70 protein-coding genes, 3 tRNA genes and 6 pseudogenes (2 of these 79 only partly in view) are annotated in these 52,051 nt (G+C 69.1%); 29 read left to right on the top strand and 50 right to left on the bottom strand.

Going from position 1 to position 52,051, the window contains the following annotated elements; all coding sequences use genetic code 11:
- The 35 genes and pseudogenes from K6K41_RS25875 to K6K41_RS25710 form a co-directional block, all read right to left on the bottom strand.
- Positions 1 to 812: the 5' end (the start) of a phage tail tip lysozyme gene (locus K6K41_RS25875; protein ID WP_261402909.1), read on the bottom strand. Its footprint begins 2,287 nt before the window's first position; only the first 812 of its 3,099 coding nucleotides appear in the window; it begins with the start codon at positions 810 to 812; its stop codon lies beyond the left edge, outside the window.
- Positions 805 to 1,023, bottom strand: coding sequence for a hypothetical protein (locus tag K6K41_RS25870; protein WP_261402908.1), 219 nt, complete (start codon positions 1,021 to 1,023; stop codon positions 805 to 807). The genes K6K41_RS25875 and K6K41_RS25870 overlap by 8 nt, the downstream gene beginning before the upstream one ends.
- Complete coding sequence (locus K6K41_RS25865) at positions 1,020 to 1,577, bottom strand: hypothetical protein (protein WP_261402907.1); 558 nt, start codon at positions 1,575 to 1,577, stop codon at positions 1,020 to 1,022. The genes K6K41_RS25870 and K6K41_RS25865 overlap by 4 nt, the downstream gene beginning before the upstream one ends.
- On the bottom strand, positions 1,577 to 2,551 hold the full coding sequence (locus tag K6K41_RS25860; RefSeq protein ID WP_261402906.1) for a phage tail tube protein: 975 nt from the start codon (positions 2,549 to 2,551) through the stop codon (positions 1,577 to 1,579). The genes K6K41_RS25865 and K6K41_RS25860 overlap by 1 nt, the downstream gene beginning before the upstream one ends.
- A 27-nt stretch (positions 2,552 to 2,578) precedes the next feature.
- On the bottom strand, positions 2,579 to 3,040 hold the full coding sequence (locus K6K41_RS25855) for a hypothetical protein (protein WP_261402905.1): 462 nt from the start codon (positions 3,038 to 3,040) through the stop codon (positions 2,579 to 2,581).
- Entirely contained in the window at positions 3,037 to 3,714 is a 678-nt protein-coding gene (locus tag K6K41_RS25850; protein WP_261402904.1) for a DUF6441 family protein, read from the bottom strand. The genes K6K41_RS25855 and K6K41_RS25850 overlap by 4 nt, the downstream gene beginning before the upstream one ends.
- 1 nt (position 3,715) lies before the next feature.
- Complete coding sequence (locus K6K41_RS25845; protein WP_261402903.1) at positions 3,716 to 4,048, bottom strand: head-tail joining protein; 333 nt, start codon at positions 4,046 to 4,048, stop codon at positions 3,716 to 3,718.
- 54 nt (positions 4,049 to 4,102) lie between these two features.
- Positions 4,103 to 4,369: a hypothetical protein gene (locus K6K41_RS25840; protein ID WP_261402902.1), complete on the bottom strand. Its 267-nt coding sequence runs from the start codon at positions 4,367 to 4,369 to the stop codon at positions 4,103 to 4,105.
- Positions 4,369 to 5,406, bottom strand: coding sequence for a major capsid protein (locus tag K6K41_RS25835; RefSeq protein ID WP_261402901.1), 1,038 nt, complete (start codon positions 5,404 to 5,406; stop codon positions 4,369 to 4,371). Before K6K41_RS25835 ends, K6K41_RS25840 begins: the two co-directional genes overlap by 1 nt.
- Positions 5,407 to 5,416: 10 nt before the next feature.
- Positions 5,417 to 5,782 carry a head decoration protein gene (locus K6K41_RS25830; RefSeq protein WP_261402900.1) on the bottom strand — a complete coding sequence of 122 codons (366 nt, stop codon included), beginning with the start codon at positions 5,780 to 5,782 and terminating at the stop codon, positions 5,417 to 5,419.
- Position 5,783: 1 nt separating this feature from the next.
- Positions 5,784 to 7,304 carry a S49 family peptidase gene (locus K6K41_RS25825; protein ID WP_261402899.1) on the bottom strand — a complete coding sequence of 507 codons (1,521 nt, stop codon included), beginning with the start codon at positions 7,302 to 7,304 and terminating at the stop codon, positions 5,784 to 5,786.
- 15 nt (positions 7,305 to 7,319) lie between these two features.
- Positions 7,320 to 7,547: an Acb2/Tad1 domain-containing protein gene (locus tag K6K41_RS25820; RefSeq protein WP_261402898.1), complete on the bottom strand. Its 228-nt coding sequence runs from the start codon at positions 7,545 to 7,547 to the stop codon at positions 7,320 to 7,322.
- Between the two features lie 16 nt (positions 7,548 to 7,563).
- Complete coding sequence (locus K6K41_RS25815) at positions 7,564 to 7,800, bottom strand: hypothetical protein (protein ID WP_261402897.1); 237 nt, start codon at positions 7,798 to 7,800, stop codon at positions 7,564 to 7,566.
- 224 nt (positions 7,801 to 8,024) lie between these two features.
- Positions 8,025 to 9,203: a phage portal protein gene (locus K6K41_RS25810; RefSeq protein WP_261402896.1), complete on the bottom strand. Its 1,179-nt coding sequence runs from the start codon at positions 9,201 to 9,203 to the stop codon at positions 8,025 to 8,027.
- Positions 9,200 to 9,439, bottom strand: a complete 240-nt coding sequence (locus K6K41_RS25805; RefSeq protein WP_261402895.1) for a hypothetical protein — start codon at positions 9,437 to 9,439, stop codon at positions 9,200 to 9,202. Before K6K41_RS25805 ends, K6K41_RS25810 begins: the two co-directional genes overlap by 4 nt.
- 3 nt (positions 9,440 to 9,442) lie before the next feature.
- A complete protein-coding gene (locus tag K6K41_RS25800) occupies positions 9,443 to 9,661 on the bottom strand; it encodes a YodC family protein (RefSeq protein WP_261402894.1) in 219 nt (72 codons plus the stop codon).
- Between the two features lie 11 nt (positions 9,662 to 9,672).
- On the bottom strand, positions 9,673 to 11,811 hold the full coding sequence (locus K6K41_RS25795) for a phage terminase large subunit family protein (RefSeq protein ID WP_261402893.1): 2,139 nt from the start codon (positions 11,809 to 11,811) through the stop codon (positions 9,673 to 9,675).
- Entirely contained in the window at positions 11,804 to 12,421 is a 618-nt protein-coding gene (locus K6K41_RS25790) for a hypothetical protein (protein WP_261402892.1), read from the bottom strand. The genes K6K41_RS25795 and K6K41_RS25790 overlap by 8 nt, the downstream gene beginning before the upstream one ends.
- Positions 12,422 to 12,674: 253 nt before the next feature.
- Positions 12,675 to 13,499, bottom strand: a complete 825-nt coding sequence (locus K6K41_RS25785; protein ID WP_261402891.1) for a hypothetical protein — start codon at positions 13,497 to 13,499, stop codon at positions 12,675 to 12,677.
- A 23-nt stretch (positions 13,500 to 13,522) separates the two neighbouring features.
- The gene (locus K6K41_RS25780) at positions 13,523 to 14,644 is read right to left on the bottom strand and encodes a helix-turn-helix domain-containing protein (RefSeq protein WP_261402890.1); all 1,122 of its coding nucleotides are present in this window, start codon (positions 14,642 to 14,644) and stop codon (positions 13,523 to 13,525) included.
- Positions 14,645 to 14,678: 34 nt separating this feature from the next.
- Positions 14,679 to 15,071 carry a hypothetical protein gene (locus K6K41_RS25775; RefSeq protein WP_261402889.1) on the bottom strand — a complete coding sequence of 131 codons (393 nt, stop codon included), beginning with the start codon at positions 15,069 to 15,071 and terminating at the stop codon, positions 14,679 to 14,681.
- The gene (locus K6K41_RS25770; RefSeq protein ID WP_261402888.1) at positions 15,068 to 15,265 is read right to left on the bottom strand and encodes a hypothetical protein; all 198 of its coding nucleotides are present in this window, start codon (positions 15,263 to 15,265) and stop codon (positions 15,068 to 15,070) included. Before K6K41_RS25770 ends, K6K41_RS25775 begins: the two co-directional genes overlap by 4 nt.
- Positions 15,262 to 15,954 carry a hypothetical protein gene (locus K6K41_RS25765; RefSeq protein WP_261402887.1) on the bottom strand — a complete coding sequence of 231 codons (693 nt, stop codon included), beginning with the start codon at positions 15,952 to 15,954 and terminating at the stop codon, positions 15,262 to 15,264. Before K6K41_RS25765 ends, K6K41_RS25770 begins: the two co-directional genes overlap by 4 nt.
- The gene (locus K6K41_RS25760; protein ID WP_261402886.1) at positions 15,951 to 16,835 is read right to left on the bottom strand and encodes a DNA adenine methylase; all 885 of its coding nucleotides are present in this window, start codon (positions 16,833 to 16,835) and stop codon (positions 15,951 to 15,953) included. Before K6K41_RS25760 ends, K6K41_RS25765 begins: the two co-directional genes overlap by 4 nt.
- Entirely contained in the window at positions 16,832 to 17,626 is a 795-nt protein-coding gene (locus tag K6K41_RS25755; protein WP_261402885.1) for a hypothetical protein, read from the bottom strand. Before K6K41_RS25755 ends, K6K41_RS25760 begins: the two co-directional genes overlap by 4 nt.
- Complete coding sequence (locus K6K41_RS25750; protein WP_261402884.1) at positions 17,623 to 19,110, bottom strand: DNA cytosine methyltransferase; 1,488 nt, start codon at positions 19,108 to 19,110, stop codon at positions 17,623 to 17,625. Before K6K41_RS25750 ends, K6K41_RS25755 begins: the two co-directional genes overlap by 4 nt.
- Positions 19,107 to 19,421, bottom strand: coding sequence for a hypothetical protein (locus K6K41_RS25745; protein WP_261402883.1), 315 nt, complete (start codon positions 19,419 to 19,421; stop codon positions 19,107 to 19,109). The genes K6K41_RS25750 and K6K41_RS25745 overlap by 4 nt, the downstream gene beginning before the upstream one ends.
- A complete protein-coding gene (locus tag K6K41_RS25740; protein WP_261402882.1) occupies positions 19,418 to 20,188 on the bottom strand; it encodes an ASCH domain-containing protein in 771 nt (256 codons plus the stop codon). Before K6K41_RS25740 ends, K6K41_RS25745 begins: the two co-directional genes overlap by 4 nt.
- A 67-nt stretch (positions 20,189 to 20,255) precedes the next feature.
- Positions 20,256 to 20,822 (bottom strand): hypothetical protein, encoded by a 567-nt coding sequence (locus K6K41_RS25735; protein WP_261402881.1) that lies wholly within the window; start codon positions 20,820 to 20,822, stop codon positions 20,256 to 20,258.
- A 2-nt stretch (positions 20,823 to 20,824) separates the two neighbouring features.
- Entirely contained in the window at positions 20,825 to 21,043 is a 219-nt protein-coding gene (locus K6K41_RS30855) for a hypothetical protein (RefSeq protein WP_428978554.1), read from the bottom strand.
- A gap of 121 nt (positions 21,044 to 21,164) precedes the next feature.
- A pseudogene (locus K6K41_RS25730) lies at positions 21,165 to 21,776 on the bottom strand (DUF2303 family protein); the annotation flags it as partial.
- A 44-nt stretch (positions 21,777 to 21,820) separates the two neighbouring features.
- A complete protein-coding gene (locus K6K41_RS25725; RefSeq protein WP_261402879.1) occupies positions 21,821 to 22,177 on the bottom strand; it encodes a hypothetical protein in 357 nt (118 codons plus the stop codon).
- Between the two features lie 2 nt (positions 22,178 to 22,179).
- Positions 22,180 to 22,431 carry a hypothetical protein gene (locus K6K41_RS25720; RefSeq protein ID WP_261402878.1) on the bottom strand — a complete coding sequence of 84 codons (252 nt, stop codon included), beginning with the start codon at positions 22,429 to 22,431 and terminating at the stop codon, positions 22,180 to 22,182.
- Positions 22,428 to 22,817 (bottom strand): hypothetical protein, encoded by a 390-nt coding sequence (locus K6K41_RS25715; RefSeq protein ID WP_261402877.1) that lies wholly within the window; start codon positions 22,815 to 22,817, stop codon positions 22,428 to 22,430. The genes K6K41_RS25720 and K6K41_RS25715 overlap by 4 nt, the downstream gene beginning before the upstream one ends.
- Complete coding sequence (locus K6K41_RS25710; protein ID WP_261402876.1) at positions 22,814 to 23,281, bottom strand: phage regulatory CII family protein; 468 nt, start codon at positions 23,279 to 23,281, stop codon at positions 22,814 to 22,816. Before K6K41_RS25710 ends, K6K41_RS25715 begins: the two co-directional genes overlap by 4 nt.
- Before the next feature lie 491 nt (positions 23,282 to 23,772).
- Between K6K41_RS25710 and K6K41_RS25705 the strand changes: the two genes are divergently transcribed.
- The 22 genes from K6K41_RS25705 to K6K41_RS25600 all read left to right on the top strand — a co-directional run bounded on the left by K6K41_RS25705 (position 23,773) and on the right by K6K41_RS25600 (position 31,590).
- A complete protein-coding gene (locus K6K41_RS25705) occupies positions 23,773 to 23,928 on the top strand; it encodes a hypothetical protein (RefSeq protein ID WP_261402875.1) in 156 nt (51 codons plus the stop codon).
- A gap of 26 nt (positions 23,929 to 23,954) precedes the next feature.
- On the top strand, positions 23,955 to 24,119 hold the full coding sequence (locus tag K6K41_RS25700) for a hypothetical protein (RefSeq protein WP_261402874.1): 165 nt from the start codon (positions 23,955 to 23,957) through the stop codon (positions 24,117 to 24,119).
- Between the two features lie 15 nt (positions 24,120 to 24,134).
- Entirely contained in the window at positions 24,135 to 24,374 is a 240-nt protein-coding gene (locus K6K41_RS25695) for a hypothetical protein (RefSeq protein ID WP_261402873.1), read from the top strand.
- A 42-nt stretch (positions 24,375 to 24,416) separates the two neighbouring features.
- Complete coding sequence (locus K6K41_RS25690) at positions 24,417 to 24,803, top strand: hypothetical protein (RefSeq protein ID WP_261402872.1); 387 nt, start codon at positions 24,417 to 24,419, stop codon at positions 24,801 to 24,803.
- A gap of 58 nt (positions 24,804 to 24,861) precedes the next feature.
- Positions 24,862 to 25,092, top strand: coding sequence for a hypothetical protein (locus K6K41_RS25685; RefSeq protein WP_261402871.1), 231 nt, complete (start codon positions 24,862 to 24,864; stop codon positions 25,090 to 25,092).
- The gene (locus K6K41_RS25680) at positions 25,089 to 25,445 is read left to right on the top strand and encodes a hypothetical protein (protein ID WP_261402870.1); all 357 of its coding nucleotides are present in this window, start codon (positions 25,089 to 25,091) and stop codon (positions 25,443 to 25,445) included. Before K6K41_RS25685 ends, K6K41_RS25680 begins: the two co-directional genes overlap by 4 nt.
- Positions 25,438 to 25,635, top strand: coding sequence for a hypothetical protein (locus K6K41_RS25675; protein WP_261402869.1), 198 nt, complete (start codon positions 25,438 to 25,440; stop codon positions 25,633 to 25,635). Before K6K41_RS25680 ends, K6K41_RS25675 begins: the two co-directional genes overlap by 8 nt.
- Positions 25,636 to 25,638: 3 nt before the next feature.
- A complete protein-coding gene (locus K6K41_RS25670) occupies positions 25,639 to 25,821 on the top strand; it encodes a hypothetical protein (protein ID WP_261402868.1) in 183 nt (60 codons plus the stop codon).
- On the top strand, positions 25,776 to 26,054 hold the full coding sequence (locus tag K6K41_RS25665; protein ID WP_428978616.1) for a helix-turn-helix domain-containing protein: 279 nt from the start codon (positions 25,776 to 25,778) through the stop codon (positions 26,052 to 26,054). Before K6K41_RS25670 ends, K6K41_RS25665 begins: the two co-directional genes overlap by 46 nt.
- A complete protein-coding gene (locus K6K41_RS25660; RefSeq protein ID WP_261402866.1) occupies positions 26,051 to 26,575 on the top strand; it encodes a DUF3310 domain-containing protein in 525 nt (174 codons plus the stop codon). The genes K6K41_RS25665 and K6K41_RS25660 overlap by 4 nt, the downstream gene beginning before the upstream one ends.
- On the top strand, positions 26,572 to 27,087 hold the full coding sequence (locus tag K6K41_RS25655; protein ID WP_261402865.1) for a hypothetical protein: 516 nt from the start codon (positions 26,572 to 26,574) through the stop codon (positions 27,085 to 27,087). The genes K6K41_RS25660 and K6K41_RS25655 overlap by 4 nt, the downstream gene beginning before the upstream one ends.
- A 60-nt stretch (positions 27,088 to 27,147) precedes the next feature.
- Positions 27,148 to 27,384, top strand: a complete 237-nt coding sequence (locus K6K41_RS25650) for a hypothetical protein (protein WP_261402864.1) — start codon at positions 27,148 to 27,150, stop codon at positions 27,382 to 27,384.
- Positions 27,381 to 27,527, top strand: coding sequence for a hypothetical protein (locus tag K6K41_RS25645; protein WP_261402863.1), 147 nt, complete (start codon positions 27,381 to 27,383; stop codon positions 27,525 to 27,527). The genes K6K41_RS25650 and K6K41_RS25645 overlap by 4 nt, the downstream gene beginning before the upstream one ends.
- 75 nt (positions 27,528 to 27,602) lie before the next feature.
- Complete coding sequence (locus tag K6K41_RS25640; RefSeq protein WP_261402862.1) at positions 27,603 to 27,809, top strand: hypothetical protein; 207 nt, start codon at positions 27,603 to 27,605, stop codon at positions 27,807 to 27,809.
- Positions 27,810 to 27,811: 2 nt separating this feature from the next.
- Positions 27,812 to 28,135: a hypothetical protein gene (locus K6K41_RS25635; RefSeq protein WP_261402861.1), complete on the top strand. Its 324-nt coding sequence runs from the start codon at positions 27,812 to 27,814 to the stop codon at positions 28,133 to 28,135.
- A gap of 81 nt (positions 28,136 to 28,216) precedes the next feature.
- Positions 28,217 to 28,357 carry a hypothetical protein gene (locus K6K41_RS25630; protein WP_261402860.1) on the top strand — a complete coding sequence of 47 codons (141 nt, stop codon included), beginning with the start codon at positions 28,217 to 28,219 and terminating at the stop codon, positions 28,355 to 28,357.
- Positions 28,354 to 28,755, top strand: coding sequence for a hypothetical protein (locus K6K41_RS25625; protein ID WP_261402859.1), 402 nt, complete (start codon positions 28,354 to 28,356; stop codon positions 28,753 to 28,755). The genes K6K41_RS25630 and K6K41_RS25625 overlap by 4 nt, the downstream gene beginning before the upstream one ends.
- Positions 28,748 to 28,993, top strand: coding sequence for a hypothetical protein (locus K6K41_RS25620; RefSeq protein WP_261402858.1), 246 nt, complete (start codon positions 28,748 to 28,750; stop codon positions 28,991 to 28,993). The genes K6K41_RS25625 and K6K41_RS25620 overlap by 8 nt, the downstream gene beginning before the upstream one ends.
- A complete protein-coding gene (locus K6K41_RS25615; protein WP_261402857.1) occupies positions 28,986 to 29,558 on the top strand; it encodes a phage Gp37/Gp68 family protein in 573 nt (190 codons plus the stop codon). The genes K6K41_RS25620 and K6K41_RS25615 overlap by 8 nt, the downstream gene beginning before the upstream one ends.
- A complete protein-coding gene (locus K6K41_RS25610) occupies positions 29,515 to 30,099 on the top strand; it encodes a phage Gp37/Gp68 family protein (RefSeq protein ID WP_261402856.1) in 585 nt (194 codons plus the stop codon). The genes K6K41_RS25615 and K6K41_RS25610 overlap by 44 nt, the downstream gene beginning before the upstream one ends.
- Complete coding sequence (locus tag K6K41_RS25605) at positions 30,096 to 30,392, top strand: hypothetical protein (protein WP_261402855.1); 297 nt, start codon at positions 30,096 to 30,098, stop codon at positions 30,390 to 30,392. The genes K6K41_RS25610 and K6K41_RS25605 overlap by 4 nt, the downstream gene beginning before the upstream one ends.
- On the top strand, positions 30,385 to 31,590 hold the full coding sequence (locus K6K41_RS25600; RefSeq protein WP_261402854.1) for a hypothetical protein: 1,206 nt from the start codon (positions 30,385 to 30,387) through the stop codon (positions 31,588 to 31,590). Before K6K41_RS25605 ends, K6K41_RS25600 begins: the two co-directional genes overlap by 8 nt.
- Positions 31,591 to 31,690: 100 nt before the next feature.
- Here the strand turns inward: K6K41_RS25600 and K6K41_RS25595 are convergent.
- Positions 31,691 to 31,767: transfer RNA gene (locus K6K41_RS25595), tRNA-Asp, on the bottom strand.
- Between the two features lie 432 nt (positions 31,768 to 32,199).
- Here K6K41_RS25595 and K6K41_RS25590 point away from each other — a divergent pair.
- Both K6K41_RS25590 and K6K41_RS25585 read left to right on the top strand, forming a co-directional pair.
- Positions 32,200 to 32,889 (top strand): hypothetical protein, encoded by a 690-nt coding sequence (locus tag K6K41_RS25590; RefSeq protein ID WP_261402853.1) that lies wholly within the window; start codon positions 32,200 to 32,202, stop codon positions 32,887 to 32,889.
- 387 nt (positions 32,890 to 33,276) lie between these two features.
- Positions 33,277 to 34,107, top strand: coding sequence for a hypothetical protein (locus K6K41_RS25585; RefSeq protein WP_261402852.1), 831 nt, complete (start codon positions 33,277 to 33,279; stop codon positions 34,105 to 34,107).
- A 189-nt stretch (positions 34,108 to 34,296) separates the two neighbouring features.
- On the opposite strand, the gene K6K41_RS25580 is transcribed toward K6K41_RS25585, so the two are convergent.
- The 3 genes from K6K41_RS25580 to lon all read right to left on the bottom strand — a co-directional run bounded on the left by K6K41_RS25580 (position 34,297) and on the right by lon (position 37,492).
- A tRNA-Val gene (locus tag K6K41_RS25580) sits at positions 34,297 to 34,372 on the bottom strand.
- 188 nt (positions 34,373 to 34,560) lie between these two features.
- Complete coding sequence (locus K6K41_RS25575) at positions 34,561 to 34,836, bottom strand: HU family DNA-binding protein (RefSeq protein WP_261402851.1); 276 nt, start codon at positions 34,834 to 34,836, stop codon at positions 34,561 to 34,563.
- Between the two features lie 235 nt (positions 34,837 to 35,071).
- Positions 35,072 to 37,492, bottom strand: coding sequence for an endopeptidase La (lon, locus tag K6K41_RS25570; RefSeq protein WP_261402850.1), 2,421 nt, complete (start codon positions 37,490 to 37,492; stop codon positions 35,072 to 35,074).
- Between the two features lie 422 nt (positions 37,493 to 37,914).
- Here lon and K6K41_RS25565 point away from each other — a divergent pair, with 422 nt between their 5' ends.
- Entirely contained in the window at positions 37,915 to 38,196 is a 282-nt protein-coding gene (locus K6K41_RS25565) for a hypothetical protein (RefSeq protein WP_261402849.1), read from the top strand.
- Between the two features lie 83 nt (positions 38,197 to 38,279).
- Here the strand turns inward: K6K41_RS25565 and clpX are convergent, their stop codons facing one another.
- From clpX to K6K41_RS25540, 5 genes and pseudogenes are all read right to left on the bottom strand, one after another.
- The gene (clpX, locus tag K6K41_RS25560) at positions 38,280 to 39,545 is read right to left on the bottom strand and encodes an ATP-dependent Clp protease ATP-binding subunit ClpX (protein ID WP_261402848.1); all 1,266 of its coding nucleotides are present in this window, start codon (positions 39,543 to 39,545) and stop codon (positions 38,280 to 38,282) included.
- Positions 39,546 to 39,775: 230 nt separating this feature from the next.
- On the bottom strand, positions 39,776 to 40,417 hold the full coding sequence (locus K6K41_RS25555; protein WP_261402847.1) for an ATP-dependent Clp protease proteolytic subunit: 642 nt from the start codon (positions 40,415 to 40,417) through the stop codon (positions 39,776 to 39,778).
- Between the two features lie 93 nt (positions 40,418 to 40,510).
- Positions 40,511 to 41,946, bottom strand: a pseudogene (tig, locus tag K6K41_RS25550) (trigger factor).
- Between the two features lie 134 nt (positions 41,947 to 42,080).
- Positions 42,081 to 42,165 (bottom strand) — tRNA-Leu (locus K6K41_RS25545).
- A gap of 143 nt (positions 42,166 to 42,308) precedes the next feature.
- Positions 42,309 to 43,370 carry an SDR family oxidoreductase gene (locus tag K6K41_RS25540; protein ID WP_261402846.1) on the bottom strand — a complete coding sequence of 354 codons (1,062 nt, stop codon included), beginning with the start codon at positions 43,368 to 43,370 and terminating at the stop codon, positions 42,309 to 42,311.
- Between the two features lie 93 nt (positions 43,371 to 43,463).
- Here K6K41_RS25540 and K6K41_RS25535 point away from each other — a divergent pair, with 93 nt between their 5' ends.
- Positions 43,464 to 43,847 carry a winged helix-turn-helix transcriptional regulator gene (locus tag K6K41_RS25535; protein WP_261402845.1) on the top strand — a complete coding sequence of 128 codons (384 nt, stop codon included), beginning with the start codon at positions 43,464 to 43,466 and terminating at the stop codon, positions 43,845 to 43,847.
- On the opposite strand, the gene K6K41_RS25530 is transcribed toward K6K41_RS25535, so the two are convergent.
- Positions 43,844 to 45,328, bottom strand: coding sequence for an NAD(P)H-hydrate epimerase (locus tag K6K41_RS25530; protein WP_261402844.1), 1,485 nt, complete (start codon positions 45,326 to 45,328; stop codon positions 43,844 to 43,846). The two genes, K6K41_RS25535 and K6K41_RS25530, sit on opposite strands and share 4 nt — an antisense overlap.
- A gap of 279 nt (positions 45,329 to 45,607) precedes the next feature.
- Between K6K41_RS25530 and K6K41_RS25525 the strand changes: the two are divergent.
- Together K6K41_RS25525 and glnA are read left to right on the top strand one after the other, a co-directional pair.
- Positions 45,608 to 45,944, top strand: a pseudogene (locus K6K41_RS25525) (P-II family nitrogen regulator).
- A gap of 106 nt (positions 45,945 to 46,050) precedes the next feature.
- Positions 46,051 to 47,465, top strand: a pseudogene (gene glnA, locus K6K41_RS25520) (type I glutamate--ammonia ligase).
- 631 nt (positions 47,466 to 48,096) lie between these two features.
- On the opposite strand, the gene K6K41_RS25510 reads toward glnA, so the two are convergent.
- From K6K41_RS25510 to K6K41_RS25490, 5 genes and pseudogenes are all read right to left on the bottom strand, one after another.
- The gene (locus K6K41_RS25510) at positions 48,097 to 49,260 is read right to left on the bottom strand and encodes a PhnE/PtxC family ABC transporter permease (protein ID WP_261402841.1); all 1,164 of its coding nucleotides are present in this window, start codon (positions 49,258 to 49,260) and stop codon (positions 48,097 to 48,099) included.
- Positions 49,203 to 49,631, bottom strand: coding sequence for an ABC transporter permease family protein (locus K6K41_RS25505; protein ID WP_261402840.1), 429 nt, complete (start codon positions 49,629 to 49,631; stop codon positions 49,203 to 49,205). The genes K6K41_RS25510 and K6K41_RS25505 overlap by 58 nt, the downstream gene beginning before the upstream one ends.
- Positions 49,628 to 50,026: an ATP-binding cassette domain-containing protein gene (locus tag K6K41_RS29815; RefSeq protein ID WP_346433461.1), complete on the bottom strand. Its 399-nt coding sequence runs from the start codon at positions 50,024 to 50,026 to the stop codon at positions 49,628 to 49,630. The genes K6K41_RS25505 and K6K41_RS29815 overlap by 4 nt, the downstream gene beginning before the upstream one ends.
- Positions 50,016 to 50,297 (bottom strand): annotated as a pseudogene (locus K6K41_RS30850) (ATP-binding cassette domain-containing protein); the annotation flags it as partial. The pseudogene K6K41_RS30850 and the gene K6K41_RS29815, both read right to left, overlap by 11 nt.
- Positions 50,298 to 50,310: 13 nt before the next feature.
- On the bottom strand, positions 50,311 to 51,201 hold the full coding sequence (locus K6K41_RS25490) for a putative selenate ABC transporter substrate-binding protein (RefSeq protein ID WP_261402839.1): 891 nt from the start codon (positions 51,199 to 51,201) through the stop codon (positions 50,311 to 50,313).
- A 246-nt stretch (positions 51,202 to 51,447) separates the two neighbouring features.
- Here K6K41_RS25490 and selD point away from each other — a divergent pair.
- Positions 51,448 to 52,051: pseudogene (gene selD, locus K6K41_RS25485) on the top strand (selenide, water dikinase SelD) (it continues 466 nt past the right edge of the window).

Genomic DNA, 52,051 nt, shown 5'->3' with positions numbered 1-52,051 from the left:
TGGCTTGCGACGTCGAGACGATCGCCAAGCTCCTCGGCGCGCGCCAGAACCTCGCGCGGAACGATGAGCCCGAGCTCGCGGGCGCTCGCCACCATACGATCGACATTGCCGCCGGCCTCCGCGAAGGCCCGGCCGAGCGCCACGCCGCTCCGTCCGAACGCCGCGACCGCGATCGCGTTGCGCTCCTCGGCGTTGGCGGCCTCGGACAGCGCCTTGGCGAGGATCCGGACCCGCTCTTCCTGCGTGGTGGCGTTGCGGATCGCCTCCGCGGCCTCCGAATTGTACTGGGAGAGCTTGTCGTAGAGGTCGCCCTGCCCCGCGGCCGCCTGTCCCGAGGCGACGAGAACTTCTGGAGCGCCGGTCGCCTCCTCGGCGTTGACGCCGGCGAGAAGGGCCGAAGCCGCGATCCCCTGATAGATGTCGGTCGACAGGCCGATGGAGTTCGCGGCGTCGACCGTCGCGCCGAAGCTATCGAGCGCCTGCTTGGCCTTTCCGACGCCGGCGACCACGGCGGCGGCGCCCGCCGCGACCGCGACGCCCGCGGCGAGGCCCGCCGGACCGAGGTTTCGCAGGAAGGTGAGCGCAGGACCAAGCGATCCGCTCGACGTCGCTAGGCCCTCGATCGACGATTTCGCCTCGTTGACCGCCTCGGAGAGCGCGAGCGCCCCGCGGGTCGGCGCGCGCGAGGCGTCGTCGAGCGCCTTCAGCGCCCGTTGGCCGTCCGTGCCGATGTCCTGCAGCGCGCGGCGCACGACCTCGCCGTCGCGGACCGCGAGGCGGATGACGACGGAGCCTCCCGAACGCTCAGCCATTCGCTTTCGCCTCCGCGGTCTCGCCCGCGATCTTCAGCACCACAGCCTCGCCGCGCTCGAGGCAATGGACGAGCGCGTCGGCGTCGCAGCGCGGCGAGGCCAGGAGCGCCGAGCCGTAATCGAGACCGACGAGGCGGCCGGCCGCGCCGGCGCGTCGCCACATGCCGGGCGTCGCGAGGATTTCGGCGGCGCGGCGGCCCTCGACCGTCACGGGCGCGTGCTCTCGCTCGGGACATCGCTGCCCGTCGGCCGATCGGCCGGTGAGCGCGCAGGCCTCGCCCTCTTCTCTGCAAGCGCGGCAGTAAGCGAGGCCGTCTCGCGCGCGCCAGTCCGCGAGCCGGCCGATCCTTCCCCCTCGTCATGGACCTCATGGACGCGCCGCAGCGCCGCCGCGACGATCCTGGTCGCGACGATCGGGTCCGCCATCAGGAGCTTGACCATGTCGGCGCTCGGCTCGGCGATTTCCATGCCGTCCTCGTCGCCGATCCCGCCCCAGGCGACGACGCAGCGCGCGCCGATGGCGAGATTGAAGGCCCATTCGCGGATCGCGGCCTGCGACAGCGGTCCGCCAATTTCGTCGGGAAGCGCGAGGCCGAGCGCCGCGAGCGCGAAGCCGCCATCCTCGATCGAGCGCGAGATCTCGGCGGCCTCGGCCATCGCCGCATGGTAGTCGGCGAGGTCCGCGATCCGGACCTCGACCCAGGCGCCGCCGTCGAGCCCGATCCTCGCCGGCGCCTTCGAGCCGGATTCGACGAGCCGCAGCATCAGGCGTAGCTCGCGATCGCATTCACGAGGGTCGCGGTGAGCATGGGCGCGGACGGGCCCTGCATGCCGCGGAAAGTGACCTGCTGCTGGAGCTTGCCCGGCCCGCTGATCGGCAGGCCGGCGCGTTCGAGACGCATCAGGCCGGAGAGGCTGAGAGACTGGTTCGCGCCGCGGACGTAGCGCACCGTCATGGCCTGGTCGGTCTCGCCGCGGGCGAGCGTGTCATAGGTCGCGTCGTTCCAGCGCAACGTCATGGAGCCGCGCCAGGACGCCTCCTGGTCGCCCGGGGCGTAGCCCGAGATCGTGTCCGTGTTGTCGACGTAGCGCTCCTCGGCGAGCGCCGTGTCGTAGGTGCCGTCGAAGCTCAGAAGCGTCGCCACGACGACGCCGCCGACCAGCAGCTCGCCGCGGGTCGCCGGCACCCTGGCGTCGGCGAGCGCGGCGGCGCGCGTGATCTCGTTCGTCGCGATGTCGCCGCCCGTGAAGGGCATGTCGTCCTTCGCGCCGAGATCCATGGTGACGCGCCGGAAGCCCGCAGCCTGGCCGAGCTCGAAGCGCATGGTGCGGCCGACGACGCCGTAGGTCTGGAGCAGGCGACCGGCGAGCTTCTGCTGGATCGTCTTGGACGGGAGCTGCGCCTTGCCGCTCGTGAACACATGGGTCACAACGCCCGAGCCGCTCGCGGCCGCGGCGCCGAAGAACAGGTGCAGCCAGTGGCCGATGTGGTTGACGTCGAGCGGCGCCACGATCTGACCGCCGGCCGTGACGAGGCCGGGCGCGGGAGGCGTCGCGTCGCGCGAGTTGTTCTGGCCGCCGCCGAGGATGGGGTCGTTCTCCATCGGCTTCTGGCTGTCGAGCTGGCTCGTATAGACGGGCGTCGAGACGAGCGGGCCGGCGGGCTTGACGCCAAAGGTCGCCTCGGTCCCGAGACCGAGCTCCAGCGTCTTACCGAGCGGCGTGAGGAGCGTCGGCATGGGTTCAGTCCTCGGTTGTCGTGGAAGTCAGAACGGCCGGTCGCTCGTCACGAGCATCCGGATTTTCAGGATCGCGCCCTTGACCGGGGGCGCGCCCTCGATGTCGAGGTCGATCGGGTCGAGCCCCTCGATCTCGACGTCGGCGACCGTCTCGCCGAGCATGCGATCGGCTTCGAGCGCGTCGTCGACCGCGACGAGCGCGAGATCGAAGCTCGCGTCGCGGGCCTCGTCGTCGGACTCCGACACGATCAGCTCGAGGTCGGCCCGCACCGCGAGCTCGTAGGTCCGCGGCGAAAGCTGGACGTCCTCGACCGTGACGCCTGCGTCGCGCAGCGTGGCGAACATGCGCCCGCCCGCCGGCACGGCGACGAGATCGCTCAGCGCCGAGACGTTGCGGCCGAAATCGGGATAGCCGATCGCCGCGAAGGCGGGCGCGAGCGCGTCCGACAGCGCGAGATAGGCGGACTGCGAGGCCGACGGCTTGCTCACCCGCGATCCTCGTTGGTGAAGGCCTCGGCGAGCGAGCGCGCCACGATCTCGGGCCACTCGGCCTCGAGCCCGCGCTCGACGCCCGCAATGTCGAGGCGCTTTCGCAGGCTCGTGAACTTGACCAGCGTGAACATGACGATCCGGTCGGCTTTCTTGGGCTGGCGCTTGAGCTTGATGATCGATCGGACACGCCCGCTCTTGGCGTTCCTCCGCGCCCGCACGACCGCGAGAAAGGTCCCGGGGCGAAGGAGGGACGGCACGAGATCGAAGTCGCCAAACCGGCTCTCGACTTCGAGCGGCTTCATCTTTCGCCCCCCGAGGCGGGGAACATTCTCGGTCGGGATCCAGAGAAACTTCGAGCCTTTGACGGGCCGGATCGTCCCGCCGCTCTCGAAAGCCGCGAGGATCCGGGGCGCCTTGGTGTAGATGAAGGCCGCCGGCGAGAGCGTCTTCACGCCAGGCCGCGGATAGACGAGGCCGCGAACCGTCTTGGCGAGCTTCGGGTCCAGACCCGACGACTGGACATGCGCGCGATACCGATCGCGGCCGACGCCTGCGCCGATGCCAGCAGCCTTCATCAGGCCGGTCTCGGCGACCGCGAGCTTTCCCTCGTAGAATTCCTTCAGGTTGAAGTAGCGGCCATCGAAGAACGCATCGGCCCGGAGCGAGACCATCTCAGACCGGCTCCGCGACGCAGGTCCAGATCCGGCGAAGCGCGTCCTCGCGCTTGGGATCGCCGATGATGCGGTAGGACTGTGTCACGGCGCCCGTGGCGTCGAGCAGGTCGAAAGAGCCGTCGCGCAGAGGCTTTTCGATCTCGGAGACCCGGACGTCGATCCGCATCGTCGTGACCGACACCCGCGAGGACCCGATGTCGAGATCGGCGTCGGGCGAGAACACCATGACCTTGCAGGCCGCGCCGCCCGGCGTGAGCGGCGCGCGATAGGACGCCGGCGCGCCAAGCACGAAGGCCGCGTCGACGGCGAGGTCGGCGAGGTCCTGTCGCATGGGCTGCGTCCTGTCAAAACGACAGGGCCGCCCTGAGGCGGCCCTGTCGAGGTCTTACTTCGCGGCCTTGGCGACCGCGGCGGCCGAAGGCGGCGAGGTTTCGCCGGAGACCGGGCCGGCCGGCGGCGAGAACAGCGGGTCGCCGCTCGCCACGCCGTCCTCGTCGGGGTCGACCGCGCCCTTGCGGAACGCGGCTCCGGTCGCGAGGAGGCGCTTCTCCTCGGCCGCGTCCTTGACCTCGAACTCTTCGCCCGGGACGACGGCCTTGCGCTTGCCGTCGAGAACCATCTGGATCGTGTGGCGCGCGATCAGCTTTCCCATCAGAGCACCTTTGCGGAAAGAGTGGCGTTGATGCGGTACGGCACCACGATCGGGGCCGACTGCATCAGCATGTAGCGGACCGCCGGATCGGGCTGGGTCCAGCTCTTCTGGAAGTAGTCGCGGACCTGGAACCCGCACTCCTCGTCCTTGATGACGCCGAAGTGCCGGACGCCTTCGAGGTCGGGCGACACCAGCAGCAGATAGTCGTCCGGCAAGTACTTTCGGGTGACGCCGGCGTCGTCGACGTAGCTGTCGGCGTAGATCCAGATCTGGAAGTCTCCGATCGTTCCCTTGTAGGTCGCGCCGAGCTTCGCCGACTGGGCCCCGAGTTCGAGCGCGGAGCCCGGCGAATAGCGGTTGTCCTGCAGCAGCTCCTTGACGCCCTCGTTCTTCCGGAAGGCGCGCCAGACATTGTCCGCCATGTGGACCTCCGCCGCGCGCGCGCCGCTGACGCCGCGGATGAGGCTCGACCAGTCCTCGAGGTCTTCGAGCGGATCGGCGCCGGGATCGCTCCAGAGCGCCCCGCCCGACAGCGTGACGGTGAGCGAGGGGTCGCGGCCGAAGTCCACGACAGTCGTCGGATACTTCTCCCCCGAGATCGTGACCTGGCCGGTGCGCAGCACCGTCGAGGCCATCCATTCGAGGCGGCGGTTGATCATACGGATCTGGTCTTCCGAATTGGCCGCGATCTGGAGAAGACGCGTCTGCATCGGGTCGAGCGGGCCGGCGATCGCCTGGCCGGGACGGCGACGCACCGCCTTGCCGTCCTCAAGGACGCGCTTGTCCTTGATGTAGGCGGGGCGGAACGACTTGGTGGCGTAGCCCTGCGAGCGCACGATCTGGCCTTCGACCAGCGGCGAGCAGAACGGCGCGAGGCGCGGCTTCTCGGTGAGGACGTCGAAATAGACCTCCTCCTGCAGCGACTGCGAGACTTCCGAGAAATAGCGGTTCACGAGATGGGTGCCGACGAGCGGATCGTCCTTCAGATCGTCGACGACGCGGTTGAGCACCGCGGGCGTATAGATATCGAGCGCCATTGTGTTTGCCTCAGCGGATGCTGTCGTGGATGAAGACGCCGACGTCGCGCAGCGCCTCGCGGGTGTTCGCGACCGTCTGTCCGGTCCCGAACGTCATCGCGCCGGCGTCGAAGCGCCCGCGGAAGTAGGCGACCGTCACCTTGTCGGCGGCGCTCGCGTCGCAGTCCTCGGCCAGCACCACGGCAGGGGTCTGCGAGCCGTCGTTCGCGGCCGACAGGCTCAGGATGTACTTGCCGCTCGCCGTGATCTTGCCGAGCAGCGCGCCGCGCTGGAGGTTCTGCCCGCTCGCCAGAGTGATGCGGGCGCTGTCGACCTCGCCGCAGACGAGGCCGTCGTCGGCCGAGACGGAGCCGTCGTTTCCGAAATATGCGGTCATGTCACGCGCTCCTCTTCTCGGCGGGCTTGCCGCGGTACATCGCCATCACGCCGCTCACGAGCGCTTCGGCGTCCCCGGCCGGGGCGTCGGGCTTGAGGCCCTTGTCCCGGCCTTCCATCGCCTCGCCGAGGCGCGAGGCCTTCGGCGACGCGGCGAGCATTTCCTTGGCCTCCTCGACCGAGATCTTGCCGTCGCCGGCCTTCGCGGCCAGCGAGCGGGCGAGCTTCTCGCGGCCGCGCGCTTCGGGCAGGTCGAACACGGCCATCACGGCCGCGACGCCCGTCGAGGCGGACGCCTTCGCCTTGCCCCTTCCGGCCTTGGCGTTCGCCTTGGCCTCGGTCTCGTCGTCGTCTTCGGTCGAGGCCTCTTCGTCGTCCTTGTCCTCGTCTTCCTCGTCGAGGATCGCCTTGATGCGGCCGAGCTTGTCGTCGGCCGCGGACTTGGTCTCCTCGTCGTCGCTCTCGGCCTCGGCCTCGAGCGCCGCGATCATTGCGGCGTCGATCTTCGACATCGCCTGTTCCTTTCTGGGCCGGGACGCCGCGCGCGAAGCCCCTGCCGCAGCGGGCGTCCCGGTTCCATCGGGGAGCGACAGGGAATTGAGGAGGGCGGCCGCGGCCGCCCGTTCGGTCAGGATCTCGTCGACGAGGCCGAGCGAGAGCGCGGAGCGCGCGGCGTCGGCGTGGTCGGCGAGGAAGTAGCGGGCGTCGAGCGCCTTGATCTGTTCGGCGGAAAGGCCGCGACCGCGCTCGACGACGGCCGAGAAACGGCCCGCGAGCTCGTCCACGTCGGCCTGCCAATGCTCGCGGGTTGCGTCGTCGAGCGGCTTCCAGGGCGCGCCCATGGTCTTTCCCGGCGCGCTCTCGATCGCCTCCACCCTGAGGCCCCAGTCCTTGAGCAGCTCGCTCTCGTCGACATGCACGATGACGACGCCGATCGATCCGATTTCGGCCTCGCGGCTCGCGAGAACGCGGTCGCAGGAGGCGGCGATCGAATAGGCGGCCGAACAGCAGAGGCTCGACACATGGGCCCAGATCGGCTTGCCGCCGTTGCGGGCCGAGCCCTCATGGATCTCGTCGCAGAGGTCGAAGTTTTCCGAGACGAGGCCGCCCGGCGAATCCTCGCGCAGCAGGATCGCCGAGACGCGCTCGTCGGCGCGGGCCGCGGCGATCGCGGCGCTGATCCCGCGATAGCCCGGAACCCACTCCTCGTTCCACCAGTCGTAGTAGCCCTTGGCCGTCAGGACGCCCGAGACGTCGATGACGGCGATCGGACCGCAGATCGCGAAGCCGGCTCCGAACGCGACCTCGCTCGCCCATTCGACCCGTGAGACCAGAGCCTCGGGCTTTTCCGGCGCAGCGTCGTCCTTGGCGAAACCGACGGCGCCGGCAAGCGCCGCGACCAGGCCGCGCGAGCGGCGGGGCCGCTCGGCCGCCATCAGGCGCGAGGCGTGCGCCCGCGCCGCGCGCGGCTCGAGCAGAAGCGCCCGTCCCGGCGTGCGCAGGGCGAGGTCGAGATCGGTCATCGCTGATCCGTGGGTTTAGGCGGTGAGGTGCTTGACCGCCCACATGACGGCTTCCTCGACCTTCGTCTTCGCGAGCGAGACCTCTCGGCTGGCGCCGAGCGCCGCGATGCGGTCATGGAACGCCAGCCCCATGTCCTTGATCTCCTGCATCGCGGCCTTTTCCTCGTCGGACAGGACGCGGTAGGCGTGGCGCATCGTGTTGTTCACGGTCCGCTCGTCGGACGTGCTGGGAACGGTCGTCATCTGGCTTTCCTCGTGGTCATGCGGCCGCACGGGCCTCTGGATCGCCCGGGCGGCGATCCTCCTCGTCTTCGCGACTGTCCTCGTCGGGCTGAGCACGCGCAGGCGCAGCCGCGGCCGCGTCGTCGCCGAGCGGCACGCCGGCCTCGCGGAACGCGTCCTGCTCGCGCTTGCGCTGCTGGAGCGTGAGGATCCAGTCGCCGCCCTGTTCGGCCGCCTCACGCTCATAGGTCGAGATCCCGCCCTTGATCCGCATGATCGCGGCATGGGCTTCCTTGACCGGATCGACATAGCCGCGGCCGGGACCGACCCATTCGGCCTGCGAATAGGCCGCGGGCTCGTCGTAGAAGTCGGGCGCGCCCGCCGGAAGCTCGACCTCGCCGGTGTCGATCGCGTCCTCGAGCCAAGCGGCATAGACCGGCTGGACGAAGCCCCAGACGATGACGGCCCGCAGGCGCTGGATCGTGCGCCAGGTCTCGTTCAGCGCAGCCCGCGCCGACGAGCGAGTCGTCGACGTAGTCCAGAAAGCTGCTCGTAGGAGATGCCGAGCGAGGCGGCGAACCCCTGCAGGAACGCCTTCTGGAAGGCCGGATAGCCGGAGACCTGACGCGGCGTCGAGTTGAGGTCGAGCCGGTCGGACGGGAACATCGTGACGAAGCGGGCTTCGTCCATCTGCCGGCGGTCATTGTAGAACTTGACACGCTCGGAGTTGAACGCGCCCCAGTCCTGCTGGCCGGTATCGGACCCGAGCGCTTCGGCCGCGTATTCCGAGCCCATCTGCGTGTAGATCGCGCCGACGATCGAGCCGTTCAGCGCCGCGGCCTTGACCTCGGCCTCCGAATACTTCGCGAGCAGCCGCTGCTTGACGAGCGCCGCCACGAGGCGCGACACGCCGCGGCGCTGGCCGGGCCGGCGCTTCTCGAACAGGTGCAGGACCTTGGGCCGCTCCCAGTCCCCGAGCGTCTCGAAGCGCTCGATCCGCGTCCAGATGTTGCCTTTCGCGCCCGCGAACCAGTCCGACGGGTGGCCGTCGCGGAAATGATAGGCGACCGCCGCGCCGTTCTCGTCGCATTCGACGCCGCCGCGGATCTTGTCGTCGTCCGCGCGGTTGTTCGGGTTCGACAGTCGGTCGGCGTCGACCATCTGGACCGCGGTCGAGAACGGCCATCCGGCCTTGGGGAGCCAGCGCAGCACCGCGCAGGCCTCGCCGGTCGCCACCAGCTCGCGCGCCGCGAGCCCGAAGAGCCCCACAACGGGCAGCGCGCGCTCGGCGTCCGCCCGGAACGTCGGATCCTGGGCGTATTTGCGCCACTTGGCCTCGATCCGGAGCGCGAGAGCGTCGGCCTCGGCCTGATCGATGCCGAGCGCGACGGCGTCGGGCTTGGCAGAAAGCCGGAACGTCGCGCCGACGGTCATGTCGACCATGCGGTCGACGGCGGCCTGCGCCCATCCGTCGTTGCGAACGAGGTCGCGGATGCGGGCGACCGAAAGGTCGCGCTCGTAGAGCCATTCGGCGTCGGGCGAGAGCAGCGGCGGCATCCAGCCGGCGACCGCCTGGGCGGCCATGTCGGCCGAATGATGCGATGCGCGCGGGATCGCGGCCATGGGGCGCGAGCCCGCCGGAACGCGCACGCGGGGCTTGGCGGGCGCCGCCGTCATCGCCCGAAGCCCGCATAGACCGGGCGGACCGGCGAGCGGTCGCCGGTGAGCCGGGCGAGCTCGGCCTTCAGCCGCAGGATCTCGGCGTCGATCTCGGCGAGGGTCGCGGTCGCGAACTCGGTCTGGACCTTGCCGTCGTAGCCGATCTTGGTCGCGCGCGAGGTCGTCAGCCGCGCGATCTTCTCCGCCTCGAGTGCGGCGATCAGCGCTTCGAGCTCGGCGACCGTGCGGGCCATCGTTTAGGCCTCAGCGGCCTTCGCGGCGCGGACCACGACGACGTCGTCGGCCGGAAACGACGCCTGCATGCGAGAGAGCCCTTCGCCCCACTGCGTCGTGACGAGGCCCGGATGGAGCGCCGTCACCTCCATCTCGTCGCCGCCCGCCTTCAGCTTGACGACGTCGCCGAGCGCGATCCTCACCTTCGACGGCGCGGCGTCGTCGGCCTTGAGCTTGGTCATGGCGGTCTCCTTCACTGGTTGAGGCTCGCAAGGTCGCCGAGCCCGGCGAAGACGGAGCCGCGGATGCGGGCCGGCTTCTGCGTCGGGGCCTCGGGGTCCGCCTGCGGCGGCGTTTCGGCTTGCGCCGGCGCGCTCGTGATCTCGCGCGTCGCCCCGGAGGCGTCGCCGAACATGCTGGCCTGGACGGGCGCGGACAGACGCGCGAGATCGGCCGCACGGGCCGCCCATCGCTCCTCGGTCCAGTTCCAGAGCCCGAGGAAATGCGTGCCCGCGAGGTTGTAGGTGCGGCAGTCGAGATAGTGGTTCTCGCCGTGGCGCTTCCAGCGCCGGCGCGGCTCGCCGGCGACCGTCTCAACGATCACGCTTTCGGCCACGAGCTGGCGAAAGTAGTCGTCCTCGAGATCGGCCGGGAAATGGCAGTAGCCGCGCGGGACCGACTGGCCGGCCTCGGCCTCCTTCAGCGCCCGCGACAGGTAGATCATGATCGCGGATTTCAGCGACCAGCCGCCCACGACCCAGACCTTGACGCCGTGACGCTTGGCCTTGCCGGTCGAAAGCCCCGACTTCTGCACCTCGGCGCTTTCGGCGCGGGCGATCGCGGGCTTGTTCCAGCCGTCGACGCCCTTGATCGCGATCGCGTTCGGGCGGCGCTTGACGAAGCTGTAGACGGCCTCGGCGTTGTAGCCGGAGTCCACCATCACGAGGTCGGGCTCGACCCGCGCGCCCGAGGGGAGCGTGATCCCGCGGTCGATCAGCGAGGCGAGCTTCGGCCAGGCGCCCTCGCCCGGCGCGTCGGTCTCGCCCGGCAGGAGCTGGGCGTCGATCGTCCAGCTCTCGCGGTCCGGCCCCCAGCCGACGGTCTCGACATAGATTCCGTAGCCCTGAACGTCGACGCCCATGGTGAAGGCGAGCGGACCGTGGGGCGCGCGACGGAGCCGGAAGTCGGCCTCGCGGCGGGCCGACAGCGTCTCCCATGCGACGAGCTCGTCCTGCGCGTCGAAGGGCCGGCCGAGGTCGACGTTCTCGAACTTCTTGAGCGCGACCGGATCGGAGCCGGCCGCGGCGTGCTTGGCCGCGAGCTCGTCCCATGTGTCGAGGAAGTTCATGACGCCCGTGATGGCGTAGCTCTTGATCGGCGACAGCATCTCGGCCGAGCGCGCGAGCCAGACCGCGAAGTCCTCGGGCGACAGGCTTTTCGCGGGGACCACGCCGTCGGCGTCCGGCGCGGTCGTGATCCAGCCGCCGATCGCGTTCATCTCGTCGCGGTCGCTCTGGCGAAGCTCGGTCTCGCAGCCCGGGCAGACGATGCGGGCGCGGAACGGCGCGCGCTCCTCGCGTACGACGTCCTCCCATTCGAAGTCGGTGCGCGTCAGGCAGGCCGGGCAGCCCATGTACCAGCGGCGCCGGTCGCCCGCCTGGTACTTTTTCTCGATCCGCGAGAAGCGCTTCCATGTCGGCGAGGAGCACACGAACTCCTTCGACAGGCCGAAGCGCTTGTACGTCTTGATGCGGCCGTCAGCGAGCGCGTCGGGATCGCCTTCCGAACGGCCGCCGCCCTTCGACACGACCTCCTCGGGCCATGCGTCGACGTCGTCCTTGAACATGTAGCGGATCGAGTGCTGGCGAAGGCCGGCGGCCGAGTTCGCGCCGGCGAGCAGGATGAAGCCGCCGCCGAAGACGACGCGGTCGCCCTTCGTGCCGGACCCGTCGCGCGACTTCTGCGGGCGGACCACGCCGCCGCGCTCCGGCGCGAGAACCGCGCAGTCGCGGATCATCGGATCGAATTTCTCGGTCTTCCAGTCCTTGGCGGCCTTGATGGTCGCCTGGACGTACATGGCCGGGCCCGGGACGCGGTGCATCATGTGGCCGAACCAGTTCTCGCCGCCGGCCGAGCCCGCCGACTGGGCGGGCTTCATGAGCGCGACCGTGTGGCAGGGATCCTCGGGCCCGAGCGCGTCCATGATCTCGACGAGATAGGGCATCGCGTCGTGGGTCCATTTGCCGGGCTGGCTCGAGGCCTCCGGCGACAGCACGCGGTGGCGAAGCGCCCAGTCGGAGACCGAGATCGGCGCGTCGGGACGGAGCGCGCGCGCCGACGCCCGGAGGAGGTCGGCGGCGCGCGAGAGGCGCGGGTCGATCTCGTCAAGCATCGGCGGGTTCGTCCGTGGTTTCGGGCTCGGAGGCGGCTTCCGCCTCGATCGTGGCGGCGAGATCGTCGAGGTCGTCGGCCGAGGCCGTCAGGGCCTTGCGGATCTCGTCGTCGATCAGCGCGCGGATGGCGCGCGGATCGCTGAGTTCGGACGCGCGCTGCGCGACGCGGGCGCCGACGGAGGCGAGGCGCGCGCGCGTCGCCTTGGCGGTCTCGGTCTGCGCGTGTTCGGCGGCGCGGCGGTCGATCAGGCGGCCGACGCGCTGCTCGTAGTTGAGCCGCTCGTTCTTGGCCGCCCAGTGCTCGCGTTCAACGCGGGCCGATCGGCCCTGCGTCTGGATCTCGTCCGGCACCAGCGTGGGCGACTGCGGAGCGCGGGGCTCGTCTTCGGCCGGCGCGACTTCGATCGGGGCCTGGCGCTTCAGCGGGTTCTGCTCGACGCCGCGCTTGGCGTCGGTCGCGGCGACGTCGACGAGGTGCATGCCGGGCCGGTTCGGGTCCGGCACCTTCACGAGCGGCCACTTCGACGCCGCCTGCTTGGAGACGCCTCGCAGGCGAGCGTATTCGGCGGCGGTGACGAGGCCAGACTGGCCGTCAACCTGCTGCGTCATCCGCGTCACCCATGTGGGGTCAACCCGGTCAACGATGTTGACCGGACCAATGGCTAGAGAACGTAAGCGCTAAAGCTCACCGCATTGCGTCAGAAGGCGGGGAAGGACCCGCCGGGGCTGGGTCGGGGCGGTCGGTTGACCGACCGACGATGAGGGTGAGCGACCGGATGGGCAAAGAAAAGCCCGCCTCGCCGGACCGAAGCGGGCGCACAACCCGATTTGATCGAAAAGAGGCCCTATTCCGTCCCCGCCGTCAAGCGGCTTTCAGCGCCCGTCTGTGGACATCGTAGCGATCCTCGTACTCCCGCAGGACACTGACATCGCACCACCTCGCCATGACGCCGTACTTCAGCAACGCCCAACACAGCGCGTGACGTGCCGCGCCGTTGCGCATCCGCTTCTCAGTTTCGACGTCTCGGAAGGTTCGACCGTCAACCACCACGTCAATGACGATCTCGAGGAACGGCCAGTCTCCACCCTTTCGCATGCGAGCCATCTCGTCGGCCCAAGGCTTGTACCGACTGGCGTGCGCCATCGCGACCCCGTCCGAGATCGGCCCCGCGGATCCACCTCCACCGCCTCGCTCCAACCCAAGTCCGCCGATCACCACGGCGCCGCAGATCGCGAGGTAGACGCGCTCGATCTCCTGCGCCGCCTGCGCCATGTCGCCCGTCACGGCCCGTTCATCGCAAAGCCGCTCAAAGCTCGTCTTGCGGTGCTGTCGTCGGGTATGCGGCGTACCCCTATCGACGCCCGAAAGCTTTGGTTGAAGATCGCGCCGCAACGCTCTTGCCTGACGATCATATTCCTTGACCGATCGAGCACGCGCCTCGCGCCCGTTCGCCGCCTTCGCCTCCACCCGCGCGCCAATCTCGTCGGCTTCGGCCTTGGCCTTGGCGATGGCAATCGCCGAGCGCTCGGCTGCGGCCGCCCTGTCCTCGGGCGAAGGCGCCGACCTCGGCCCCAAACCCTTTTTCGCCCGATGCACCTGCTCAAGCCGAGCCCGCCGAGCGCGCTTCTCGCGCCGGTCGGCCTTCGCCGCTTTGCCGTACCACCCCTTGGGCTTCTTCGCCGTCATCGCCATCCCCGCCTCTCGCCGCCTCAAGCCACCATCTCGTCGTCTTCGCCCTCGTCCGGCGGGTCGTGGTCCGGCAGGAACACGAAGATCGCCTTGCCGCTGAGAAGCACGCCGAAATCAGCCCCGCGCTCCCGGAACCAGGCGAACCAGCGCCCCGCCCGCTCGCCGTCGCTCGGCGTCGGCCGCAAGGTGTCGGCCAGCGTCTCGGCCGCCTCCCGAGCCTCCGGGTTCGCCGGCCGCCAGCCCACGCGGCTCTGCGCCAGCGTGATGGTCTTGCGAAGCTCGAAGCCCGTCACGCCGGCCTTGGCGCGCATCAGCTGCCCGGCCCACCAGATCTTGGTCAGCGGGTCGAACACCGCCGCCGTCGCGCCGGGCCGCGCCGCGCCACCGCCCGCCGCCTGCGCCTTCGCGGCCTCGACCGCCGGCTCCCAGCGCCGCCGCCGCAGGAAGGTCTCGCCGCTGATGGTGATCTTGCGGCGGTCGGCCTTCAGCGCGGCGAGAAACACCGGCGCGCCCGCCACCGCCTCGGCCCGGCTCTCGGGGTCGAGCGCCCGCATCGCCGCCTCGACCGACATGGCGTCGTCGGTCGGCGTCGTCGGCCAGATCGGCCGGAAGGCGGCGAGCCGCGCCTCCACGTCCCGCTCGTCGGCCTGCGCCGCCTCGCGCCGCGCTTCGGCGTCGCCCTCGTCCTCTCGCCCAGCCCCTTGCCTGTCCTGCCCGACAGCGCCCGCGCTCTCTCTCCCATTCGTTTTTTCAGGGGACGTTCTTATGCCCGCCCGCCCATGGAACGGGCGGGCCCCCGCCCGCTCATAGGGCGGGCGGGCCCGCCTCACCGGTGAGGCGGGGGGGTCGGCGTCCTCCACGTCGAGCACGACGCGATAGGCGTTGACCGAGGTCGCGCCGTCGTCGCGCAGCTGCGCCAGCCGTTCGATCCAGCCGAACTCTTCCAGCCGGTCGAGCGCGCGCTGCACGGTCGCGCGGCCGCATCCGAGCTGCTCGGCCATGGTGGCCTGGCTGCGATAGCACCAGCCGCTATTGTCGCTGTGCGTGCCGAGCAGCCCCAGCACCTTCAGGTCGTAGCGTCCGTCCAGCCGCGGGTCGCAGATCGCGCCCGCCGGGATCACCGAATAACGCGGCCCGCTCATGCTCGTCCCCTGCGTCTGAAGTCGTCCGGCGCGATCAGCACCGCCGGCAGTCCCGCGGCCTCGGCGTAGGCCGCCGCCGCGCGGCGCGCGCCTTCCCGCCCACGAGGCCGAGCAGCTCGGCGACGCTCTCGGGCGTCATCCTGGTGAGGCCGAGCAGCCAATAGGCGCCGGCGTCGACGAAGCCCTGCGTGCCGGGCCGCGCGATCGCGCGCGCCACGACGGCCGTGACGTCCGAGGGCGCGTAAGGCCCGCCGCCCGCGGCGAGGATCGCGAACTCCGGCAGGCCGGCATGGCTCGGCGCCGGGGCGCGGGCCGCAGGCTTCGGCTTGCCCGCCGCCATGCGTTTCAACGCGGCCTTGCGGCGGGCCGCCATCTCCTCGCGGGTCTCGGCCCGTCCAGCGAATAGCCGGCGTATGCGGGCGCTCACGAAAACCCTCGCTCGGCCCAGCGCACCCGCGCGACGCTGACCGTGACGTAGCCGTCCAGCTGGAACGGCGGCCGCAGCCCTTTCACCGAATAGCGCCGCGGCGGATGCAGCGTGCGGAATCGGCGACGCATCGGCTCGATCGACAGGATCGCGCGCACCGCGCTGGAGATCTTTCGGCGGCGGATCGTGGTCATGATCCGCCCTCGAGCGGCTCGCCGCCGAAGAGCGCGCCCTGCCCGAGCACGACGCGGTCGAGCATCAAGAGGCGCGTGTCGCCCTCGGCCGTCGGCCCGTCCCAGACGTACCAGGCGTGCAGCGCCGGCTGCGCGCCCTGCCCCGTGAAGTCGAGCCGCCAGCGCATCAGATAGACGCGCGCCGGCGGCCGCCGCGACCAGAGCGGGCCGAGCCCGCCCGCCCCGCACCAGTTGAACGGCATCAGCAGCGCCATGTAGTCGACGCCGAGCCTGTCGAGCGCATGGCCGATCCAGCGCGCCTTGCCGTGGCCCCACGAGCTTTCGTGAAACGGCGGATTGGTGACGATTGCGTGCGCCGGCGGCGCGGCGAAGTCAAAGAACGAGCGCACGGTCGCGCCGCAGCCGCGGTCCACAAGATCGCTCGCGACGACGTCGAGGCCGAAGGCGGCGAACACGCGCAACATCGCGCCGTCGCCCGCCGCCGGCTCCCAGATTTTTCGGCCGCGCAGCCGGTCGATCTCGGGCGCAGAACGCTTCCGTCGCCTCCGCGGGCGTCGGCTCGAACCCGTCCTTTTGCGCGGGCGCTCCGCCACCTTGGCGTATTCGCCAGTCTCCTCGTCGCGCACTGCGACGGGCCTCGCCGTCTTGCCGGTCGCGCGGAACAGCCCGCGTGCGGAGGGGGCCTTCATTCCGCGGCCTCCGCGAACAGCGTCCCGGCGCCGCGCGCGCGGTCGATCGCGCGAGCTGCTGCAGGATTGATCCAGAGAACTTCCGTCCGCTCGCGCGCGCCGTCGGCGAAAGCCGCCCGTTCGATCCGCCGCCAGCCGGCGAGCGCCTCGTCATAGAGCGCGGCCGGATAGCCGCAAAGCACCACCATGCCAGCGAGGCCGAGGAGCTGCTGCAGCAGGGCCGCATGGTCCTCGCGCGTGAGTTCGTGGCGATACATTCGCCAGCGGAAGTCATGCGGGTTCCCCCGCGCGCGCGTCTCTGGAAGGTATGGCGGATCAAGGAAGAACAGCGTGTCCGCCCGGTCGTGCTGGACGATGAGCTCGCGCGCGTCGCGGCTCTCGATCACGACGCCGGCGAGCCGCGCCGTCATCGCCGCGAGTGCGTCCGGATAGTTCATCCAGTCGAACGCCGGCGTCGTGCCGCTGCGATGCGCGTTTGAGCGGAACCCGGTCGAGCGGTGGCCCTTGGCCTGGCTCGCATGAGCGTTCGAGCCGAACCCCATGAAGGAGCGGATGACGAGCCGCCGGGCCCGCTCGATCGGCTCTTCGGTCGCCTCATAGGCCTCGCGGAACTCGGTCCGCGCGAAGGGGGTGAGCCGCAGGCGCCGCTCGAGCTCGGCCGCGCTCGCGGGCTCGCGCAGCACGCGAAACAGCCCCACCACCTCGTCGTCGAGATCGTTGTAGATCTCGGCGTAGGACGACTCCTTGCGCAGCAGCACCGAGGCCGCGCCGCCGAACGGCTCGACATAGACCCGATGCGGCGGCAGATGGGCGATGATCCAGGGCGCGAGCAGCCACTTGCCGCCATGCCAGCGCAACGCGGGCCGTGCGGGCGCGCTCACTTGCCGTACCCCGCCGGCCAGACATAGGGCTTGCCCTTCGGCGCCGCCGTCACGGGCTTCCCAGAAGGGCTCTTGGACGGCGCGCTCTTGGCCTTCGGCGCGGCCTCGACCTTCGCGCCGCCAAGCCGCGCCAGCGCCTCGGCCGCGCGCGCGACGAGGTCCTGCGCCAGCCGGTCGACCGCAAGGTCGCGCTCGCGCCGTGCGTGATCGCGGTCGGCGATCGCCTCGCTCGCGCTCCGGCGCGCCGCCGCGAGCTCGGCTTCGAGCCGCGTGACCTCGCCCAAAACCTCGCTCTCGCGCCCGGGCGTAGACGCCGCCGCGGCGAGCCGGGTCTTGAGGTCGGAGATCGTCGCCTCGAGCGCCGCCACGCGCCGCTCGTGCCGCGCGGCGGCGTTGGCCTGGCTGAGCGCCTTAAACTCCGCAGCCTCCTCGGCCTGCCGCTTTAGCGCCGCCACCTCGCCGTTAAGCCGGGCGGTCTCGGTCTCGGCCGCGAGCAGCGCCGCCTTGCTCTGGCCAAGCGCGGCTTCGAGATCGGCGATCCGCCTGCCCTGCGCCGGGTCGGCCTTCGGGGCGCTTTTCAGCGCGAGCGTCGCCTCGAGCCGCGCGATCGTGGCCGAGAGATCGCGCAAGCGCTCCGCCGCCTTCGCCTCCGCAGCGATGAGCCGCGCAGCCGGAACCATCTCGCCGCCGGCCGCCATCCGCGCCGTACGGTCCTTGGCGCGGGCCTGCGTCTCCGAAAGCGATCCCGGCGCCGCCAGCCGGTCATAGGGCGTGCCGCTGAGCCGGGTCATTCCGCGGCCTCGCGAAGCGCCTGAGGCCAATGCATGGCGATCCGGCCGCCGAGCCAGCGGACGGCGTAGACGGCTTTCGAATTGCCGAAGACCTTGTATTGCGGCCCGTCCGCCGCCGGCTTGCCGCGATAGACGATCGCGGCGTGGTCGTCGGCGAACCCCTGCAGACGCGCGCATTCGACGGGCGTCAGGCGGCGGACACCGGAGGCCGAACCGACCGAATGGGCTGCGCCAGTATCGAGGGTCGGAGCGCACTCCTCCAAAACGTTAAAACCTGCGTCTCGGAGACGCTCGCGCCCTTCTGCGTCAAGGCTCGGCGTCTTGGCTTCTCCGTCTCGAGCATCGTTTCGAAGCCCCCAAGCTTGCGCGACGAAGGTGTGCGACGCGCCGCCGCCGGGCGTCCGGACTGTCGGAGCTAACCCATCCGACGAGACCTCAGGAACGGCGCCACCTTCACGACCGCGCAAGCTGAACGCGACGGCGTGCCGGCTGTCGGTCGACAGCGTGAACATCGGGTCGCCATCACGCCCGATGCCGTCCCCGGCCTTCAGATCGGTCGAGGAAGCTCCGGTCCGCTTTCCGCTCTCGGCGATCGGAATGCAGGCCAACGCCGGCGGGTGCCCTTCACCGGAGAGAGTGTGGCACGGGTCGCCAGGCCGAGGATTGCTGCGGTTCTCGCCGGACGTGATCTGCGTCGTGTCGAAGACGACCAGGTTCTCGTCGAGAGGATTGTTGCCGTGCCCGCCCGCCAGCAGCGGTTTGGCGATCAGTCCTCCGTCAAGGTCGAAGTCTGTCGTGCTGCTGCGAGAAGCGCGCGCGCCAAGAGTGGGGGCAAGGTCTTGCCCCGTTTCTCCGCGCGACGGAGGATGCCGGCGCAGGCCCGCGGGCTCAAAAAGAACCGCTGCGGGATCGGCCCCGCCTCCAAGATCGACGACAACGAACACACGGCGGCGTCGTTGGGCCAGTCCGAAATATTGAGCGTCGAGAACCCGCCATGCCGCCCGTGCCCGTGGCCCGGAAGCCAGACCCGCGTCGGGCCATCGGCCCCCGAACGGCTGAGGCAAGGCATCGTCTGCCCCGACAAGCGCTCCCAGGAAACAGCCGAAGGCGTTGTCGGCGGTGGAGAGGACGCCGGGGACGTTTTCCCAGACGGCCATGCGAAGAGATCGTCTTGCGGCGAGCGCATGGGCGAGGTCCACGTAAGCGAGGGAGAGGTTGCCGCGCGCGTCGGCGAGCGAGCGCCGCGCGCCCGCGACCGAGAACGCCTGGCACGGCGTCCCGCCGACGAGCAGATCGACCTCGGGCAGCGCGTCGACGTCGATCGTCGTGAAGTCGCCGAGGTTCGGAACGTGCGGCCAGTGATGGGCGAGCACGGCGGAGGGGAACGGCTCGATCTCGGAGAACGCCACCGGCGTCCAGCCGAGCGGCTCCCAGGCGACCGACGCCGCCTCGATCCCCGAGCAGACGGAGAGATACCGGATCAAAACGGCCTCCCCTCGAACAGCGGCCCGAGTGCCTGCGCCTGCGCGCGGCGGCGCTTCGGCCGGGCGCGCGCCACCAGCGCCCGCGCCCGGTCCTCGAACTCCCGCTTGAGCCGGGCCATCTCGGCCCGGAGGCTCGCGCGCCTGGCGTCCGCGGTCGCCGCCCGAGCCTCGGCCTCGGCCGCGCGCGCGGCCTCGAAATCCGCCCGCGCCCGCTCGAATACGAGCTCGGCGCGAAGGTCGCCGGGCCGCCGCTCATGGACCTTGCGGGCCTCGCCGAGCGCCCGCGCCGCCGCGTCGAGCGCCGCGCTCACGAGGCGACCTCTTCGATGTCGAAGCAGTCGGCGGGGTCCGGATCAGGCTTCGGCTGATCGACGTTGCGGCGCTGGACCGTGAAGCCGTAGACCGCGACCCACGGGTTCGCGTCCCAGGCGCCCGCGCCGTTGATGCGGTCCCAAAGCATCGCGTAAGCCGAACGAGCGTCTGGCGCCGCCCCGGTGAGCCCACGGCGCTCATCGATGACCGCGAACCATCCGTCTCTGCGTTGGGCGACGCCCTCCGCGATCGCGTCGGCTTCGCTGATGTCCTGAAGCCGCTCGACGCGAACCTCCGTCACCTCGAGCGTGAGACGGCTCGCCCAGCGCGGCATGTGGATTGCGGCGCGGTCCTTGATGCCGAGCCGCTCCTGCGTCGCCGCGTAGCGAATGCCGCACCAGAGCGGGACGCGCTCCGGATTGAGGTCGCGCGGCCGGCAGCCGTCATAGATCGAGCTGATCGACCAGGTCTCGCGCACCCAGAGATGGTCGCCGGGCTGGACCTTGGGATAGATCCGCGCCCATGAGCCTTCCTCTTCGCCGGCCCACGGCGCTTTCAGATACGGGCCGGGATGACCGGAAGGCGACGGGCCGCCGTCCACCCACGCGCGATGCCGGTTGAGATCGTCGAAAGCCCGTCCGAACGGCCAGCTGCCGCCGTTCCACAGCGTGTTCGAGCGGCTGAGCGCCCGCCGCGTCTGCGTCTTGGTCCCGTCGAGCAGCGCGCGGACCATCGGGCCCTTGAACAGGATCGAGTGGACGCTCATCGCCGCCCCCGGATCGCCGCGGCCAGCCCTGCCGCGTTTTTGAAAAGTTGTGCGATATCAACGTGTTTCACCGAATGTCTCCCGTGAAACAACCCAGCCCCGCAGCCGCTGCGGTCCGCACATGGCTAGTGACGGCGACATTCGCGGCCGCGACCTCGTGAGGGTCGGCGCCCGCGCGCGCGGTCGCGTCATGCGGGTGGAGATCGAGGAAGCCGCAGAGCCGGAAGAACGCGTCGGTCGAGACCGCCCGCCCCTGCTCGGCGCGCACGAAGGTGGCGGGCGAGAGCGCGACGCGGGCCGCCGCGTCGCGGATCGCGATACGGTCGACCTCGCGCTTGATCACGAGGCCGACGGCGAGGTGCCACCAGGCGACAGGCCCGGCGACCGCGCGCGGCGGCCGGGCGAGCTCGCGGAGCGGCGCGAGGGTCACGGGGTCGACCTTCAGCACGGCGCAGAGCGCGAGATGCGGGTCGGCCGAGAGCGCCCGCCGCGCGATCGCGCGGGCGAGGTGGCGCACGCCGATCCCGTCGGCGAGGCACACCGCCCGCGCCGCCGCGTCGTTCGGCGCCAGCCTCTCGGTCAGCGCGCCGAGCTTGGCGCGTTGACCGGCGGAAAAGCCCTCGGCCGCCGACATGGTCAGAGACCCGTCAAACGGGCTTCGGGCACGCCCTCGAAGGTCGGCAGGGCCGTTTCTTTGCCCGCCCGCTCAAGGTCGTTCTGAACCTGCTCGCGCAGCCAGAATTCCCAGCGATAAAGCTGGTAGAACCACTTGATGTCGCCGCCGCCGAGACGGTAGCGCAGCCGAGCGGGAATGCGGACCGCCTCGCCGTCCACGAAGGCCGGCACAGCCACCATAAAGATGCCCGGAATTGTGACCTTCTGGCCGTTGCCGTTCTGGGTGCTCTTCTGCGAACTCGACCGTACGCTCGCCCGAGGACAGCCGCTCCTGCCGCTTCACACGCTGGCCGACATACACTTCGAGGTCCCGCGACAGCGCGAGAACTTCGGACGGCGTGCCGAAGGTCTCCTTGAACAGGCCCTCGAACTCCTGCCGCTCGCCATCGAACGGGGCGGAGAGCTCGGCCGCGTGCTCCTCGAGAAAGGCCGCGAACTCGCGCTGACCCATAGCCACGCCGTCATTGGCCTGCCACGCCTTGAGCTCCTCGGTGATCGGGAACTCGTAGACGACCGTGTGCCGGCCGTGGCGCGGCGCGTGGTCCTGCTTGTGATAGTCGACCACGCCGGTGAGCTTGGGGGTCGGCCAACGCGTTTCAGCGAAGATCGCGCTGTCCTCGTCCTTGTGCCGGTTCATCAGCGCGATGAACGAGGCGAGCGTCAGCACCAGCGCCTTGCCCTCGCGGGCCCGCGGCTCCTGCCGAAACTCCTCGATCGTCGGCCGCAGCGAGGTGAGGCGCTGCGAGCGCGGCTCGTAGAGGGTCGGGACCGCCGGCGGCAGGCCAGGACCAAGGCCGTCGGTCGGGATGGTCAGCAGCTGGGCGTGGTCGGCCGCCTGCGCCAGCTTGGCGATGGCTTCGACCGCCGAGGCGGTCTTCGGAAGGTCGTCGGGCAGTTCCGTTCTCTGCGCCATCGGGCGCTCCTTTCTCTCAGGGGAAGCGGAGGACGAGCGCGCAATCAGGCGCGGTCGGCGGCGGGCTCAGCGCGCGGCGCCGTCGCGTCTCGGGGCGCGCCCCACATGTCCATCTGGCTTGGATGCTGCGTGGACAGCGCGCCTTCGAACGCCCAGAACGGCGTCCGGGCGAAGGCTTTGTCCTCTGGCAGCTTGCACTTGATCGCGGGCAGCACGTCGATCCGGTCCTGATCGCACGCGACCTCGACCGTGAGCGTGATGACGGCCTTGCCCTTGCCGCCCGGCAGCGCCTGAAGCGTCTCGACCGTCGTCGCGAGCGCTTCGTTGAGCTTCTCGGCGACGACGCCGCGCTGCAGGATGCCGACCAGTTCGAGAAAGTTTCGGATCGGACGTGACGTCATCATCAGGCTCCGGCGTTCTGGCGGGCGAGCGCCCGCGCTTGTGGAAGGGCGGCGAGCACGCCGAGCGGCGGCAGGCCGAGGCGGCGTGCGAGGACGAGCGCGGCGCCGTCGCAGGCGCGCGCCTCGCCGCGCAGCAGGGGCGCGAGATCCGCAGGGGCGACGGCGGCGAGGCTGGCGATCCCCATCCCCGTCCTCGCCGCCGTCTCCGGCGAACGCTCCAGCGCGCCGTTCGAAATGTCAGATGCCGCGCTCACGCCGAAGGCTCCGCGGCCCGCAGCGCGAGCGCGAGCTCGGCCATCGCCGCCTGCAGCTTGTGATGGGCCGGCACCGTCGAGATCCCGGCGCGCACGCGCCGCGCGATCTCGGCCTTGCAGAGCGCGCCGGCGCGCACGAGGTTCGAGATCCGGTCGCGCGGCTTGAAGCTATCGGGCTCCCACGGCCAAACGAGCGCCTGCCCGTCCGGCCCAAGCGGCGCGGGCCCGTCGGTCCCGTGGTGGAGATAGATGCGCGCGGCCGCGAGCAGCGAGCCGTTGCGATGCCGATCGTCGTGCGCGGCCGAATAGCCTTCGCCCGCGACCTGGCGCTCGCGCTCGGCCGCAATCATCTCGCGGGCGCGCAGCCCGGCCTCGCGCGGGGTCATTGCGGCGCGTCCAGATTGAGCGCGACGATGAGGCGCTCGAGCTCGCCGATCGCGTCGCGGGCCTCGCGGGTGATCGCGCGGCGCTCGGCCTCGTCGATCGCCCCGTCGGACAGCGCGTCGGCGAAGGCGGCGTTGACCTCGTGGGTCTCCTTCATCACCCGGGCGAAGCGCTGCGCGGGCGTGAGCTGCGCGCCGGCCTCCACCTTGACGAGGGTGAAGCCGAGCAGTCCGGCGAGCGCGCGCGAGACCACGGGCTCGCCGATCTCGGCCTCGAGGTCGGCGACGACGTCGATCGGCGCGAAGTTCGGCGCGTCTTCCAGAGCGCCGTAGCGCGACAGCGCCTGGTGGCTGACGCGGGTGGAGGCGGCCGCCGCCTCCTGGCCGCCGCAGCGCTTCACGAGCGCGCGGGTTTCGGCCTTCAGCGCAAGGTAGTCGCGCTCGGGGAGCTGGCGCGCGCCGGTCATGCGCAATCCTTTTGCGTTTGCTCAGTGACGGGCGCCCCCTGCGGCGCCACAACCTTGGCGACACGGAGGGTTGCGCGGTGACGACGAGGCGAAAGACGGGCGGGGCCGAAGCCCCGCCCGCAAGTGAGGGAGGAAACGCCAGGCACGCCCTCACGGGCCTCGGAAAACGGGGTCATGCCGCGGCCTCGGTCGAGGCGCGGGCGCAGGCGTAAAAAACCAGGCGTCGTCCCACTCGACGTCGCGCCCCTGCGCCGCTCTCGGATCGCCGCCATCTGCGGAAGATCAGGATGAAGATCTCCGCTCCCAACGCGACACGGTCGCCTGCGTCGTCCCCGCAATCACTGCGAGATCGGACTGCGACACGCGAGGCGTTTCCGGATGGCCGAGATTACGTTCATGGCCGATCCTTATACGCATTCGTATCAACTCCGACAAGCGGAATATGCGCGAGCGTATTGGACGGCAGTTATTCCCATACGTATGTCGAGAGCATGGACGTGCGCCAAACACTCAACTGGATTCTGAAGGAAACCGGCTGGAAGCAGGATCGCCTGGCCGTTGAGCTCGAGGCCACGCAGGCGACGGTCTCCCGGTGGCTGGCCGGCAGCGACCCCTCGGCGAGAAGCGGGACAGGATCCGCGCGCTAGAGCAAAGGCTGCGCGGCGAGGACAAGATGGCGGCCGCGATAGAACTGGCGTCGAAGCTCGTCGTCGCCGCGCCGCTCATCTCGTGGGTGAGCGCCTCCGGCCTCGCGATCCCCGACGCCGTGCTCGACGGCGACGATCATCCGCTGGCCTACGCCATGGGTCTCGATCCAAAGGCGACTGGATCGCGCTGAGCGGACGGCACGTCGATGGATCGAATTTCGCCGCCCGAGTCGATCATCTTCGTCAACCGCAAGGATCGGACGCTTGTCGCGAACGCTTGCTACGTGGTGGCGACCGAGGACGGCGAAGCGTCCTATAAGCGATTTCGACCAAACCCCGATCGCTGGGAGCCCGTCTCGACGTTCGAGCATCCGACGCTGTATGCTGATCAGGGGTTGAGCCCCAAAATCGTCGGACGAGTGAAGCTGACGACGCTGTTGATGTAGGCCAACGGGGGGCCGGGCGTGGCGGAGAGCGGGCGGAGATACGTGATCAAGCCGGGATGGGGCGCAGGGCGGACCATCTTCGCCAGCCTCTTCATGGCCTGGGGCTTCATCGGTTTCGCATGGCTCATGGCCGAGACTTGGCTACGGCTGATCAGCACGACAAGCGCCGGCGTCGGCGTCGGAACAAGCAGCTTCATCGCGGCCCTTGCGCTGGTCTGGATCGGCGGAATGGTGCTTTTCGGTGTGGGCGCCCTCATGTTCGTGGCGCCGTCCGACATGGTGGAGATCGGCGGCCATCAGCAGCCGCCGCGCGCCATTACCGCGAACGGCTTGGCAAGAAGAGGACGATCGCCGCCGGGAGAGCGAGGCACGCGCAGCCCGTATGAGCGTCGACTCCGCCATCAGATAATACGTTTGCGTATTTTCTGATTGCCACCCTTATACGCATGTGTATAAATGGCTCCATCAACCGCTGATGGAGCCGCCGATGTCTCTCTGCCTGTCGCCTGCGCCGCGCGCCAAGGAAGTCCGCGCGCCCGGCTCCCCCGCCGTCACCCTCGCCGACATGGTCGAGGCCGCCCGCACGGCGATCTTCCGCCGCGGCGAGCTGCACGAGAGCGACCTCGAGCTCGCCGGCTTCACCAAGGCCGAGATCGCCGAGCACCGCGAGACCGTGCTGGCGCGCCTGCGCCGCGAGGCCCGGAGGCTCGACGCGTGAGCGCGGCGATCACGCCCGTTGGCGCCGGCGCTGTGGGCTGCGACGCCCTTGCGGCGCTTGCGGTCAACGCCGCGGCCGAGGGCCTGCGCGCCGCCCGTGAGGGCCAACGCTTCGCCGCCGTGAGCGCCGCGCTCGCGCTTGACGAGGTCGCCGCCCTTCCGCGTCTCGACCTCGCGCCGCTCGCCCGCCGCTCCGCGGCCGAGATCCGGGCCGCGCTCGGCCACTCGACCCCGCGGCCCCGCAACGCGCTGCGCCGCGCCATCCTGCGCGCCATGCACCCAGTCCATGTAGCCGCCGCGGGCCTCGCCCCGGCCCGCATTTGGCGCGCGCATGGGGAGGTCGCGCATGTCTGAGCGTTTCGTCTGCCGATCCTGCGACGGCCTCGGCGCCCGCCTTGTCCGCGAGGCCGGCGAAGTCACCTTCGCGCCCTGCGCTTGTCAGGCGCCCGCGGCCCGGCCGCGGCTCGCGGCCTCCGCTCCGCATCCGTCCGTCTTCGCGCTCCGCCGCCCGGCGCCGCGCCTCACCCTCGTGAAGGGCTTTTGAGCCATGCTGCAGACCCTCGCCCGCCCCATCGTCGCCAAGCCGAGCGGCCTCGTCGCCGACCCCGTCGACGTCGCGCTTGGCGCGCGCATCCGCGTCGCCCGCAAGCTCTCCGGTTCTCTCAGGAGAAGCTTGCCGCCGAGATCGGCGTCACGTTCCAGCAGCTGCAGAAATACGAAAAGGGCGTGAACCGCTGCGGCCCGAGCAGGTTGACTGCGATCGCGCGAAGCTGCGGCCGCCCGATCGAATGGTTCTACGGGGACGCCGAAACCGCGGCCAAGGACGGAAGCGACGCCGTCATTTTCACTCTGGTCGCGAGCGACCCGGCGCTGATCCGCGACGTCGCGGCGCTCAGCATGAAGCACAGGGCGCTGGTCAAGAACCTCGTCGCGGCGCTCGCCGGCCAGGAGCGCGCGGCGTGAACTCGGCGGTCAACTCGCCCTCGCACTACCGCCGCGGCGGCTTCGAGCTCGCCCAGGTGATCGACGCCTTCGAGCTCGACCGCTGGGAGACGCAGGCCGCGCAATATCTCTTCCGCGCCAAGCACAAGGACGGCGGCGCCCATGAGGCGCAGGACCTCGCCAAGACGATCGCCTTCCTGATCCACGCGCTGACGCTGAAGTCGCCCGAAACGCTTGAGCGGTTCGAGGCCTTTGGCTTCCAGCTCACGCGCGGCGTGAAGTCCGACGGCGCATCGATCGACCGGCCGTCGCACGAGCCCGGCCCAGCCATCACGCTTGCGGAGGCGCTGAAGCGCGTGCCCGCGGAGGACTTCGACGGCGACGCCACGACAGCCGTGATGAACGCCCGCCGCGGCCAGCTCTGGCTGGGAAGCTCTGGCGCCGCGCTCGACATCGTCCTCGCCGATCTCGACCCCGACGCGCCGATCGTCGCCGCGCTGCGCAAGGCCGCCGACCGTATTCACGCGGGAGCCGCCGCATGACGTCGCGCTACGACATCCTCGTCGAGGAGGCCCGCAAGCTTCTCGCCGGCCACGTCTGGGAGAAGGCCGCGGCGCGGCGGGTCATGAAGGACCTGACCGAAAGCCTCGCCTTCATGCTCGAGCATCCGCGCGTCGTCTCGCCCGACGGCGAGAAGGTCTATTCGAAGGACGATTACGACCTCTGCGACCGCGAGAACGAGAACCTCCGGGCCCATCTCGCTTACGCCGTCGAGCGGCTTGGCGAGGCCGATCGCAAGGCGCTCGCCGCGCGCATGAACGGCTCGATCGAAACGGGCGGCGTGGTCGAGGACTCGACCGAGGAGGAGCGCGAGGAGCTGCTGCGCGCGGTCCTGCTGCTCAAGCGCTGCGCCGACCACATGGAGAAGGCGATCCATGGCCGCACGAACGACCGGTGGGCCGGCTTCGCCGACAGCCTCGTCAACCAGGCCCGGGGCTTCGAGCCGATCCTGTTGCCGACGCTCGCCGAGCTGCGCGGGGAGTCGGCGCGATGACCCGCCGAAGCGACCGAGGCCCTGCGGGGCCTCAACGTCACCCTCGGCGTCGTCGCCGGCTTGATCCGCGAGCATCGCGACACGCTCGACCGGTTCTTCGCCGAGCAGCGCAGCATGGACAGCGTCGGCGCGATCCTCGACCCGACGCTCTTCAACTCGTCCGAGCGCCGCGCGACCGAGCAGATCCTCACGCCGATCTATCGCGCGGCCCAAACCTTCCTCGAAACCTACGACCGACAGAGCGCAAGCGCCCGCCAGGCGCTGGCGAAGGTCGGCGACCGCCCGGAGGTCCGATGACCCTCGAACATCAGCAGAAGCTCGCCCGCCGCAATCCGTGCTTCGCGCCGGAGGAGTGCGCCAACACGGCGTTTGGTTGGCGGCTGCCTGCGCCCTTCGACGACGCCAGCGTGATGCTGACGCTCAACGTCGGCATGGAGTGAGCGGTTCTTCGGCGGCGCGCCCCTCTGGCACGCGAGCGTGGTCCTTTGGGACCGGCTCACCGCCGTCCGAAGCCGGTGTCCAGTTGGACCCAAGCCGACCGCTCCCGCGCCGAGACCGTCGCGAGCAACGTCCTTGCGGGCGTCGGAATCCCCGATCGCACGCGTTCCGAAACCTTCGAGCTCGGCCTGCATGTGCGGCGGGAGACCACCGGCCAGGAACGGGACTCCGTCTTCAAGACGCCGCGCGGTCGCCGCGCCGCGTGGGTCCACGAGAGAGGCTGACAATGGCAGAACCTGTGACCGAGGGCGTGGAAGAAGAAGGCTGGGATTGGGCGCTGGTCGAGATCTTCGGCCATCGCAGCCATGCCGGACGAACGCGCGAGGAAGAGCGCTTCGGCGCCAAGCTCCTGCGGATCGACGTGCCGGTCGACGGCGACCCGACCGCGAACGGCTGGCGCACGCACTTTTACGGCGGGGCCTCGATCTTCTCGTTCACGCTCACCGACGAGGCGACGGTGATGCGCCAGAACCGGCCCTATCGGTCGCCTTCGCGACTGACGTTGCCCGCGCCCGAAGACGACGACTTCGACGGGGTCGACCATGTCTGACCCGCGCATGTCGCTCACCCTGAAGGACCGCACGCTGTTCGGGTCGAACCGGACCGCGAGGCCGAACTCGGCCGCCGCGCGTTGCGCGCCGCCGAGGCCGACTATCTCGGCTGGCCGGCGCTGCCGGCCGAGCCCGCCCCGCCGAGCGACGCCCAATGGGCCGAAGAGGTCGCCGCCGGCGTCGCGGCGGACCTCAAGGCCCGCGCCGGAGGACGGCGGTGAGCGACCTGACCATCGACGAGAAGCTGAACGCAGCGCAGCGGCGCGCGCGCGAGCACACGCTCGAGAAGCATTACTTCGACGCCGCGCAGCCCTTCTTTCCTCGAGGCTTCACCGTCTATCGGCGCAACTCTGGCCACTGGGACGTGTCAGCCCGTCAATGTCCTGGACGGATCAGAGCCTGGCTTGAGGCGAACCCCGGCAGCAGCACGTCGGAGACTGAGGGCGAGGCGCGCGAACGCGCGTTCCGCATCCGTGGCGAACCGGGCGCTGTCGTCGTGTTTGACGAGCGGTGGAATCCGCACCGCCCTCATCCGCGCGAACCGCTTCGGTTCAGGTCGGTTGCGGCGGCGATGCTGTGGATCTCGGAAGAGATGATGCAGGATCCGCCCAATGTCTGACCAGAAGAGCTACGGCTTCCTCAACTTTTATGGCCTTGGGTTCGGCTTCTACAACGGTGTCCGGATCAACAAGGTCGAGCCCGGCACCAAGATCACGGATCCACTCACGCAAGAAACGGCCGTCGTTGAAGACGGCGGCGGCGTTTTGCTTGCCGACCAACTCTATGTCACGCCCACCACTTACGAGACGCTCAAAGAGAAAATTGACGAGCAGATGCCGGAGGCCGCCCATGGCTGACCGCACCTCGATCGAGTGGACCGACGCCAGCTGGAACCCGATCCGGGCCGTGCGCGCCGTCAAGTTGCCCGGCGCCGAGCCCGGCGATCTCGCGGAGATGAAGACCGGCTGGCACTGCGAGAAGGTCTCGCCCGGCTGCGCCAAATGCTACGCCGAGCCGATGAACCGCCGGCTTGGCACCGGCCTGCCCTACAAGCCCGGCCACCGCGGCGACGTCGATATCTTCGTTGACGAACGCGCGCTCGCCGCGCCGCTCAAATGGCGGCGCCCGCGCAAGATCTTCGTCGGCTCCATGACCGACCTCTTCGCCGACTTCGTCACCGACGAGATGCTCGACCGCGTCTTCGCCGTCATGGCGCTCTGCCCGCAGCATGTGTTCCAGCTGCTCACCAAGCGGCCGAAACGGATGCGCAACTATGTCCGCGCGCTCAACGCCCGAAACGATCTCGTCACGGCGTCGATCGAAGGGATTCAGATCCCGGGTCGCGGTTCTCGCCGACGTCCTGCTCGATCTGAAAACCGTGATTGGCCACGCGCCTCTCCCCAACGTCTGGCTCGGTTTTAGCGCCGAGGATCAGGAGCGGTTCGACGAGCGATGGACGGCGGTAAAACCGCTCGCGAAGGCGGGGTGGCTCACCTGGTGGTCGGCCGAGCCGCTGCTCGGGCCGGTCGACCCGAGCGCAGCAATCCCCGAGGTTCATCACCACCCGGACAACGTTCGCTCTCCTGCGCTTGACGCGTTGGTGCGGGCGGCCGCCACAATGATAGGCCCCGGCCTCCGCTGGGTCGTGACAGGAGGCGAGAGCGGCCCTGGAGCAAGGCCAATGCACCCCGACTGGGCCCGCTCCTTGCGCGATCGCTGCGCCGCCGCCGGCGTGCCCTTCCTTTTCAAGCAGTGGGGCGAATGGGCGCCGTCGACGCCCGAACAGGCCGCCGGCAATCCCCGGTCCGGCTGGCGATGCCTGGCCGGGCATCCCCACGTCGCGCGCCGCGAGGAGCTCTATCCAGAAGCCGGCGCGGCTTTCATCGAACGCGTCGGCAAGAAGGCAGCCGGCCGCACGCTCGACGGCGTGATCCACGACGCCTATCCGGAGCCCAGCGTATGAGCGCCGCGGCAGTCATGCGCTATCGGGTCGATCCGGGCGACGTGCCGGCCGAGAAGGCGGCGCGGCGCATGGGCCTCACGCTCGCCGATTTTGAGACGCTTCTGCCGAAGTTGCTCTCCCGCGGCTTTCCCCCGGCGGACCCGACGACCGGAAACTACGACCTCGAGGCGATCGACGCCTGGCGCAAGCGTCGGAACCCGCATCTCTTCGCCATTGGCTTGACCGCCCCCGCCAGCGCGCGCGACGCTGATGACGTCGTGATGGCGCGGCTGGAGGCGGCGCGGCGTGGGTAACGTCAAGATCCCCTACTACGCCGTCATCAAGGGCCGGGGCTATTGGCAGCCGACCGCCAAGATGCGCGCGCTCGGCTTCAAGCTCGTATCCTGCGGCAAGGACGGGCCGGACGCATGGACGGTCGCCAAGCTCTGGGCCTCCAAATGGGAGGCGGTCCGCACCGGCCGCGAGCAGCCGCCGACCGCTCATCTCGACGCTAGGGTGACGCGCGACCAGGCCGAGAGCGCGATCGTCTGGCCGCCGAACACGGTCGGGTGGGCGTTCACGCGCTATCGCAAGACCAGCCAGTGGAGCGCGGTCAAGAAGCCCGCGACCCGCGACGACTGGTGGCGCGGATGGATGCGCATCAAGCCGTTCTTCGGCGACGTGCGCCCCTCCTCGATCCGCTTCGAGCAGATGGACGCCTGGCGCGTCTTCGTCGAGGAGAAGCACGGCCTGCGCGAAGCCCACCGCGCGATGAAGATCTGGCGCGCGCTCTGGAAGGTCATGGCCGCGATGAAGCTATGCGAGCGCGACGCCGACCCTTCGCTCGGCGTCCGCAACAGCGCCGCGAAAGGCCGCGCGGACACATGGTCTCATGGCGAGGCGGTGCGCCTCGTGAAGGCCTCGTGGCGCATGGGCCATTGCGGCCTCGCCGCCGCCCTAGCCGTCATGTGGGACACGCAGATGTCGCCGGTCGACGTCCGCCAGCTCAAGCGCTCGCAGCGGCGCGTGGACGGCTTCGGCGGGACGTTCTTCGTCACCGCCCGCGAAAAGACCGAAACGCCCGTGGGCGCCGTCCTGAGCCGCCGCGCGACCGCGATCCTCGACGCCTATATGGCGAGCCTCGGTTTCGAGCTTCACCCCGACGCGGAGATCTTCCGCACCCGCGCCGAGCCGACGGGCAAGGCCGGCGGCCGACCCTGGCCGTCGCGGCCCTTCACGAAGGACAAGCTCGCCGAGGATTTCCGCGAGGTCCGCACGGCGGTGTTCGGCGCGGCCGAGAATCGCAAGATGAGCGACATGCGCCGATCCGGCGCCGTCGAGGCGATCGCCGGCGACACGACGGCCGAGAAGCTCAGCCGCGCGATGGGCAACACGCTGTCGAATTCGAATCAGCTTTTCGAGACCTATGCGCCGATCGAGCTCGCGCCGCTCCGCGACGTCGCCAAGGCGCGCATCAAGGGCCGCATCAAACGCCGCGACGGCAACGCCTAAAGCCCGCCGCCGGAACGGAACGGGCTCAAAAAGTCTGAACTTGCTGGCTGGGAGAGTTTGAACTTTGGGCCCCGCTGTCACCGGGAACCCAAGAAGACGTTGGCGGGAGTGACGGGACTCGAACCCGCGGCCTCCGGCGTGACAGGCCGGCGCTCTAACCGACTGAGCTACACCCCCGAACCGGGGCTCGGCCCCGGAGAGAGGCCGGTTGGTACGGGAGCCGCCGGGGCGTGTCAAGCGGCCTTCGACGCATCGCGAAAGATGGCTCTCGGCGGCCGTGGAAATCGCTTTCCTTACATCCGTAAGTCGTGCCGGCGCAGGCGCTTGCGGGCGATCGGCGCCGCCGCCTCACGGCTCCCCTGCGCCGACCTCGTGTGTTCGACATGAAAACGAAAAGTCAGCGCGCACGCTTATCGACTTACGCCAAAATAACACGTCACTGATACTGACCATAATCCTGACGGCACCCTAGAATTCAATTGATCACAAGAGAGACGCAACAATCCATTACCGCTGGTTTACGTATTCCCACGTATATAAAGACAATATTGCGCAACTTATGCTGACGGCTTGTCCCCAACGCTCAAGGTGGTTGGCATGCGCAATAAAATGAAAATCAGCGCCGCTTGCGTCCTCACCCTGCTCTTCGCGGTCGACGGCGCGTTCGCCCAGTCCGCGCCGAACAATGTCGGGCGGGGCGGCCTTGCCCCTCAGAGCGCGAAAGCGGCGCCGCCTTTGCCCGTCACCGGCGCGCCGATGCCGGCCCCGATGGAGCAGGTGTTCGTGCCCGTCACGCCATGCCGTCTGCTCAACACTGCAGAGGCCGGCGCCGGCGGCGCCATCCAGGGGCTTCAGACCCGCACCTTCCAAGTGACGGGTTCGAGCGGCTTCGGGGCGCAGGGCGGGAACAGCGCAGGCTGCGGGGTGCCGGCCTCCGCGACGTCGGTCGCCATCGTGCTGAGGGCCTCGAACGGGTCGTCGTCCGGTTTCTTCACCGCGTTCGCGGCCGGAACTCCGAACCCCGGCGTGATCGCCCTCGCCTATCCGCAGAACACGACCGTGACCGGCAATCCCATTGTCGCCCTCGGGAACGGCGGGATGATGTCGATCTATTCGAAGCGGTATGCCCACGCCATCGCTGACGTCGTCGGCTACTATGCGCCTCAGATCCAAGTCTACATGAACTACGACGGCACCGCTTACGCCGCCACGACGCGCATCCTCGCGCCGTCAAGCTCGGAACGGGCTCCTATCAGATCGAAACAGACCGAAACCTGCAACTCTGTTCGGTTCACGTGAATATCGATGGCGGATATTACTATGCCAGCGCCTACCCGTCCGGCAACAGTATTTATGTTCAGACTTGGTCGATAAGCAACGGCACAGCGAGTCCTATCGATCTTTATCACAACGTCTCAGCGAAGTGCTGAGCGCCATTTGAGCCGCAGACGTCTGTGACGTCATCAGCGATTGTACGGCGGCGACGTCCTGGGCGTCGCCGCCGCGCCGTCATCCGGCCTCGCCTCGCGCCCGACGGTTTCTCTCCGGCACGCACGCTCGCCGGGGCGGCGCTCGGTCCGCCGCCAAATCCGGCCCGATCCCGATCTACGTACTTCCACAGATATTGCGCTTCAGCGTCGCGCTTTAGGCTTCGGCTTCAAACGCCGATCTGAAGAAAGAAGCGCAATGCGAAGCAGGCTAAAGATCACTGCGGCTTACGTCGCGGCGTTGCTCCTTGCGGTCTCAGGAGCGCTGGCCCAGGCTGCGCCCAACAACAACGGAAAAGACCGCCGTCCGGAGCCGAGCGCGGAGGCGGCTCCGCCGCTTCCAGTCGTGGGCGTGCCGACCCCGACGCCGATGGAGCAGGTCTTCGTCCCCGTCGCGCCCTGCCGGCTGCTGAACACCGCGGAGGCCGGCGCAGGCGGCGCCATACAGGGGCTTCAGACCCGAACCTTCCAGGTGACGGGCGCAGCCGGCTTCGAGACGCAGGGCGGCAAGGCAGGCGGTTGCGGCGTTCCGGCCTCGGCGACGTCGGTCGCCATTTTGCTGAGAGCCTCGAACGCGTCCTCGGCCGGCTTCTTCACGGCCTTTGCGGCCGGAACCCCGAACCCCGGCGTCATCGCGCTCGCATATCCACAGACCGCGACCGCGACCGGAAACCCCATCGTCGGCCTGGGCGACGGACGGATGGCGATCTATTCCAAGCGATACGCCCACGCCATCGCCGACGTCGTCGGCTACTACGCCCCCCAGATCGCGGCCTATATGGATTCCAACGGGACCGCATATCGGGCGACGACCCGGATCGTGTCGACGCAGCGGATCACCGCCGGCTTTTACAACATCGTCGTCGACCGGGACGTCACGGACTGCGTCGTCCAGGCCACGATTGCAGGAGGCCCATACCTCGCATCCGCCTCGGCGAACGGAAACACGATCACTGTTCAGACCTATACCCTCTTTGGGGGAAACGCGTCTCTGACGAGCCTCGTCTTCTATGTGTCGGCCCAGTGCTGAGAGCCGCATGTCGAACATCGGGGCCTGATCAAGCGCATCGCTCCGCGCGAGAGGCGGAGCGCGGCGCGGTCGAAGGCCAGAGAGGTCGCCTCCCTGCCGCTCAGCGTCGACAGGGCGCTCTGAAACGTTTCGGGGGCGATTTCGGGGGCTGGCCCGCCGGCGGCGGTCGCAGGCTCCCTGGAAGCGCCGTGGTGGGCGGTGACGGGCTCGAACCGCCGACCCTCTCGGTGTAAACGAGATGCTCTACCAACTGAGCTAACCGCCCGGCCGCGCGTGTCTGCTTCGCAGAAAACGCGGCGGAAGGCCATATGGCCTCGACGCCGCAGCAGGGCCGCCCCGCACGCAAAAGGGCGGAAGCGAGGGATCGCTTCCGCCCTTTTTCGACGACCGGGCCTTATCGGCCCGTCATCCGTGCGAACGTTCCGGGAGCCCGACAGGCCCCCGACCCCGTCCTCAGCCGTTGACGGCGTCCTTCAGGGCCTGGCCGGCCTTGAACTTCGGGGTCTTGGACGCCGGGATCTTGATGGTTTCGCCGGTGCGCAGGTTGCGGCCGACGCCGGCTGCGCGCTTGACGACCGCGAAGGTGCCGAAACCGACGAGGCGAACCTCGTCGCCCTTCTTCAGCGTCGCGATGATCGCGTCGAAGGTCGCGTCGACCGCCTTGGCGGCGTCGAGCTTGGTGAGGCCGGACTTGTCGGCGACGTCGGCGATCAGATCAGACTTGTTCATAGTGTCCTCCGTAAGAGCCACGGGACCCGACCGGAGTCGCGGGGCCGCAGGAATAAGGCGCGCACCCTTTAACGGAATCGCGGGAAGCGCAAGGACGAACCGGCGATTTTCTCTCTTTTTCGAACGGATTCCCGGTGGATGACGACGCAAAAGAGGCCCGGAGCGGGGCTCCGGGCCTCAAATGCGGTATTTCGGCGCCAAACGTCCCGGTTTGGGACGCCAAATCCCTGAAGACTCAGTGGGCGCGCATGCCCGCCTGATCGTCCTCGATCGTCTTGAGCGCGGCCGGTTCGGCCCGCGATTCGTCCCACTCGATCGGCTCGGGACGACGGACCAGCGCGCGGCTCAGGACCTCGTCCATGACGCGCACGGGCACGATCTCGAGCTTGGACTTCACCGACTGGGAGATGTCGGCGAGGTCCTTGGCGTTCTCTTCCGGGATCAACACCGTCTTGATCCCGCCGCGGACCGCCGCGAGCAGCTTCTCCTTCAGCCCGCCGATGGGCAGCACCCTGCCCCGCAGCGTGATCTCGCCCGTCATCGCCACGTCCTTGCGGACCGGGATGCCGGTCATGACCGAGGTGATGGCCGTCACCATCGCCACGCCCGCCGAGGGACCGTCCTTGGGCGTCGCGCCTTCGGGCACGTGAACGTGGATGTCGCGCTTGTCGAACTGAGGCGGCTCGATCCCGAAATCGACCGCGCGCGAGCGGACGTAGGACGCCGCCGCCGAGATCGATTCCTTCATCACGTCCTTCAGGTTGCCCGTCACCGTCATCTTGCCCTTGCCGGGCATCATGACGCCTTCGATCGTGAGCAGCTCGCCGCCGACCTCGGTCCAGGCGAGGCCCGTGACGACGCCCACCTGGTCCTCGGAGTCGATCTCGCCGTAGCGATAGCGCGGCACGCCGAGATAGTCGGCGAGCTTGGCCTCGGTGACCTTGATCGACTTCTTCTTCGACTTGGCGAGCACGAGCTCCTTGACCGCCTTGCGGGCGAGGTTGGCGAGCTCGCGCTCGAGATTGCGCACGCCCGCCTCGCGGGTGTAGCGGCGGATCACCGTCAGGAGCGCGGCCGGCTCGACCGAGAACTCCTTCTCGGCCAGACCATGCTTCTTGAGAACCTCAGGCAGCAGGTGCCGCCGCGCGATCTCGACCTTCTCCTCCTCGGTGTAGCCGGCGATCCGGATGATCTCCATCCGGTCCATCAGCGGGCCGGGGATGTTCAGCGTGTTCGCCGTCGTCACGAACATCACGCTCGACAGGTCGTAGTCGACCTCGAGGTAATGGTCGGCGAAGGTGTGGTTCTGCTCGGGGTCCAAGACCTCGAGCAGCGCAGAGGCCGGGTCGCCGCGGAAGTCCATGCCCATCTTGTCGATCTCGTCGAGCAGGAAGAGCGGGTTGGCCTTCTTGGCCTTCTTCATCGACTGGATGACCTTGCCGGGCATCGAGCCGATATAGGTCCGGCGATGGCCGCGGATCTCGGCCTCGTCGCGCACGCCGCCGAGCGACATGCGGACATATTCGCGGCCGGTGGCCTTGGCGATCGACTTGGCGAGCGAGGTCTTGCCCACGCCGGGAGGCCCGACGAGGCACAGGATCGGACCCGTGAGCTTGTTGGCCCGGCTCTGGACCGCCAGGTACTCGATGATGCGCTCCTTGACCTTCTCGAGGCCGAAGTGATCGGACTCGAGGATCGCCTCGGCGGCCGGCAGGTCCTTCTTCACGCGGGACTTCACGCCCCACGGGATCGACAGCAGCCAGTCGAGATAGTTCCGCACGACGGTGGCCTCGGCCGACATCGGGCTCATCTGCCGCAGCTTCTTGAACTCGGCGTCGGCTTTCTCGCGCGCTTCCTTGGTGAGCTTGGTCTTGGCAATGCGCTCTTCGAGCTCGGCCAGATCGTCCCGGCCGTCGTCGTCGCCGAGCTCCTTCTGGATCGCCTTCATCTGCTCGTTCAGGTAGTATTCGCGCTGCGTCTTCTCCATCTGGCGCTTGACGCGCGTGCGGATGCGCTTCTCGACCTGAAGGACCGAGACCTCGCTCTCCATCAGCGACAGCACCTTCTCCAGACGCGCGAACACGTCCGTGATCTCGAGCACGCTCTGCTTCTCGGGGATCTTGACCGCAAGATGCGAGGCGACCGTGTCGGCGAGCTTGGAGGGCTCCTCGATCTGGCTGACGGCGCTCACCACTTCGGGCGAGACCTTCTTGTTCAGCTTTACGTAGTTCTCGAAGTCGCTGACGACGGAGCGCGCCAGCGCCTCGGTCTCGACGGGCTTCTCGATCTCGTCCTCGACCGGCTCGATCTCGGCCTCGTAGAACTCGGTCCGGTCGGTGTAGCCAAGCACGCGGCCGCGCGACTGCCCCTCGACCAGCACCTTTACGGTGCCGTCGGGCAGCTTCAGCAGCTGGAGCACCGAGGCGAGCGTGCCGACGTCGTAGATCGCGTCGGCGGTCGGATCGTCGTCGGTCGAATTTTTTTGGGTCGCGAGCAGGATCGGCTTGTCGGCCTTCATCACCTCTTCGAGAGCGCGGATCGACTTCTCCCGCCCGACGAAGAGCGGCACGATCATGTGCGGGAAGACGACGATGTCGCGAAGCGGCAGGACGGGGCGGACTTCGGCCGTTGCGGAAGAGCGCGACTTGGCGGTCATTTCGGCAATCCTTTCGCCGGCTCGGCCCGTGCGTGGGAGGACGCGCGCGGAAGAGCCTCATGGTCGGCGCGGCGGTGGCGCGAGCCTTGGCAGGCCTCGCTTAGTCCGTCGCCCGGAGGGAGCGGCCGGCCCGCCAAGACTCGACGAGGGCGGGCGGCCGGATGTCGATTAGGTGGCCACCACCCCATGACGTGTCAAGAACGCGACAGCCTCACGCCATGGGACAGAATGTTTCGCCCGAAAGGCCTGTGGTTCCCCCGGCGCGCGACGCGCCCGAGCTTATAGGTAGATCTGCGGACGAAACGCATGCTCGATACGACGTTGTCTGAGCCGCCGCGGCTGTCGACGAGGCGGGCGCGTCCGTCCGCGCGGCGACGGCATGATCGAACGGCGTCAACGTCGCCGGCCCCGCCGGCACGCGTGTGATCATCAACAACAGCAGCAGCATCCAGTCGCCCAACGGCGTGAACGTCGCCGGGCTCAACGGGGCGGCCAATCAGGTGTCGATCTCGAAAAGCATCGTGGACGCCACCACCGGATCCGCGGTCAAGGTCGCGACCGGCAGCGCCGTGCTGCTCGACGGCAGCCGCCTGTCGGGCCTCGGCGCGATCGATCTCGACGTCGCCCCGGGCGCCAATGCGCGCTCCTTCGGAAACAACGTCATCGGCTCGGGCAATCCGACGTCGGCGCTGTCGCTCAAGTGACCAGAGCCCCCGCGCCGGCCGCATGAAAAAAGCCCGCGGCCGTGGCCGCGGGCTTTTCCCGATTCGCTCGCCGTCGAGAGGCGTCAGGCGCTTGCGCCGGCCTCGTTCTGGCGGTCGGCGTAGATGTAGAGCGGGCGGCCCTTGCCGTCGGCGACGTCGCCCGAGATCACCACCTGCTCGACGCCCTCGAGGCCGGGCAGGTCGAACATGGTGTCGAGCAGGATCTGCTCCATGATCGAGCGCAGGCCGCGCGCGCCGGTCTTGCGCTCGATCGCCTTCTTGGCGATGGCGTTCAGCGCGTCCTCGTTGAAGGCGAGATCGACGTTCTCCATCTCGAACAGCCGCTGATACTGCTTCACCAGCGCGTTCTTGGGCTCGGTCAGGATCGTCTTGAGCGCCGCCTCGTCGAGATCCTCGAGCGTGGCGAGCACCGGCAGACGGCCGACGAACTCCGGGATCAGGCCAAAGCGCAGCAGATCCTCGGGCTCGACCTGACGGAACAGCTCGCCGGTCTTGCGCTCGTCGGGCGACTTCACCTTGGCCCCGAAGCCGATCGAGGCGCCCTGCCCCTTGGCCGAGATGATCTTGTCGAGCCCCGCGAAGGCGCCGCCGCAGATGAACAGGATGTTGGTCGTGTCGACCTGCAGGAACTCCTGCTGCGGGTGCTTGCGGCCGCCCTGCGGAGGCACGGAGGCGACGGTGCCTTCCATGATCTTCAGGAGCGCCTGCTGCACGCCCTCGCCCGACACGTCGCGCGTAATCGACGGGTTGTCGGACTTGCGGCTGATCTTGTCGATCTCGTCAATGTAAACGATGCCGCGCTGGGCCCGCTCGACGTTGTAGTCGGCCGACTGCAGCAGCTTGAGGATGATGTTCTCGACGTCCTCGCCGACATAGCCGGCTTCGGTGAGGGTCGTCGCGTCCGCCATCGTGAACGGCACGTCGAGGATGCGGGCGAGCGTCTGCGCGAGCAGCGTCTTGCCGCAGCCGGTCGGGCCGATCAGCAGGATGTTGGACTTCGCGAGCTCGACGTCGTTGTGCTTCGTCGCGTGGTTGAGCCGCTTGTAGTGGTTGTGGACCGCGACCGAGAGGACCTTCTTGGCGTGGTCCTGGCCGATCACGTAGTCGTCCAGAACCTTCCGAATCTCCTTCGGGGTCGGGATCCCGTCACGCGACTTCACCAGCGAGGATTTGTTCTCCTCGCGGATGATGTCCATGCACAGCTCGACGCACTCGTCGCAGATGAAGACGGTGGGCCCGGCGATGAGCTTGCGCACCTCGTGCTGGCTCTTGCCGCAGAAGGAGCAGTAGAGGGTGTTCTTGGCGTCGCCGCCGCCGACCTTGCTCATTCGTCACCCCTTTCGGGTCGAAGCCGCCCTCCAACGGCGGAGGGGCTTCATCATCACGTCATATGCCGCCGCACCTTAACGGCCGGCGCCTAAAGCTGGGCATCCGCCAGGCGCGACGCAACGCCGCCGTCGATGATAGGCGATTGCGCGCGCGCAGCAACAGGCGGAAGGCCGCGCTCGAAAGAACGTCGTTGACGACGCGTTTTCGTCACGCGGCCGACGCCCGAGCGTCACGCCGTCTTCGGCTCGCTGTCGCCGTCGACCGGGCGGCGCTCGAACACCTCGTCGATGAGGCCGAAGTCCTTGGCCTGCTCGGCCGACATCATGGTGTCGCGATCGAGCGTGCGCTCGATCTCCTCATAGGTCCGGCCGCAGTGCTTCACGTAGAGCTCGTTCAGCCGGCGCTTGATCTTCACGATGTCCTCGGCGTGGCGCTCGATGTCCGAGGCCTGGCCCTGGAAGCCGCCCGAGGGCTGGTGCACGAGGATTCGCGCGTTCGGCAGCGAGGCGCGCATGCCCTTTTCGCCGGCCATCAGGATGAAGGAGCCCATCGAGGCCGCCTGCCCCATGCACAGCGTCGCCACCGGCGGGCGGATGTACTGCATCGTGTCGTAGATCGCGAAGCCTGACGTCACCACGCCGCCCGGCGAGTTGATGTAGATCGCGATCTCCTTCTTCGGGTTCTCGGCTTCGAGGAACAGCAGCTGGGCGCAGATCACCGCCGCCATGTCGTCGTTGAAGGGGCCCGAAAGGAAGATGATGCGCTCCTTGAGGAGGCGCGAATAGATGTCGAACGAACGCTCGCCGCGATTGGTCTGCTCGATGACCATCGGGATGAGGAAGTTCGTGGTCAGGTCCTGGTAGTCGCGCATTTCACGTCCTCATCCTTGAGAAGTCCGCGGGCGGCGAGGAATGCCGCCGCCCGACTCGTTCCGGCAAACGAGGCCGTCTTATAGCCCCGTCCGTCAAGCCTCGGCGGAGCCCGCCTCGTCGGCCGCCGGCTCGGCGTCGGCCTTCTTGGCCTTCTTGGCCTTGGGCTTCGCCTTGGACTTGGCCTTCGCCGCGTCCTTGGCCGCTTCCTCGTCGGCCTCGGGGTCCGACAGCAGCTCCTCCTTGGAGACGCTGCGCTCGTTCACCTTCGCCTTGGCGAGGATGGCGTCCACCACCTTGTCCTCGAAGATCGGCGCGCGGAGCTCCGCGAGCGCGTCGGGGTTGTTGCGGTAGAAGTCCCAGACCTGCTGCTCCTGGCCCGGATACTGCCGCGCCCGCTCGACGAGCGCGCGGGTGACCTCGTCGTCGGCGACCTTCACTTCGTGCTTGTCCCCGATTTCCGCAAGCACGAGGCCGAGGCGCACGCGGCGCTCGGCGATCTTGCGGTATTCGGCCTTGGCCTCCTCCTCGTCCTCGCCTTCGTCGGCGAGCGTCTTGCCTGGCGGGCGAGGTCGGCCACCACCTGGCCCACACGTTGTCGAACTCCTGCTCGACGAGGCTCGGGGGCAGGTCGAAGGCGTACTGGGCGTCGAGCCGTCGAGAAGCTGGCGCTTCACCTTCTGGCGCGAGATGCGGGCGTAGTCGGCGGCGATCTGCTCGCGGATCGCTTCCTTGAGCTTCTCGAGGCTCTCCATGCCGAGGCTCTTGGCGAACTCGTCGTCGATGGCGAGCTCGCCCGGGGCCTCGACGCCCTTCACGGTCACGTCGAAGGTCGCGTCCTTGCCGGCGAGATGGGGCGGCCTGGTACTCGGCCGGGAACGTCACCGAGACCTGCTTCTCTTCGCCGCTGGCCGCGCCGACGAGCTGCTCCTCGAAGCCGGGGATGAAGCTGTTTGAGCCGAGCTCGAGCGGAGCGTCGGTCGCCGAGCCGCCTCGAAGGCCTCGCCGTCGATCTTGCCCACGAAGTCGATCGTCACGCGGTCGCCGAGCGCGGCGGCCCGTCCTTGGCCGCGAAGGCGCGATTCTGCTTGGCGCGCTCGACCGCCTCGTCGACGTCGGCCTCGGCGACCTCAGCCGTGAGACGCTCGACCTCGAGCTCGGAGACGTCCTTGAGATCGACCTTGGGCAGCACCTCGAGCGCGACGGTCAGGCCGAGGTCATGCTTGCCCTCGATGACGCCCAGAACCGCCTTCTGCTCGTCCGGCTCGTCTTCGGCCGTGACCTTGACCTTGGGCTGCATGGCGAGCTTGAGGCCGTTGTCGTCGACGATCTTGCGGTTGGCCTCGGCCACCACCTGGTCCAGCACCTCGGCCATGACCGACTTGCCGTAGAGCTTCTTCAGATGCGCGAGCGGCACCTTGCCCTTGCGGAAGCCGTTGATGTTGACCCGGTCCTTCAGCGTGTCGAGACGCTCGTTGAGGCGGGCGTCGAGATCGGAGGCCGGCACGACGATCTTGAATTCGCGCTTCAGGCCTTCGTCGAGGGTCTGGTCACCTGCATCGGAGCGGTCTCTTTTAGTCTTGAACGGTTGTGGGACGCATCCGGCCCGGGGGCCGTCCGCGTCCGCGGAAAATCGAAAAGGCGACGACGGGCGCCGGCTTCGTCTGGTGCGGGCGGAGGGACTTGAACCCCCACGGCTTTCGCCACGGGAACCTAAATCCCGCGTGTCTACCAGTTCCACCACGCCCGCGGCCCACGCGCGAAACGCCCCGCCGCCGCCGGTTTCCCGGCGCGAAGCGCGGGCCGGTCTATACCATGACGCTCCGACGACGCGAGCCCAAAAAAACGCCGACTGCGCCCGCGTCGCCCTTCGCGATCCGCTCGAGGCTGCGGCTACGGGATCAGCCGGTCGCGCCGCAACTCCTCGAAGAGGGCGAAGAACGCGTCGTCCGTGGGTTGGTGGTCGAGGAAGCCGAGCCGCCGGCTCTTGCCCATGTCGGTCACGACCTCGACGGGGCGGCCGAGATCGGCGTCGGTGTGCCAGGGCGAAGCGAGCCGCCCGAGGTCGCTCTCGACCAGCCCCTCGCGCTCGGCGATGAGCCTCCAGACTTCGGCGTCGTCGGCCATCTGGCGCTCGAGCGGCGCGATCTCGCCGTCGAACGGCGCGGGCTCCAGCCCGAACCATTCGGCGACGCGGCCCCACATCCACCTCCAGCGGATGATGTCGCCGTTCACGACGTTGAACGCCTCGTCGGCGGCCGCGGGCGTCGTCGCGGCCCAGGCGAGATGACGCGCCAGCAGCTTGGCGTCGGTGAGGTCGCTCAACCCGTTCCATTGCATCGGCGATCCCGGAAAGCGGAACGGGCGCCCGGTCTCCTTGCAGATCGTGGCGTAAACCGCGAGCGTCGTTCCCATGTTCATGGCGTTGCCGACCGCCTTGCCGATGACCGTATGGGGCCGGTGAACGCTCCACGAGAAGCCGTCGCGCCTGGCGGCGGCGAACAGCTCGTCCTCCTGCGCGTAATAGAAGTTGTCGACCTCGAGCCGGCCCTGCTCCTCGCGGAACGGGGTGTCGTGGACCTTGCCCGTGCCGAAGGCCTCGAACGGCCCGAGATAGTGCTTCAGGCCGGTGACGAGCGCGACATGGCGCACGGAGCCTTCGAGCCGCAGCCCGTCGAGCAGGTTGCGCACCATCGCGGCGTTGACGCGGATGTTTTCGGCCTCGGTCTTCTGCCGGGACCAGGTGGCGATGAACGCATGGGTGGGGGCGAGCCCCTTCAGCGCCTTTGCGGTGGCCTCTGCGTCGAGCAGGTCGGCCGCGACCGGCGTCACGCCCGCGGCCTCGACCGGCCGCCGCGCCAGCCCGGCGACGCTCCAGCCGTCGTCCAGAAGTCTCCGGGCGAGCGCCGATCCGATGATGCCGCTCGCGCCGACGATGAGAGCTTTGTTCTGCATGGTGGGTCTCCTTCAAGCGCCGAGCTAGGCGCCCTTGAAGACCCCCGCCAGAGGGCCCCAATTGGTGACCAACCCGATTTCCGGAGCCTGCGCATGCCAGCAGCTGTCGCCGACGAGGACTGGGCCGAAGACTGCGCGCCGCGCCGCGTGCTGGAGCTCTTCGGCTCGAAATGGACCACCATGGTGCTGCACGTCCTGCACCTGCGCTGGGGCGGGAGCGCGCGCAGCGGCGCGCTGCTGCGCAGCCTTCCGGGCGTCTCCAAGAAGATGCTGTTCCAGACGCTGCGCGAGATGGAGGAGAGCGGCCTGGTCTTGCGCCACGAGGACGCCGCGGCCGTGCCGGCCTGCGTCGAATACCGGCTGACGCCGCTCGGCGTCCGCTTCGTCGAGCCGCTCGAACTGCTCTACGACTGGGGCCGCCGGAACGCCGACGTCCTCGACGAGCTGCGTCCCCGCGCGACCTCGCGCCGGCGTTAGTCGATCAGCCGCAGCGCCGCGGGAATCGCGCCCGGCAGGTCGTCGGCGATGAGGCCCCGCCCGACCGCCTTCGCGGCCTCGCCATGAAGCCAGACCGCCGCCGAGGCCGCCTCGAAGGCGGGCGCGCCCTGCGCGAGCAGCCCCGCGACGAGCCCCGCCAGCACGTCGCCCGCGCCGGCCGTCGCGAGATAGGCCGGGGCGTTGTCGGCGATCGAGGCGCGCCCGTCGGGCGCCGCGACCACCGTGTCGGGCCCCTTGAGCACGATTGTCGCGCCGATCAGCGCCGCGGCGGCGCGGGCGCGTTCGAGCTTAGACGCGGCGCCGTCGGCCCGCTCGCCCATCAGGCGCGCGAATTCGCCCTCATGCGGCGTCAGGACGGCTTCGATGGAGCCGTCCTCCAGCGCCGCCGCGAGCTCTTCCGGACGGTCGGCGAAGGAGACGTCGGCGTCGAGCACCGCCTTGCCGCCTGCGAGAAAGGCCTCGTCGAGGGCTGCGCGCGGTCTGGCGTCTGTCCCCGCGCCCGGGCCGAACACCCAGGTCCCGACGCGCCGGCCGCCGAGGAAGCTCGACCAGCCGCCGCGCCCGTCTGTCTCGCGCAGCATGACGGCGGTGACGTGGGCCGCATGGGCCTCGAGCGCCGGCCGGGGTCCGAGCAGCGTCACGGCCCCCGCCCCGGCTCTCAGCGCAGCCGTCGCGGCGAGCCGGCTCGCGCCGCCCGCGAGCGCCGGCCCGCTCCAGACCGCGACATGGCCTCGCGAATATTTGTGGCCCTCGATCGAGGGCTCGGGGATCGCGTCGCGCCAGAGCGCCGGCCGGTTGAGGAAGGTCTTCGCGCCGGGCTCCGCCACCGCCTCGGACGGCGCGCCGATGTCGGCGAGATCGACCGACCCGCAGAAGCTCCGCCCCGGCAGCAGGACATGGCCGGGCTTCAACCGCACGAAGGTGACGGTGGCGGCGGCCCGGATGAAAACCTCGCCGATCGGTCGTCCCGTCGCGCCGTCGACGCCGCTCGGAATGTCGACGGCGAGGATCGGCTTGCCCGAGCGGTTCGCCGCCTCGACGGCCGCCGCCGCCCGGCCCTCGAGCGGCCGCGACAGCCCGGCACCGAACAGCGCGTCGATCACGAGATCCGCGCCCGAGGGCCTGGCGTCCCTGACGTCGATCGTCGGCCCGACCCACCGCGCCGCCATCGCGCCGGCGTCGCCCTTGAGCGCGGCCTTCTCGCCCAGGAGCGCGACCGTGACGTCATGTCCGGACTCCGCGAGCAGCCGCGCCGCCACGAAGCCGTCGCCGCCATTGTTCCCGGGCCCGGCCAGCACCAGCACCCGGCGCGCCTCGCGGAACCGCCGCGACGCGGCGTCGGCGACGGCTGCGCCCGCCGCCTCCATGAGCGTCTCGCCCGAAACCCCGCCCGCGATCGCGGCGGCGTCGACCGAGGCCATTTCGGAGGGCGTGAGGAGTTCGATCGGATCCTGGGTCATGCGAGCCGCCAGATAGAACGCGCGCGATGCAAATGCTCATTTCGCGCGCGGCTTTGTGACCGCCCGCCTTCAGCTATGGCGCCGGGCATGCTCATAAATTGTCCATCTTGAGACCGCTTTGACCAAAGATATCTGTTCCGGGCGCGCCGTCTCTTGACCACGGAGCCGTTTTCCGCGAGGCCGGTGGGTGGCACGCTAGCTGCTAAGTGCGCGGCGTCCCGCCGTCGCGGCGCCCGGTTCCGGAGCGCGCGGCCGCGCGCGACGAGGAGGCCCGAAGACGTGAAGAAAATCGAAGCGATCATCAAACCGTTCAAGCTCGACGAGGTGAAGGAGGCGCTTCAGGACGTCGGCGTTCAAGGCATCACCGTGACGGAGGCCAAGGGATTCGGACGCCAGAAGGGCCATACCGAACTCTATCGCGGCGCCGAATATGGTGGACTTCCTTCCCAAGGTGAAGATCGAGGTCGTGCTCGGCGACGACATGGTCGACCGCGCCGTCGAGGCCGTCCGCAAGGCGGCGGCGACGGGCCGGATCGGCGACGGCAAGATCTTCGTGTCCCCCGTGGAGGAAGCGATCCGGATCCGGACCGGGGAAGTGGGCGCCGACGCGATCTGACGTGTTTTCGTCATCGCGGACGGGCTATTAGCGAACCAAGACCGCCACGCAGGCGGCTGCCTTCGAGCGAGAAGACCTGCGGGCGACAACCCCAAGGACAAGAACTATGGCGATCAAATCTGTCGGCGACATCATGAAGTTCATCAAGGAGAACGACGTGAAGTACGTCGATCTCCGCTTCACGGATCCCAAGGGCAAGTGGCAGCACGTCACCTTCGACATCACGATGGTGGACGAGGAGTTCTTCGCCGAGGGCCAGATGTTCGACGGCTCCTCGATCGCCGGCTGGAAGGCGATCAACGAGTCCGACATGCTGCTGATGCCGGACGTCGCCACCGCCTGCATCGATCCTTTCTTCGCGGCCACCACGCTCTCCGTGGTCTGCGACGTGCTCGAGCCCACCACCGGCGAGCCCTATGAGCGCGACCCGCGCGGCACGGTGAAGAAGGCCGAGGTCTACATGCAGTCGCTGAACATCGGCGACACCATCTATTTCGGCCCCGAGGCCGAGTTTTTCGTGTTCGACGACGTCCGCTTCGCCCGCGACGCCGTACAACACCGGCTTCAAGCTCGACAGCGACGAGCTGCCGACCAACTCCGACGCCGAATACGACACCGGCAACCTCGGCCACCGCATCCGCACCAAGGGCGGCTACTTCCGGTGCCGCCGATGGACAGCGCGCAGGACATGCGCGGCGAGATGCTGGCGGCGATGGCGGCCATGGGCGCCAAGGTCGAGAAGCACCACCACGAGGTGGCCTCGGCCCAGCACGAGCTCGGCCTGAAGTTCGAGGAGGTCGTCCGCATGGCCGACCACCTGCAGGTCTACAAATACGCGATCCATCAGGTGGCCGCGAGCTACGGCAAGACCGCGACCTTCATGCCCAAGCCCGTCTATGGCGACAACGGCTCCGGCATGCACTGCCACATGTCGATCTGGAAGAAGGGCAAGCCGCTCTTCGCCGGCGACAAGTACGCCGGCCTCAGCCAGGAGTGCCTCTGGTACATCGGCGGCGTGATCAAGCACGCGAAGGCCATCAACGCCTTCACCAACCCGACCACCAACTCCTACAAGCGCCTCGTGCCGGGCTTCGAAGCCCCGGTGCTGCTGGCCTATTCGGCCCGCAACCGCTCGGCCTCCTGCCGCATCCCGTGGACGACCTCGCCGAAAGCCAAGCGCGTCGAAGTCCGCTTCCCCGATCCCGCCGCCAACCCCTATCTCGCCTTCGCGGCGCTGATGATGGCCGGCCTCGACGGCATCGTGAACAAGTCGATCCGGGCGCGGCCATGGACAAGGATCTCTACGACCTGCCGCCGAAGGAGCTGAAGAAGATCCCGACGGTGTGCGGCTCGCTCCGCGAGGCGCTGCAGAGCCTCGACAAGGACCGCGAGTTCCTCAAGAAGGGCAACGTGTTCACCGACGACCAGATCGACAGCTTCATCGAGCTGAAGATGCAGGAGGTGATCCGCTTCGAGCACACCCCGCATCCGGTCGAGTTCGACATGTACTACTCGGTCTGACGCGACCCGTCAGAACCCTGTCGGCCTGCGAAGGGCGCTCCGGAAGGAGCGCCCTTTTTCGTGATCGCGCTAACCGCCGATCCCGTATGACGTTTTCACGAAGCCTCCATGTTCGCATTTTTTCGCATGCATCTTTGCTTGACGACCGCGGGAGACGGGCGCATGATTCTCGGCGTCAACACAGACACCGGAGGTCTAAAAAAATGACTCCGCCGAAGCGTAGACTAACCGCAATTGCGCGCATCCGGAGCGCGTTTAGATTGCGGCCGATATTAAATTTGGGCTACCTCGACCGACAGCTATCTTGCCGACGACCATCTTTTGCGTGCCGCTGGATCGGAACGGCACCTGAAAGACTGACGCCGAGCACGAACGACTGCCGGATTAGATCGACGACGCGCAAGGTTCGTGACCAGCCGAGCGCCCCCAAGCGGGCCGGCCTACGACCAGTTGAACCTGCCGCATCGACCAGATTGAAACGCCTCGCCGGCTCGCCGACGGGGCGTTTCGTCGTTTGGGCTTTTCACCCTCCGGGCCAGCGCCGTTGATCTGACTGCGCCCAAGCCCCGGGAAGACAGGCCCCGGGAAAGCGGAAGACGCCCCGGTCGCGCCGCCCGGACGCCCGCAAAACTCAACCTCTCGCCCCTCCGTCGAGGCTCGCCGTCGAGAGCCGTGTCGGGAGCGCGTCGATCCGCAGCGCCTTGCGCAGCCCGCGCGACAGCGCGTCGACGCAAAGCGTCAACAGTCCCGTCACGACGATCAGCACGACGGCGACGTCGAACCGGAGCTCCGAGATCGCGGCGTCGACATAGAAGCCGAGCGTGGCGACGCCGAGAATGCCGAAGATCGCGCTCTCGCGCAGGATCATCTCCCAGCGATAGAGCAGATAGGCGAGGAACTGGCCGTAGAGCCGCGGCGCGGTCTCGTAGGCGTAGAGGTTCAAGCCTCGCGGCGCGTCGGCGCGATAGGCCAGCCCGTCGGCCTGCCGGCCGAGCAGATAGCCGATGACGCCTGCGTTGTGGAGCGACAGCGCGACGATCGCCGGCAGCATCGAGGGGCCGAAGGCCTGCAGCAGCACGTAGGCCAGCATGTATTCCGGCGTCGAGCGCACCACGATCAGGATCAGGCGCCCGAGCGGTTGGCCGAGCCGCCCTGCGAAGCGCCGCGAGACCAGCGGGAACAGGATCAGCGCCCCGAACGCGGTCGCGACCAGCGCGATCTGGGACAGGACGAGCGTCTGGAACGCGCCCGGCAGCGCCTGGTTCGACAGGATCGGCCAGAGCCAATCGAGGAAGCGGCCCCAGGTCTCGGCCGACAGCAGGTCGCCGTTGCGCAAGGGCGCGGGCGTCGCCTGGCTGAAGAAGCGGCCGAGATTGGCGAGCGCCGAGCCCGCCGCGGGCGCCGAGGGCAGCGCTAGCAGGCTCCCGACGATCAGGAACGGCAGCACGGCGGCGCGCGTCCAGAGCCGCCTGGTGGCGACCACCGCGTAGAACGTGAGGAGCAGCGCCGCGGCCTCGGCATAGCGCCCCTGCCGGAACGCGCTTTCGAGGTGAAAGCCCATCGTGGGCAGGCCGATGAAGCCGAGCACCAGGGTGGAGCGCATGCCACATTCGAGCCGGTAGAGCGTGTAGGTGCGGATCGGCTCCATCAGGTCGGGCAGCCGCGCGAAGGCGAAGGCCGAGATCGCCGAGGTTCCCGGCGGCAGCACGCGGACGGCGGAAAGGTCCGCCTCCTCGATCATCTCCGAATAGACCTTGGCGCACATGCCCGCGTAAGGGATCGCGATCGCCAGCACCCGGTCGCGGCCGAGAGTCCGAAGATCTGCATAAGCAGCAGCGCCCAGAACAGCTCGTGCACCGATCGGATCGAGGCGCAGAACACCCGCACGGCCCGCGAGCGCGCGAACACGATCGCGAGCAGAAAGCCGGTCCCGGCCCCGAGCCCGACGCCCGCCACCGCGAAAGCGACCGTATAGACCACGCTCGAAAGCTCGACCGCCGGGAAGTCCGGCCCGAGGAGGCCCGCGGCGAGGCGGCGCAGGTCCGCCCAGGGGTCGAGGCTGGTGATCTTGAGGTCGGCGGCGAACAGCGCCGCGACGGCGAGCGCGATGAACCAGCGGCTGACGGAGGCGTAGCCGAGCGACGCGGCCCGGCCGGGGCCGCTCACGCGCTCGCCTCGTAGAACCGCGCAAGCGCCGCGACGTCGAGGTCGCGCGACGGCGCGTCGAGCGCGATGCGGCCGCCGTCGATCGCGACGATGCGGTCGCAGCGTTCGAGCGCCAGCGGCACGTCGTGAAGCGCCAGGATCAGCGTCTCGTGGCGCTGGCTGAGCTGTTCGAGCACCGCCCCGCCCTGCCGTCGGTCGAGCGCGGAGACGGGCTCGTCGCCGATGAGCACCGGCCGCCCGTCATAGAGCGCGCGCGCCACCGAGACGCGCTGCTGCTGGCCGCCCGAGAGCGCTCCGGCCTGCGCGGAGAAATGCGCCTCCCATGTCGACGAGACGCAGCGTCGCCCGCACCTCCTCGGCGTCGGCTCGCGCGGGGCGAATGAGCGTACGGAGATTGTGCAGCGTCGAGCGCCGGTCGAGCCGGCCCATATAGACGTTGTGGAACACCGAGAGCGTGCGCACGAGGGCGGCGGCTTGCGGCACGAGCGAAGCCTGCGCGCGCAGGCGTTCGTGGATCAGCCCCAGCAAAGTCGATTTGCCGGCTCCGGATCGCCCCAGAAGAGCGACCCGGTCGCCAGCGTTCACCGTCAGGTCGAGGTCGCGCAGGACGGGCTTGCCGCGATAGCCCGCGGTTTCCCCGCGGAGTTCAAGAAGCGGCTCGCCCATACTGCGCGCCGGCTTAGTCGAGCAGGCCGGTCGCCTTGGCGACCTCTTCGACCGGCGCGTAGGCGGCGTTGTCCACGGGGATGAACTTCGAGCGGGCGAACGGCTCCAGGATCGCCGGGTCGTCGACCGCGAGGATCGCCGCCTTCAGCTTTTCGGTGAAGCCCGCGCCGAAGGTCTGGTCGACGTCGCCGCGCACCGTCCACTGGTAGTCGGGATAGGGCGGGCTCTGCCAGATGACCTTGACCTTGGCGTCGTCAATCTTGCCGGCCTTCTGCTCCAGGCCCCAGACCGAGAAATCCACCGCCCCGACCTCGAAGGCGCCCGACTGGACGAGCTGGATGGTGCGGCTGTGGTCGCCCGAGAAGCCCACCGTCGGGAACACCTGCTCGGGCGTCTTGCCCGGAAAAGCCTGGCGGATGAAATGCTCGGGCATGACGCGGCCGGACGTCGAAGAGCGCGCGCCGAACGTGAAGGTCTTGCCCGCGGCCGCCTTCGGGAAGTCGGCGGATTTTTCGAGACCCGTGGCGGCGTTCGCGATGAAATAGGTGGTGAAGTTCGCGTCCTCCGCGCCTTGCGCGATCGCCTGCGCGCCGGCGTTGGCCTTGCGCGCCTGGACGCCGGTGAAGCCGCCGAACCAGGCGAGCTGCACCTGGCCGTTGGTGAAGGCGGTGACGGCGGCCGGATAGCTCTTCACCGGCACGTATTTCACCTTCACACCGAGCTTGCCCTCGAGATAGGTCGCGACCTTGGTGAAGCGCTGGACCAGACGGCTCTCGTCCTGGTCGGGGATCGCGGTGAACACGAAGGTCGGCGCGTCCTGCGCGCGCGCGGCGGCGCCGGCGAGCGGCAGCGCGCCGAGCGCCACGCCAAGGGCAAGTCCAAACTCACGACGGCTGATGGTCATCTGCGGGTCCCCTTGGGCCGGCGCGTTTCGCGCCTTGTCATTGCGCGCGCGGCCGGACGGACCCGAAAGAGCGTCGCGAGCGACGCCGAAGGCGAGTTTGCGGCCGACCGGCCAGCGCGGCCATTCTGGCGCGCCAGACGCGGCGAGCGCAATCCCTCGGCGCGGCCTCGCGCGGACATGGTTCGGCGAGCCGCTCGCTTCCGGCCAGGGCGTCGCCATATGGTGGCGCCGGAGGAGCAAGAACCGATGACCATCGCCGTCCAGCCGCCCGCCGGAGAACCGGTCCGCCTCACCAGCCTCGCCCATGGCGGCGGTTGCGGCTGCAAGATCGCGCCGGGCGTTCTCGCCTCGCTGCTCGAGCGCCAGCCGAAGCACGGGCCGTTCGAGCGGCTGCTGGTCGGCACCGAGACCTCGGACGACGCCGCCGTCTGGGCGCTCGACGACGAGACCTGCGTGATCGGCACCACCGACTTCTTCATGCCGATGGTCGACGACCCAATCGATTTCGGCCGCATCGCCGCGACCAACGCGATCTCGGACATCTACGCCATGGGCGGAACGCCGATCTTCGCGCTGGCGATTCTGGGCATGCCGGTCGGCAAGATCGCGCCCGAGATGGTGGCCGAAATCCTGAAAGGCGGCGCGGCGATCTGCGCAGAGGCCGGCATTCCGGTCGCGGGCGGCCATTCGATCGACAATCCGGAGCCGGTCTATGGCCTCGCCGTCGTCGGAACCTGCCCGCGCGACCGGCTGCGCAAGAACTCGGACGCGAAGGCCGGCGACGCGCTGATCCTGACGAAGCCGCTCGGCGTCGGCGTCTATTCGGCCGCGATCAAGCGGGAGGGACTGT

It is taken from the genome of Chenggangzhangella methanolivorans, assembly GCF_019797865.1.
GTDB lineage: Bacteria > Pseudomonadota > Alphaproteobacteria > Rhizobiales > Methylopilaceae > Methylopila > Methylopila methanolivorans.
Note: the sequence above shows the minus strand (reverse complement) of the source record. Positions and strands in the feature narration are given on the sequence as shown.

Coding starts and splice junctions, on each gene's coding strand:
- K6K41_RS25865 (WP_261402907.1), bottom strand. CDS start 1,577: ATGCTGCGGCTCGTCGAATCCGGCTCGAAGGCGCCGGCGAGGATCGGG.
- K6K41_RS25860 (WP_261402906.1), bottom strand. CDS start 2,551: ATGCCGACGCTCCTCACGCCGCTCGGTAAGACGCTGGAGCTCGGTCTC.
- K6K41_RS25850 (WP_261402904.1), bottom strand. CDS start 3,714: ATGGTCTCGCTCCGGGCCGATGCGTTCTTCGATGGCCGCTACTTCAAC.
- K6K41_RS25845 (WP_261402903.1), bottom strand. CDS start 4,048: ATGCGACAGGACCTCGCCGACCTCGCCGTCGACGCGGCCTTCGTGCTT.
- K6K41_RS25840 (WP_261402902.1), bottom strand. CDS start 4,369: ATGGGAAAGCTGATCGCGCGCCACACGATCCAGATGGTTCTCGACGGC.
- K6K41_RS25835 (WP_261402901.1), bottom strand. CDS start 5,406: ATGGCGCTCGATATCTATACGCCCGCGGTGCTCAACCGCGTCGTCGAC.
- K6K41_RS25830 (WP_261402900.1), bottom strand. CDS start 5,782: ATGACCGCATATTTCGGAAACGACGGCTCCGTCTCGGCCGACGACGGC.
- K6K41_RS25825 (WP_261402899.1), bottom strand. CDS start 7,304: ATGACCGATCTCGACCTCGCCCTGCGCACGCCGGGACGGGCGCTTCTG.
- K6K41_RS25820 (WP_261402898.1), bottom strand. CDS start 7,547: ATGACGACCGTTCCCAGCACGTCCGACGAGCGGACCGTGAACAACACG.
- K6K41_RS25815 (WP_261402897.1), bottom strand. CDS start 7,800: ATGCGGATCAAGGGCGGGATCTCGACCTATGAGCGTGAGGCGGCCGAA.
- K6K41_RS25810 (WP_261402896.1), bottom strand. CDS start 9,203: ATGACGGCGGCGCCCGCCAAGCCCCGCGTGCGCGTTCCGGCGGGCTCG.
- K6K41_RS25805 (WP_261402895.1), bottom strand. CDS start 9,439: ATGGCCCGCACGGTCGCCGAGCTCGAAGCGCTGATCGCCGCACTCGAG.
- K6K41_RS25800 (WP_261402894.1), bottom strand. CDS start 9,661: ATGACCAAGCTCAAGGCCGACGACGCCGCGCCGTCGAAGGTGAGGATC.
- K6K41_RS25795 (WP_261402893.1), bottom strand. CDS start 11,811: ATGCTTGACGAGATCGACCCGCGCCTCTCGCGCGCCGCCGACCTCCTC.
- K6K41_RS25790 (WP_261402892.1), bottom strand. CDS start 12,421: ATGACGCAGCAGGTTGACGGCCAGTCTGGCCTCGTCACCGCCGCCGAA.
- K6K41_RS25785 (WP_261402891.1), bottom strand. CDS start 13,499: ATGACGGCGAAGAAGCCCAAGGGGTGGTACGGCAAAGCGGCGAAGGCC.
- K6K41_RS25780 (WP_261402890.1), bottom strand. CDS start 14,644: ATGAGCGGGCCGCGTTATTCGGTGATCCCGGCGGGCGCGATCTGCGAC.
- K6K41_RS25770 (WP_261402888.1), bottom strand. CDS start 15,265: ATGACCACGATCCGCCGCCGAAAGATCTCCAGCGCGGTGCGCGCGATC.
- K6K41_RS25765 (WP_261402887.1), bottom strand. CDS start 15,954: ATGAAGGCCCCCTCCGCACGCGGGCTGTTCCGCGCGACCGGCAAGACG.
- K6K41_RS25755 (WP_261402885.1), bottom strand. CDS start 17,626: ATGACCCGGCTCAGCGGCACGCCCTATGACCGGCTGGCGGCGCCGGGA.
- K6K41_RS25740 (WP_261402882.1), bottom strand. CDS start 20,188: ATGAGCGTCCACTCGATCCTGTTCAAGGGCCCGATGGTCCGCGCGCTG.
- K6K41_RS25735 (WP_261402881.1), bottom strand. CDS start 20,822: ATGTCGGCGGCCGAGGGCTTTTCCGCCGGTCAACGCGCCAAGCTCGGC.
- K6K41_RS30855 (WP_428978554.1), bottom strand. CDS start 21,043: ATGGTGGCTGTGCCGGCCTTCGTGGACGGCGAGGCGGTCCGCATTCCC.
- K6K41_RS25725 (WP_261402879.1), bottom strand. CDS start 22,177: ATGACGTCACGTCCGATCCGAAACTTTCTCGAACTGGTCGGCATCCTG.
- K6K41_RS25715 (WP_261402877.1), bottom strand. CDS start 22,817: ATGACCCCGCGCGAGGCCGGGCTGCGCGCCCGCGAGATGATTGCGGCC.
- K6K41_RS25710 (WP_261402876.1), bottom strand. CDS start 23,281: ATGACCGGCGCGCGCCAGCTCCCCGAGCGCGACTACCTTGCGCTGAAG.
- K6K41_RS25705 (WP_261402875.1), top strand. CDS start 23,773: ATGGACGTGCGCCAAACACTCAACTGGATTCTGAAGGAAACCGGCTGG.
- K6K41_RS25700 (WP_261402874.1), top strand. CDS start 23,955: ATGGCGGCCGCGATAGAACTGGCGTCGAAGCTCGTCGTCGCCGCGCCG.
- K6K41_RS25695 (WP_261402873.1), top strand. CDS start 24,135: ATGGATCGAATTTCGCCGCCCGAGTCGATCATCTTCGTCAACCGCAAG.
- K6K41_RS25685 (WP_261402871.1), top strand. CDS start 24,862: ATGTCTCTCTGCCTGTCGCCTGCGCCGCGCGCCAAGGAAGTCCGCGCG.
- K6K41_RS25675 (WP_261402869.1), top strand. CDS start 25,438: ATGTCTGAGCGTTTCGTCTGCCGATCCTGCGACGGCCTCGGCGCCCGC.
- K6K41_RS25670 (WP_261402868.1), top strand. CDS start 25,639: ATGCTGCAGACCCTCGCCCGCCCCATCGTCGCCAAGCCGAGCGGCCTC.
- K6K41_RS25655 (WP_261402865.1), top strand. CDS start 26,572: ATGACGTCGCGCTACGACATCCTCGTCGAGGAGGCCCGCAAGCTTCTC.
- K6K41_RS25645 (WP_261402863.1), top strand. CDS start 27,381: ATGACCCTCGAACATCAGCAGAAGCTCGCCCGCCGCAATCCGTGCTTC.
- K6K41_RS25635 (WP_261402861.1), top strand. CDS start 27,812: ATGGCAGAACCTGTGACCGAGGGCGTGGAAGAAGAAGGCTGGGATTGG.
- K6K41_RS25620 (WP_261402858.1), top strand. CDS start 28,748: ATGTCTGACCAGAAGAGCTACGGCTTCCTCAACTTTTATGGCCTTGGG.
- K6K41_RS25615 (WP_261402857.1), top strand. CDS start 28,986: ATGGCTGACCGCACCTCGATCGAGTGGACCGACGCCAGCTGGAACCCG.
- K6K41_RS25605 (WP_261402855.1), top strand. CDS start 30,096: ATGAGCGCCGCGGCAGTCATGCGCTATCGGGTCGATCCGGGCGACGTG.
- K6K41_RS25590 (WP_261402853.1), top strand. CDS start 32,200: ATGAAAATCAGCGCCGCTTGCGTCCTCACCCTGCTCTTCGCGGTCGAC.
- K6K41_RS25585 (WP_261402852.1), top strand. CDS start 33,277: ATGCGAAGCAGGCTAAAGATCACTGCGGCTTACGTCGCGGCGTTGCTC.
- K6K41_RS25575 (WP_261402851.1), bottom strand. CDS start 34,836: ATGAACAAGTCTGATCTGATCGCCGACGTCGCCGACAAGTCCGGCCTC.
- lon (WP_261402850.1), bottom strand. CDS start 37,492: ATGACCGCCAAGTCGCGCTCTTCCGCAACGGCCGAAGTCCGCCCCGTC.
- clpX (WP_261402848.1), bottom strand. CDS start 39,545: ATGAGCAAGGTCGGCGGCGGCGACGCCAAGAACACCCTCTACTGCTCC.
- K6K41_RS25555 (WP_261402847.1), bottom strand. CDS start 40,417: ATGCGCGACTACCAGGACCTGACCACGAACTTCCTCATCCCGATGGTC.
- K6K41_RS25540 (WP_261402846.1), bottom strand. CDS start 43,370: ATGCAGAACAAAGCTCTCATCGTCGGCGCGAGCGGCATCATCGGATCG.
- K6K41_RS25535 (WP_261402845.1), top strand. CDS start 43,464: ATGCCAGCAGCTGTCGCCGACGAGGACTGGGCCGAAGACTGCGCGCCG.
- K6K41_RS25530 (WP_261402844.1), bottom strand. CDS start 45,328: ATGACCCAGGATCCGATCGAACTCCTCACGCCCTCCGAAATGGCCTCG.
- K6K41_RS25490 (WP_261402839.1), bottom strand. CDS start 51,201: ATGACCATCAGCCGTCGTGAGTTTGGACTTGCCCTTGGCGTGGCGCTC.